This is a genomic window from Endozoicomonas sp. NE40, assembly GCF_040549045.1.
Classification (GTDB): domain Bacteria; phylum Pseudomonadota; class Gammaproteobacteria; order Pseudomonadales; family Endozoicomonadaceae; genus Endozoicomonas_A; species Endozoicomonas_A lisbonensis.
The window spans coordinates 1,623,255-1,680,925 of the sequence record NZ_JBEWTB010000002.1; the positions used below are offsets into that span (position 1 = coordinate 1,623,255).

Annotated in this window: 43 protein-coding genes and 2 tRNA genes (2 of these 45 cut by a window edge); 14 read left to right on the top strand and 31 right to left on the bottom strand. The window is 50.4% G+C overall.

Annotated elements, in window-relative coordinates; genetic code table 11:
• On the bottom strand, positions 1-651 hold the 5' portion of the coding sequence (locus V5J35_RS08265) for an amino acid permease (RefSeq protein ID WP_354010795.1). It extends 561 nt beyond the left edge of the window; 651 of the gene's 1,212 nt are visible here — the first part of the coding sequence; its start codon is at positions 649-651; the stop codon falls past the left edge of the window.
• Positions 652-887: 236 nt separating this feature from the next.
• Between V5J35_RS08265 and V5J35_RS08270 the strand changes: the two genes are divergently transcribed.
• On the top strand, positions 888-2,018 hold the full coding sequence (locus V5J35_RS08270; RefSeq protein WP_354010796.1) for a tRNA nucleotidyltransferase/poly(A) polymerase-related protein: 1,131 nt from the start codon (positions 888-890) through the stop codon (positions 2,016-2,018).
• Positions 2,019-2,158: 140 nt separating this feature from the next.
• Here V5J35_RS08270 and V5J35_RS08275 read toward each other — a convergent pair whose 3' ends face one another.
• The 5 genes from V5J35_RS08275 to V5J35_RS08295 form a co-directional block, all read right to left on the bottom strand.
• Positions 2,159-2,887, bottom strand: coding sequence for a hypothetical protein (locus V5J35_RS08275; protein ID WP_354010797.1), 729 nt, complete (start codon positions 2,885-2,887; stop codon positions 2,159-2,161).
• A 145-nt stretch (positions 2,888-3,032) separates the two neighbouring features.
• Positions 3,033-3,515 (bottom strand): 2-amino-4-hydroxy-6-hydroxymethyldihydropteridine diphosphokinase, encoded by a 483-nt coding sequence (locus tag V5J35_RS08280; RefSeq protein ID WP_354010798.1) that lies wholly within the window; start codon positions 3,513-3,515, stop codon positions 3,033-3,035.
• Entirely contained in the window at positions 3,512-3,895 is a 384-nt protein-coding gene (gene folB, locus V5J35_RS08285; protein ID WP_354010799.1) for a dihydroneopterin aldolase, read from the bottom strand. Before folB ends, V5J35_RS08280 begins: the two co-directional genes overlap by 4 nt.
• Positions 3,896-3,935: 40 nt before the next feature.
• Entirely contained in the window at positions 3,936-4,964 is a 1,029-nt protein-coding gene (gene tsaD / locus V5J35_RS08290) for a tRNA (adenosine(37)-N6)-threonylcarbamoyltransferase complex transferase subunit TsaD (protein ID WP_354010800.1), read from the bottom strand.
• Positions 4,965-5,055: 91 nt separating this feature from the next.
• Positions 5,056-5,550, bottom strand: coding sequence for a hypothetical protein (locus V5J35_RS08295; RefSeq protein WP_354010801.1), 495 nt, complete (start codon positions 5,548-5,550; stop codon positions 5,056-5,058).
• A gap of 799 nt (positions 5,551-6,349) precedes the next feature.
• On the opposite strand from V5J35_RS08295, the gene rpsU reads away from it, so the two are divergent.
• The 7 genes from rpsU (at position 6,350) to V5J35_RS08330 (ending at position 15,779) form a co-directional block, all read left to right on the top strand.
• A complete protein-coding gene (rpsU, locus tag V5J35_RS08300; protein ID WP_034839300.1) occupies positions 6,350-6,565 on the top strand; it encodes a 30S ribosomal protein S21 in 216 nt (71 codons plus the stop codon).
• 144 nt (positions 6,566-6,709) lie between these two features.
• A complete protein-coding gene (locus tag V5J35_RS08305) occupies positions 6,710-7,159 on the top strand; it encodes a GatB/YqeY domain-containing protein (protein ID WP_354010802.1) in 450 nt (149 codons plus the stop codon).
• A 149-nt stretch (positions 7,160-7,308) separates the two neighbouring features.
• Positions 7,309-9,357, top strand: coding sequence for a DNA primase (gene dnaG, locus V5J35_RS08310; protein WP_354010803.1), 2,049 nt, complete (start codon positions 7,309-7,311; stop codon positions 9,355-9,357).
• A gap of 318 nt (positions 9,358-9,675) precedes the next feature.
• Complete coding sequence (gene rpoD / locus V5J35_RS08315) at positions 9,676-11,508, top strand: RNA polymerase sigma factor RpoD (protein WP_354010804.1); 1,833 nt, start codon at positions 9,676-9,678, stop codon at positions 11,506-11,508.
• 177 nt (positions 11,509-11,685) lie between these two features.
• Positions 11,686-13,167 carry a sodium/proline symporter PutP gene (gene putP, locus V5J35_RS08320; RefSeq protein WP_354010805.1) on the top strand — a complete coding sequence of 494 codons (1,482 nt, stop codon included), beginning with the start codon at positions 11,686-11,688 and terminating at the stop codon, positions 13,165-13,167.
• Positions 13,168-13,762: 595 nt separating this feature from the next.
• Entirely contained in the window at positions 13,763-15,184 is a 1,422-nt protein-coding gene (pykF, locus tag V5J35_RS08325; protein WP_354010806.1) for a pyruvate kinase PykF, read from the top strand.
• A 313-nt stretch (positions 15,185-15,497) separates the two neighbouring features.
• Complete coding sequence (locus V5J35_RS08330; protein WP_354010807.1) at positions 15,498-15,779, top strand: hypothetical protein; 282 nt, start codon at positions 15,498-15,500, stop codon at positions 15,777-15,779.
• A 134-nt stretch (positions 15,780-15,913) separates the two neighbouring features.
• On the opposite strand, the gene pnp is transcribed toward V5J35_RS08330, so the two are convergent.
• Both pnp and rpsO read right to left on the bottom strand, forming a co-directional pair.
• A complete protein-coding gene (gene pnp, locus V5J35_RS08335) occupies positions 15,914-18,016 on the bottom strand; it encodes a polyribonucleotide nucleotidyltransferase (RefSeq protein ID WP_354010808.1) in 2,103 nt (700 codons plus the stop codon).
• 352 nt (positions 18,017-18,368) lie between these two features.
• Positions 18,369-18,638 carry a 30S ribosomal protein S15 gene (rpsO, locus tag V5J35_RS08340; RefSeq protein ID WP_354010809.1) on the bottom strand — a complete coding sequence of 90 codons (270 nt, stop codon included), beginning with the start codon at positions 18,636-18,638 and terminating at the stop codon, positions 18,369-18,371.
• Between the two features lie 426 nt (positions 18,639-19,064).
• Here rpsO and V5J35_RS08345 point away from each other — a divergent pair, with 426 nt between their 5' ends.
• Both V5J35_RS08345 and V5J35_RS08350 read left to right on the top strand, forming a co-directional pair.
• Complete coding sequence (locus V5J35_RS08345) at positions 19,065-21,557, top strand: anthrax toxin-like adenylyl cyclase domain-containing protein (protein WP_354010810.1); 2,493 nt, start codon at positions 19,065-19,067, stop codon at positions 21,555-21,557.
• Between the two features lie 24 nt (positions 21,558-21,581).
• Positions 21,582-22,646, top strand: a complete 1,065-nt coding sequence (locus tag V5J35_RS08350; RefSeq protein WP_354010811.1) for a TRM11 family SAM-dependent methyltransferase — start codon at positions 21,582-21,584, stop codon at positions 22,644-22,646.
• A gap of 45 nt (positions 22,647-22,691) precedes the next feature.
• Here V5J35_RS08350 and truB read toward each other — a convergent pair whose 3' ends face one another.
• The 13 genes from truB to rlmE all read right to left on the bottom strand — a co-directional run bounded on the left by truB (position 22,692) and on the right by rlmE (position 36,391).
• Entirely contained in the window at positions 22,692-23,639 is a 948-nt protein-coding gene (gene truB, locus V5J35_RS08355) for a tRNA pseudouridine(55) synthase TruB (RefSeq protein WP_354010812.1), read from the bottom strand.
• Between the two features lie 7 nt (positions 23,640-23,646).
• Positions 23,647-24,066 (bottom strand): 30S ribosome-binding factor RbfA, encoded by a 420-nt coding sequence (gene rbfA, locus V5J35_RS08360; RefSeq protein ID WP_354010813.1) that lies wholly within the window; start codon positions 24,064-24,066, stop codon positions 23,647-23,649.
• A gap of 247 nt (positions 24,067-24,313) precedes the next feature.
• Positions 24,314-26,968, bottom strand: coding sequence for a translation initiation factor IF-2 (gene infB / locus V5J35_RS08365; protein ID WP_354010814.1), 2,655 nt, complete (start codon positions 26,966-26,968; stop codon positions 24,314-24,316).
• Positions 26,969-26,994: 26 nt separating this feature from the next.
• Entirely contained in the window at positions 26,995-28,488 is a 1,494-nt protein-coding gene (gene nusA / locus V5J35_RS08370; RefSeq protein ID WP_354010815.1) for a transcription termination factor NusA, read from the bottom strand.
• Positions 28,489-28,684: 196 nt separating this feature from the next.
• Positions 28,685-29,155 (bottom strand): ribosome maturation factor RimP, encoded by a 471-nt coding sequence (gene rimP, locus V5J35_RS08375; RefSeq protein ID WP_354010816.1) that lies wholly within the window; start codon positions 29,153-29,155, stop codon positions 28,685-28,687.
• Between the two features lie 290 nt (positions 29,156-29,445).
• Positions 29,446-29,522: transfer RNA gene (locus V5J35_RS08380), tRNA-Met, on the bottom strand.
• A 100-nt stretch (positions 29,523-29,622) separates the two neighbouring features.
• Positions 29,623-29,709: transfer RNA gene (locus tag V5J35_RS08385), tRNA-Leu, on the bottom strand.
• A 43-nt stretch (positions 29,710-29,752) separates the two neighbouring features.
• Positions 29,753-30,181 (bottom strand): preprotein translocase subunit SecG, encoded by a 429-nt coding sequence (secG, locus tag V5J35_RS08390; protein WP_354010817.1) that lies wholly within the window; start codon positions 30,179-30,181, stop codon positions 29,753-29,755.
• 2 nt (positions 30,182-30,183) lie between these two features.
• Entirely contained in the window at positions 30,184-30,930 is a 747-nt protein-coding gene (tpiA, locus tag V5J35_RS08395) for a triose-phosphate isomerase (RefSeq protein WP_262565835.1), read from the bottom strand.
• 289 nt (positions 30,931-31,219) lie between these two features.
• Positions 31,220-32,557 (bottom strand): phosphoglucosamine mutase, encoded by a 1,338-nt coding sequence (glmM, locus tag V5J35_RS08400; protein WP_354010818.1) that lies wholly within the window; start codon positions 32,555-32,557, stop codon positions 31,220-31,222.
• Positions 32,558-32,622: 65 nt separating this feature from the next.
• Positions 32,623-33,471: a dihydropteroate synthase gene (gene folP / locus V5J35_RS08405; protein WP_354010819.1), complete on the bottom strand. Its 849-nt coding sequence runs from the start codon at positions 33,469-33,471 to the stop codon at positions 32,623-32,625.
• Between the two features lie 92 nt (positions 33,472-33,563).
• Entirely contained in the window at positions 33,564-35,543 is a 1,980-nt protein-coding gene (gene ftsH, locus V5J35_RS08410) for an ATP-dependent zinc metalloprotease FtsH (protein WP_354010820.1), read from the bottom strand.
• Between the two features lie 203 nt (positions 35,544-35,746).
• Positions 35,747-36,391 (bottom strand): 23S rRNA (uridine(2552)-2'-O)-methyltransferase RlmE, encoded by a 645-nt coding sequence (gene rlmE / locus V5J35_RS08415; RefSeq protein WP_354010821.1) that lies wholly within the window; start codon positions 36,389-36,391, stop codon positions 35,747-35,749.
• Between the two features lie 297 nt (positions 36,392-36,688).
• Between rlmE and yhbY the strand changes: the two genes are divergently transcribed.
• The gene (gene yhbY / locus V5J35_RS08420) at positions 36,689-36,994 is read left to right on the top strand and encodes a ribosome assembly RNA-binding protein YhbY (RefSeq protein WP_354010822.1); all 306 of its coding nucleotides are present in this window, start codon (positions 36,689-36,691) and stop codon (positions 36,992-36,994) included.
• A 102-nt stretch (positions 36,995-37,096) separates the two neighbouring features.
• Here yhbY and V5J35_RS08425 read toward each other — a convergent pair whose 3' ends face one another.
• On the bottom strand, positions 37,097-39,154 hold the full coding sequence (locus V5J35_RS08425; protein WP_354016315.1) for an MGH1-like glycoside hydrolase domain-containing protein: 2,058 nt from the start codon (positions 39,152-39,154) through the stop codon (positions 37,097-37,099).
• A gap of 487 nt (positions 39,155-39,641) precedes the next feature.
• Between V5J35_RS08425 and V5J35_RS08430 the strand changes: the two genes are divergently transcribed.
• Positions 39,642-41,069, top strand: a complete 1,428-nt coding sequence (locus V5J35_RS08430; protein ID WP_354010824.1) for a carbon starvation CstA family protein — start codon at positions 39,642-39,644, stop codon at positions 41,067-41,069.
• 38 nt (positions 41,070-41,107) lie between these two features.
• On the opposite strand, the gene V5J35_RS08435 is transcribed toward V5J35_RS08430, so the two are convergent.
• From V5J35_RS08435 to dapB, 5 genes are all read right to left on the bottom strand, one after another.
• Positions 41,108-41,932, bottom strand: coding sequence for a class I SAM-dependent methyltransferase (locus V5J35_RS08435; RefSeq protein WP_354010825.1), 825 nt, complete (start codon positions 41,930-41,932; stop codon positions 41,108-41,110).
• A gap of 167 nt (positions 41,933-42,099) precedes the next feature.
• Entirely contained in the window at positions 42,100-42,576 is a 477-nt protein-coding gene (gene greA, locus V5J35_RS08440) for a transcription elongation factor GreA (RefSeq protein ID WP_034878353.1), read from the bottom strand.
• The gene (gene carB / locus V5J35_RS08445) at positions 42,573-45,794 is read right to left on the bottom strand and encodes a carbamoyl-phosphate synthase large subunit (protein ID WP_354010826.1); all 3,222 of its coding nucleotides are present in this window, start codon (positions 45,792-45,794) and stop codon (positions 42,573-42,575) included. The genes greA and carB overlap by 4 nt, the downstream gene beginning before the upstream one ends.
• Before the next feature lie 97 nt (positions 45,795-45,891).
• The gene (gene carA / locus V5J35_RS08450) at positions 45,892-47,034 is read right to left on the bottom strand and encodes a glutamine-hydrolyzing carbamoyl-phosphate synthase small subunit (RefSeq protein ID WP_354010827.1); all 1,143 of its coding nucleotides are present in this window, start codon (positions 47,032-47,034) and stop codon (positions 45,892-45,894) included.
• 418 nt (positions 47,035-47,452) lie between these two features.
• Entirely contained in the window at positions 47,453-48,262 is an 810-nt protein-coding gene (gene dapB / locus V5J35_RS08455) for a 4-hydroxy-tetrahydrodipicolinate reductase (protein WP_354010828.1), read from the bottom strand.
• Positions 48,263-48,432: 170 nt separating this feature from the next.
• On the opposite strand from dapB, the gene V5J35_RS08460 reads away from it, so the two are divergent.
• Complete coding sequence (locus V5J35_RS08460; protein ID WP_354010829.1) at positions 48,433-50,295, top strand: hypothetical protein; 1,863 nt, start codon at positions 48,433-48,435, stop codon at positions 50,293-50,295.
• A 28-nt stretch (positions 50,296-50,323) separates the two neighbouring features.
• Here the strand turns inward: V5J35_RS08460 and dnaJ are convergent, their stop codons facing one another.
• From dnaJ to V5J35_RS08480, 4 genes are all read right to left on the bottom strand, one after another.
• Positions 50,324-51,469 carry a molecular chaperone DnaJ gene (gene dnaJ, locus V5J35_RS08465; RefSeq protein WP_354010830.1) on the bottom strand — a complete coding sequence of 382 codons (1,146 nt, stop codon included), beginning with the start codon at positions 51,467-51,469 and terminating at the stop codon, positions 50,324-50,326.
• 173 nt (positions 51,470-51,642) lie between these two features.
• Positions 51,643-53,571, bottom strand: coding sequence for a molecular chaperone DnaK (gene dnaK, locus V5J35_RS08470; protein WP_354010831.1), 1,929 nt, complete (start codon positions 53,569-53,571; stop codon positions 51,643-51,645).
• 242 nt (positions 53,572-53,813) lie between these two features.
• Positions 53,814-54,413, bottom strand: coding sequence for a nucleotide exchange factor GrpE (gene grpE, locus V5J35_RS08475; RefSeq protein WP_354010832.1), 600 nt, complete (start codon positions 54,411-54,413; stop codon positions 53,814-53,816).
• A 177-nt stretch (positions 54,414-54,590) separates the two neighbouring features.
• On the bottom strand, positions 54,591-56,159 hold the full coding sequence (locus V5J35_RS08480; protein ID WP_354010833.1) for a hypothetical protein: 1,569 nt from the start codon (positions 56,157-56,159) through the stop codon (positions 54,591-54,593).
• Positions 56,160-56,358: 199 nt separating this feature from the next.
• Between V5J35_RS08480 and recN the strand changes: the two genes are divergently transcribed.
• On the top strand, positions 56,359-57,671 hold the 5' portion of the coding sequence (gene recN, locus V5J35_RS08485) for a DNA repair protein RecN (RefSeq protein ID WP_354010834.1). 361 nt of this gene lie beyond the right edge of the window; only the first 1,313 of its 1,674 coding nucleotides appear in the window; it begins with the start codon at positions 56,359-56,361; its stop codon lies beyond the right edge, outside the window.

Here is a 57,671-nt window from a genome sequence, read left to right on the forward strand (position 1 = left end):
CAGCGCCTTGCTGAACTTTGCCGGGCATCCCTGCACATAGCCAACCACCGTGGGTACCACGACATGATAACCAAATGAGGTATACAGCACAGGCAGAGCAGCCAGCAGCACAGGAAAAGAGCCACTCTCAATAGTCAGATTTTCAAACCGGGCATGGGGAAATAAAGAGACCAGTATCACCATCATCAGCAGTAACATGGAAACAAACATCACCCGGTTACAGACATCCACCAAGGCTGTTCCTACCAGTACAACAATAGCAACAACAAATGTCACCAGAACAACCGCCCCCCAGTAGGGCATCTTCATGCCTGCACTCATCAATATGCTGTTAAGCTGTGAAGCCCCGCCGGCAATATAGGCTGCGCAAAGTGCGTAATAGAGAAACAGCATGGCAATAACAGCAACAGCCTGACCTTTTCGCCCTAACAACAGGCCAACCATGCCATGTAGGTTTTCAGTCCCCGGGCAGGCTCTGCAGGCTTCTGCAATCAGCAACCCTCCATAGGCAGCCAGCAACCAGGTAATGAACATCAGGACCAGCGCCTCCCACAGCCCTGTAAGAGCAGAGATAATAGGCAGCGCCAGCATACCGGCACCAATGGATGTGCCAGCAATCAGCAAAGCACTACCTAACGTTTGACTCTTCATTCTTATAACTGGTTCGCATGACTGAAGTAATAACCCTACAAAATAGCAGCTGAATCAGTTAAGAAACAAAGTGAATAAAAATAATTATTAATAAAAAACCCATAAGAGCCACTCTCTGCAGCATTCAAATCAAGAGAATATCTATTGCCTCAACACTTCATCCGTTACCATTAATCCATTACGTATTGAGGTGTGTTGCTCAAATCACACACCTGAAACCAGGACTTTTGAACTCTATGAACATTTATCTGGTGGGCGGTGCTGTCAGGGACAAACTGCTCGGACTGCCTGTAAAAGACCGTGACTGGGTGGTGGTAAACAGTACACCTGAAGAAATGCTGCAGCAGGGCTTTCAGCCGGTCGGACAGGATTTTCCGGTTTTTCTGCACCCAAAGACCAAAGAAGAATATGCCTTAGCCAGAACAGAACGAAAGTCCGGGCATGGCTATGCCGGTTTTACATTTCATACTGACCCGGACGTGACTCTGGAGCAGGATCTGATCCGCAGGGACCTCACCGTCAATGCCATGGCAGAGTCAGCAGAAGGTAACATTATCGACCCTTATCAGGGTCAACGGGACTTACAACAACGACTGCTGAGGCATGTCTCTCCCGCCTTTCAGGAAGATCCTTTAAGAATTCTTCGGGTAGCACGTTTTGCCGCCCGTTTTGCCGACCTGGGATTTACTATCGCGGAAGATACGATGTCGCTGATGGCACACATGGTGAGTATTGGTGAAGCCAGCTACCTGGTGCCGGAGCGGGTATGGCAGGAAACCGCCAGAGCCCTGATGGAGCAGCGCCCTGAAATCTATTTTCTGACCCTGATGAGCTGCAATGCCCTGAGCGCAGTACTGAAAGAGTGGCAACCCTTTTTACTGGGATCATCCCACTGCCTTGCCGCTTTGCAGCGGGCTGCTGAACAGAATGCGTCTGAGCCAGTGCGTTTTGCCTGCCTGTTTGCCGCCAATGAGCAAACCGAAGCAGCCAGCCTTAAGCCATTTTTTCAGCGTATGCGTTTCCCGTCCTCTTACTGTGAACTCGCCCTGCTGGTGTACCAGCAGGCTCACGAAGTGCCGGACATTCTTAGCAGGCCAACCGCAGAAAAGGTCATGAACCTGTTCGAAGCAACAGATGCCCTGCGCCGCCCTGAACGGTTTGAAGAGTTCATAGCAGCAGCGGGCTTTATTGCTCAGGCTAAAGGGCTGGGCTTCCCGGCATCAAGCCAGGACAAACTCTTTGCCCTGTTAAGGCAATGCAATGCCATTAATGCCAGAGAGATTGTTGCACAGGGGATAAAAGGCAAAGCCGTTGGAGAAAAACTCCGCCAGCTTCGACTGAAGGCACTGAGGCAGGCATTGAAATAGTTAACCATAAAAAATCATACAGGCTACCGGGTGGACGCCCACTGATGGTTTTGGCTGCCACTATCGGCGGCCTTATATCAAGCTTGATACCGGATTGGGAATTAGACGACAAGTTAAAGCTTTAATGGATGCGTCAGCTTCTAAACGACGACCCATCCGCCTCCGTTGAAGCGCTCTGCAACGGCTCTGGCTCCGTCCATTTTTCCCTCATAATCCGGATTGACGTGAAGTTTAAGCCTCTCTGCGGGTGTACGCCCGCCAGGAGAAAAAAGAGGACTTGCCACCGTTACTACCCCCACAACCTTCTCACCAGGAACAGGGTTAAGAGTTTCCAGCCTGTAAACTTCTTTAGTAATGGGGAATTGACGAAAAGCACCATCGCCCGACTGGTAACCGTCGTAGCGGGGATTGACCATTCCACGTCTGAGAGAAGAACGTAAATTTGGAGCTCGAACAATTCCTCCAAATGCCCTGATATCTATCAGATATATATTGCTATAAAGCCCGCACTGAATGGCTGCATAATGACAAACATAAGATTCAATAGTACCAGAACCCTGAAATGCACAGTCTTTGGGGAGAGACATATCCCTCATTCCCCCATCAACCCACTGGATATATTTCGGAAAAAATCCTTTGCTAAAAGTATCAGGAATGTCTGACTCGTCCGGCCGAAAAGTAAAACCGTAAAAGCGGCGTTCACCACTGCTGTCCGGAGTTGAAAGAATGGCTTCGTCTATTAAGGTCGTATTCTGAAAAAGAAGGGGTTTGGTCAAAAGAATCGTATTTCTATCACTGAATATCTCCCTTCTTTGCCGCAATGTTTTAAGCATAACCAACACCACTTCAACAATACGATAAGCAGACATTATCTATTCAAGCATCAAGCTTTTCACTTTACGAGCCTGTCGGACTTAAGCGTCCGTAGCGAGGATTGCAAGGATTTTCAGACCAATTTATTGCAACCGCAGTAGGACAGTCTTAAGTCCGACAACCTCCTGGAGGTCAGAAGGTTCAGACAGGCTCAGCCTGAAAGAGATAACAGGGAGCATCGCCAACGATCATCTGCTCATCCAGCTGTAAAGATACCTTCTCAAGGCCCACACCGGAGTCTTCGCCCTTCAGAAAAGCCTGCAACTGCAAAACCAGTGGCTGAAAAAACTCCTCACTGACATTGCCCGGCTGAAGAATATCCAGGTCTGCCTGACAGACCCCGTTCTGATTCCGGGTTCTGCCCAGCTGGCTTTCCAGATTTTTACACCAGCCGTATAACTCCGGAATCGACAATGAGGCTTCAAAGCTAACGACAGCATTCAGGTAATGCGGAGCAGCTACATCAGGAGCAGCTACACCAGGAGCAGTTACACCATAATCGGGTGTTTGCACAATACTGCTGACGCAGACCTGTCGGAAAGCAGAGCGAATTGCCCTGATCATTGCCGTGCAGTTATGCACGGCATTTTCGTTAGAACCAATACCAACAAAATATCGGGTCATAACTGGTCCATCAGTTTCTGAACATTCATCTGTTCCCGGGTACGTTCACAGGAGACTGCTGCCAGAGCGCCTTTCAGTGCATGAGGTTTGCGAATGAAAACACCCACTTTTTCTACCGGGAAGTTATCCAGCACCAGCTGAATAATGCCACCCGCCAAAGCTTCCAGCAGGGCAAAGCGGGAAGCTTCGGTAAATTCACGCACCCTGTTACTGATGGCTTCATAATCAAGGGCGTCGTTCAGGTCATCACTGCGAAAGGCGTTGGTAAAATCCGTTTCCAGTTCGAGGTCTATGACCAGTGGCTGCGGAGCTTCATGCTCAAATTCATAAACACCAATAATCGCCTCGGTTTCCAGTCGTTCGATACGAACTTTATCCATTGCCTGAACCTTTCAAACAGAAAAGCAGAATTATACTGTATTAGACCGCTTCAAGCTCTTCCATCGGCCAGCGTGGCTGGGGAGCCACTTCAAGCGGTTCAAGCTGACCTGCCAGCAGTCGCTGACAGCCGGCATAAGCGATCATGGCACCGTTATCCGTACAGAATTCCGGACGGGCATAGCGCAGGGTTGCTTTTTCTTTTGCCACCATGGATTCCAGACCTTCACGAAGACGTCTGTTAGCACTGACACCACCCGCAATCACCAGCTGTTTCAAACCGGTTTCACGCAACGCCCGTCGACATTTAAAAGCCAGAGTATCTACTACGGCTTCCTCAAACGCCCTGGCCACATCAGCCCGGTCCTGATCCGTAAAATCGCCACGTTCTTCGCGGCATTTTGCCACGGTGTTCAACGTAAAGGTTTTTAAACCACTGAAACTGAAATCCAGTCCGGGACGGTCACACATGGGGCGCGGGAAGCGGAAACGTCCCTTCGTACCCTGTTCAGCCAGCTTTGATACTTTGGGGCCACCGGGGTATCCCAGATCCAGCATGGCAGCCACTTTATCGAAAGCCTCTCCAGCCGCATCGTCTACCGACTCGCCCAGCAAACGGTACTGACCAATGCCACCCACATGCACCAGCTGGGTATGGCCGCCGGACACCAGCAGGGCCAGAAACGGAAATTCCGGTGGATTGTCTTCCAGCATGGGGGCCAGAAGATGACCTTCCATGTGGTGCACCCCAACACAGGGAACCCCCCACGCCCACGCCAGGGAACGACCAATACAGGCACCCACCATCAGGGCGCCTATCAGGCCGGGACCTCTGGTATAAGCTACTGCCTCAATATCTTCACGCTGCAAACCCACCTGATCCAGCACTTCCTTTATTAAAGGCAGTACACGCTGAATATGGTCGCGGGAAGCCAGTTCAGGAACAACACCGCCGTATTCGGTGTGCATATCAATCTGGCTGTACAATGCATCGGCCAGAAGCCCATTATGACTGTCATACAAAGCAATACCTGTTTCATCGCAGGAGGTCTCGATTCCGAGAACGACCATAACCAGCTCCTGAAAACTTGAATTCAATAAAATTGTGCCGAGTTTATCACCAATCTGGTCTGGATAGGCCATGAAGCGAAACCATCTAACCCTAACGCAAGCCTCGGGCTCTTTTCTCACGATACCCTCTGAATTTATAGTTTTTGCTTATGTCTTCATTCAAATAACCAAGAGATATTTCAATAAAACTTTTGTATAAAAAATGTTTTTTTGACATTGCATATCTTTCATCAAATGGAATGACAAGATCTCCTTGCCAGAACCACCTGCCTTTTCTGCCTGCCTGCTTATTTTGGAAATTGACTCTTTCGGGCGCAGGATAGAAGCCATATTTAATATATCGCCACAATAATTCATCTATTCCAGACATTAGATACAAGGTTTGCCCACCATTTATCCTGACTTCCTGAAGTGCTATCGAGAGCATCAAACCGTCTAAACAAGTATCAATCCGAAGATCAGGATCTACTGATAAACGTTCAATCGTATAATGATATTGTGAATCATTCCGAATAATTACTCTTTTAAGCAAGTTGTCATCAAATTTGTCGGCCAGCGTGAGAGATGCCACTTCGCGATCATCCATAATCAATCTTAATTGTAAATATGTGCCATCGATCTGGCGATCCAGCAACAGGACATTGTTCGTTGAGATATGCAGAAAAGAACACCCACTGCAGAAACTGACATAATTGAAAGGCATAGCACAACTCCTCCTGCGATCTTAAGGTATGACAAAGGCACATGACCAAAACCTCGTCGACAGTGCTATGCTGCGCATGAGAGTCAATGCCTTCAGGGAACTGCTATGAATACGACCGGTGAAGAGTTGTTTTATCACAATCATTTGAGCGACCGAGCAGAGCACCCAGACTCATATACCTGACCCTCAGGCAACTCACCACAGTGCCTGCTCTACGCCTGCTTTGTGTTCAAGACTTTGTGTTCAAGAGTAGCCTTTGTTGCCTTTTCATCCAAACATTTGATTGAATGCCTCCCAAAAATAAGGATCTCCGCAGGATTTATACCCATACCAGCAGACATTTTCGAAAACCCGACAAACCCCAAATCGCATTTCCACCGATCAAAAGTGCTGTTCATGTGCTCCACATGGCTGTTTTTCAGCATCTACCACGAGGCAACAGACAATACGCCAGATTGCCGGTTTTTTGCATTTTCCGGCAATTGGCTATAAAATTCGCACCCTTTTAAAATACGCGGCTAATCCAGTGACTGGTATGATTACCAGACGCTGAATTTTTGCGGACCGGATTTCGCTTCATACAGTTGTCAGAAAACTGTATTCAGAAGCACTATTGCTGCTGTATCATGCCGGGCTGCAAACTTCTATTGAATCAACGAATATTTAGGAAGGTGAGCTCTGCATGCCTGCTGTTAAAGTTAAAGAAAATGAACCGTTTGACGTAGCCCTGCGCCGCTTCAAGCGCTCTTGCGAAAAAGCTGGAGTCCTGGCTGAAGTACGTCGTCGTGAACACTACGAGAAGCCGACTTCTGTTCGCAAGCGCAAAGCCGCTGCTGCCGTTAAGCGTCATCTGAAAAAACTGCAGCGCGAACAGCGTCGTCGCGAGCGTCTGTATTAAGATCGTAACGATCTGAATACCGCTTCAGTTACAAGATGATTCAGCATTAACCTTCAGGGTCACGTCAGTGACAACATCTGAAGGTGAAACCTGAGCACCTGACAGGCTTATGCCTGTTTGTGGATATCGACACAGGAGAACACCATGAGCGAATGCACAGTAAAGGACCAACTGACTTCAGCAATGAAGGAAGCCATGCGCAACCGCGAAAAGGCTCGCCTGGGAACTATCCGCATGGCTCTGGCAGAATTGAAACGTATTGAAGTAGACGAAAAGTCGCTGGACGACACCCGTGCCCTTGCAGCCCTGGACAAAATGGCCAAGCAACGCCGCGATGCCATTACCCAGTTCGAGTCTGCAGGGCGCACGGACCTCGCTGAACAGGAACAGTTTGAACTGACCGTCATTCAGGACTTCCTGCCTGAACCACTCTCCACTGAAGACATCGACCAGATTGTCCGCGATGCCATTGCCCAGAGTGGCGCAGAAGGCATGAAAGATATGGGCAAGGTAATGGGTCTGGTAAAACCCCAGGTTCAGGGTCGTGCCGATATGGCTCAGATCAGTCAGTCGGTTAAAAAACTGCTGGGCTGATTCCCGCAACCCTGCGATACTACTTCCATAACGAGTTCTACAACGAGTTCACTGGTGATCTCTTCCACAGAGCATCACTGTTGCAACAATTTCCCCACATGTCGGAAATTGTAACGCCCATTTTTTAAACTACTACTCTCTCGGTTTACATGGCTGGACGCATTCCACAGACATTTATTGACGACCTGCTGGCCAGAGTCGATATCGTCGACGTGGTTGACAGCCGGGTCAAACTGAAGAAAACCGGCCGCAATTATTCGGCCTGCTGCCCGTTCCACAAAGAAAAAACACCTTCTTTCTCCGTCAGTCCTGACAAACAGTTCTACTACTGCTTTGGCTGCGGCGCCAGTGGTAACGCCATTGGCTTCGTGATGGATTTTGACCATCTGGACTTTCCTGCCGCCGTTGACAACCTTGCCGGCACACAGGGCATGGAAGTACCCAGAGAGCAAAGCAGCCACCAGAGCCGGCGTCCGGATTACTCCGAACTCTACGAACTGATGACCCGCGCCTCAGATTACTATCAGGAACAACTGAAAGCAGCCCCTGATGCGCCCAGAGTCATCAACTACCTGAAGCAGCGTGGGCTCGACGGCCAGACCTGCAAACAGTTCGGCATCGGCTTCGCCCCCAGAGGCTGGGACAACCTGCAAAACCTGCTGGCCACCAGCGACGAGAAAGAAGAGCAGCTGATCAAAACCGGCATGCTGGTTGAAAACGAAGAGAGCAAAAACCGCTACGATCGCTTTCGTGACCGGGTTATGTTCCCTATTCGTGACAGCCGGGGTCGCATCATTGCCTTTGGCGGGCGAGTACTGGGCGACGCCAAGCCAAAATACCTGAATTCCCCGGAATCTCCTATTTTCCACAAAGGGCGGGAACTTTATGGCCTCTATGAAGCCAAAAAGAGCAACCGTTCACTGGAACGCATTCTGGTTGTGGAAGGTTACATGGATGTGGTGACACTGGCACAGCTGGGCATCAACAATGCGGTGGCAACACTGGGAACCGCCACCACACTGGAACACATGCAGCGCCTGTTCAAAACAGTACCTGAAGTCGTGTTCTGTTTTGATGGCGATGACGCAGGCCGGCGAGCGGCATGGCGCGCCCTGGAGTCTACCCTGCCCAATATGCAGGACGGACGACAGGCTCGATTTCTGTTCCTGCCCCAGGGAGAAGATCCCGACAGCATGGTACGACAGGAAGGTTCAGAGCAGTTTCTCCAGCGCATTCAGGATCAGGCACTCAGTCTGGACACTTTCCTGTTCAAAGAACTGGAAGACGGTCTGGATCTGCACACCATGGATGGCAGGGCTCGATTAACCAAGCTGGCACAGCCTTATCTGAGCAAGCTGCCTGATGGCATTTTCAAGCAACTATTGCTGCAAAAACTGTCAGAGCTGACCGGGCTGGACTCATCAAGACTGGAAGCCCACTTAAGCACAGAAGCTGAACAGAAAACAGCGCCAACCGCTGCACCCGCTGATCAAACGGCTCATGACCACTATCAGGATCATCATGAGCATTATTACCAGTCGGGGAATGACTTTGCGGACTACCATCCGGAAAATCATTCAGGCAGCTTTGCAGAAGAACCTTTTAACTATTCACACTCTACGCACTCTTCAGAAAAGGGCGCATACAGTTACCAGAAATCAAAAGGTTTTTTTGACAAAAGGACAAAAAACTTTGATCCTGTTTTAGAGAAGACACAGATAAAAGTCGGTCGTTCACTATACGCCATACGACATTTACTGTGTAATCCACAGCTCGCCTCCGATGTAAAATGCATTGATACACTGGCACAGGATAACGACGCCGACACTGTATTACTGGTAGAGCTGTTAAAAACACTGAAACAACAACCCAATCTGGCCACCAGCGCATTAATTGCCCAATGGTATGGAACAGACAAGGGTAAACGACTACAGCAGGTTGCCACTCTGGAACTCGGGCACGAACCTGATGACGGAGAATTCTGGGAAGCCATCAAACGCATTTCAGACAAAGTGGCGGACCTGGAACACCAGCAGGCTTCAAACAAGATTTCAAGCACGCTGGCGAATAGAAAACCAAACCAATTGGACGAACAACAACGCAGCGAATACGAAGAGTTCCTGAAAAAACATAAAGCACGTCTTGGTATCAGTACCACTGGTGCAACTCAGGATAAAACGAAAGTATCAAAAAAATAACTGCACACACACCATTATTGGGTATACTTGAAGTTCACTGTGTGCAGTGGATACAACGTTATAGAGTTATAGACCATTATCTGATAAATCCGGTCTAACAACACCAGGGATGGGGAAACCGTGCCATGTTTGCACATGGCTTGCTTAGCAATGGAAAGCACTCCGGTACCTCGCCCAGCGAAAATTGAGCACTCGTTTATGGAGCATCTACAAGCTTCAGGTAGAACTTGTCTCGATTTTTGAGCTATAATTGCCTGCTTACGTTTTTTCGTCCGGCACTTCATTTTTTCGCTGTTATTTCGCTGTTAAAGGGTTGATATGTCAGCTAATTCGCAACAACAATCCCGACTGAAAGAGCTTATCTCTCGCGGTAAGGAACAGGGCTACCTGACTTATGCAGAGGTAAACGACCATCTGCCGGAAGACATTTCTGATCCGGATCAGGTCGAAGACATCATCCGCATGATTAACGACATGGGTATTACGGTCTACGAAACAGCGCCGGACGCCGATACCCTGTTGATGGCAGAAGCCGAAACCGACGAAGCGGCGGTAGAAGAAGCTGCAGCAGCACTTGCTGCTGTGGAGCAGGAAGCCGGTCGTACCACCGACCCAGTACGTATGTACATGCGTGAAATGGGTACCGTAGAGCTTCTGACCCGTGAAGGCGAGATCCAGATCGCTAAGCGGATCGAGGAAGGCCTGCGTGAAGTCATGTCGGCTCTGTCCCAGTTCCCGGGCTCTGTACAAATTGTCCTCGATGAATACGACCGTATTATTGAAGAGGAAGGTCGCCTGACCGACCTGATCAGCGGTTATATTGATCCTGATTCTGAAGAGACGCCTGCTGTAGAAGCGCCTATTCCAAGCGTTCAGGAGATGCAGGACGACTTCGACGACAAAGAAGACGACGAGGACGACGAGGACGAAGAACCAGGCGGCCTGGACCCAGAAGAAGCCCGCGAACGCTTTGAAGCACTGCAGGAAAAGCATGAACAGCTGATCAGCGTTCTGGCTGAGCATGAGCGCGGCACGCAGGCCGCCAAACAGGCTCTGGCTGACATGGCTGAACCGTTCATGCCTCTCAAGCTGGTTCCGCGTGTGTTTGACATGCTGGTGTTCCGCATCCGCAACACCCTGGAAAACATTCGCAGCAACGAACGCGCCATCATGCAGCTGTGTGTACGCCGTTCCAAAATGCCGCGCAAAATCTTCCTGAAGACTTTCCCGGGTAACGAAACCAACCTGGAATGGGTTGACCAGATTACCGCTGGCAGTGCCGCTTACTCTGAGAACATCAAGGCGTATCGTGATGAAATCATCCGCGCCCAGAAAAAGCTGTCTGCGATTGAGAAGGATTACGGCATCACCCTGAACCAGATCAAAGACATCAACCGCAAGATGTCTCTGGGTGAAGCCCGCGCCCGTCGTGCCAAGAAGGAAATGGTTGAGGCCAACCTGCGTCTGGTTATTTCTATTGCCAAGAAATACACCAACCGAGGTCTGCAGTTCCTGGACCTGATTCAGGAAGGCAACATTGGCCTGATGAAAGCGGTGGACAAGTTTGAATACCGTCGTGGTTACAAGTTCTCGACTTACGCCACCTGGTGGATTCGTCAGGCGATCACCCGCTCTATCGCCGACCAGGCCCGCACTATCCGTATTCCGGTACACATGATCGAGACCATTAACAAACTGAACCGCATCTCCCGTCAGATGCTGCAGGAAATGGGTCGCGAACCAACGCCGGAAGAACTGGCAGTGCGCATGGAAATGCCGGAAGACAAGATCCGTAAGGTGCTGAAGATTTCCAAAGAGCCTATCTCAATGGAAACACCGATCGGTGACGATGAAGACTCCCATCTGGGTGACTTTATCGAAGACGCAACCATTCAGTCCCCAATTGACCGGGCTACCGGCTCTGGCCTGAAAGAGTCTACTCGCCAGGTTCTTTCCGGACTGACTGCCCGTGAGGCGAAAGTCCTGCGTATGCGCTTTGGTATCGACATGAACACTGACCACACTCTGGAAGAAGTGGGCAAACAGTTTGACGTTACCCGTGAGCGTATCCGTCAGATCGAGGCCAAGGCATTGCGCAAACTGCGCCATCCTACCCGCTCCGACCACCTGCGCAGCTTCCTGGACGAATAAGCCCGGGAAGATCAAGCGTCACAAAAAAGCTGCAAGACCTAAAGGTGTTGCAGCTTTTTTTATACTTGCTTAACAGGCAGCTCCCATTCATTTAACTGCTACGCTCTGGCATTATAAGCCCGCAGGAATTACAAATAACAAAAAGTCTCTGTAACGGATTACAGACAGAGGTTTGCCATGATAAGTAACACTCCACTGATCATTACGACATTTTTCGTCTATCTGGGCATCATGCTGTTTATTGGTGCCTGGGCCTGGAAACGCACAAAAGACTCCTCCGACTATTTTCTGGGAGGCAGAACACTCGGCCCATGGCCTGCCGCACTCAGCGCAGGTGCCTCCGATATGAGCGGCTGGTTACTACTGGGACTTCCCGGATACGCTTTCGCCTCTGGTGTAGAAGCTTTCTGGCTGGCGGGAGGGCTGCTCCTTGGTACCTGGCTAAACTGGCTGTTCGTTGCCAAACGTCTGCGCTCTTATTCACAAATAGCCGACAATGCTCTGACATTACCCGAATTCTTCAAGAATCGTTTTCACGACAACTCTCGTGCATTACAGGTCGTTTCAGCGTTCTTTATCCTGTTGTTCTTTCTGTTCTACACCAGCTCCGGACTGGTCGCAGGAGGCAAGCTGTTTGAAACGGTATTCGACCTGAACTACCACTGGGCAGTTATCATCGGCACTGCCTGCATTATTTCGTACACCCTGTTTGGCGGCTTTATTGCCGTTTCATGGACAGATCTGGTACAGGGCCTCCTGATGGCAGCGGCTTTGCTGCTGGTTCCCATTATTGCCATCCAGACGGCGGAAGGCGCATCGATCACCAGCCAGCTTAAAACCCTTAACCCTGAACTACTTAACCCTTTCACAGCAGCCGACGGGTCACCCCTTGGACTGATTCCGATTATTTCACTGGCTGCCTGGGGACTGGGATATTTTGGCCAGCCACACATACTTGCCCGGTTCGCAGGCATTCGTTCAACTGACGACATTCCCACAGCACGCCGAATTGCCGTTGGCTGGTCCGGTATCTCCATGCTGGGCGCCATTATGGTTGGTCTGACTGGCCTGCTGTTCATAACCAACAACAATACGACTCTGGGCGATGGTGAAACCATCTTTATGGTACTGGTCAACGCTCTGTTCCATCCGTTGATCGCAGGCATTCTGCTGGCCGCCATACTGGCCGCCATTATGAGTACTGCCGACTCGCAGCTGCTTGTGTCATCCTCAGCTCTGGCGGAAGACTTCTACAAAGCCATTATCCGACCGAATGCCAGCTCCAGTGAAGTGCTGCTGGTAGGTCGGCTTGCCGTTGTTATCATCGCTCTTGTAGCGCTGTCACTGGCGATGGTTCCGGATAGCTCGGTACTCGACCTGGTGTCTTATGCATGGGCTGGCTTTGGTGCCGCTTTCGGCCCCGTACTGATTATGAGCCTGTTCTGGCAACGGATGAATCGGTATGGCGCTCTGGCAGGAATCATCATTGGCGGTGTCACCGTCGTTGTCTGGAAACAATTGACGGGCGGACTGTTTGATCTATATGAAATTGTCCCCGGCATGCTGTTTGGTTTTGCCGGTATCTATATCACCAGCTTGCTGACCACACCACCCTCTGAAGGCATTGTTGCCGAATTTAATAGCGCACAATCTGCCTGATCAACTCTTACAAGCTTTTCCCTGAACCATCAGGGAAAAGCTTTCTAATTCATCTTTCGATATTCAGTTTCTCCTGATCATTCACATCAGCACCAAATCGCCCACTTAAAAAAGAGAAGAACCGAAATTTCTATCATTTCGACAGATAACTCCTGTCATTTAAACGACATTAGACTTATATAAAGTTAATTCACTAAGTAAATTACCCGAAAAGCAGTTTATAAAACGCAATTTTAATAACGACTATTTCTAACAAAAATCATTCAATATCATCTTTTTTTACAATAACTTACTATTAATAACTACTTGGTTAAATAGCGCCGCAAATATTGATCCACATCAATGGCGTATAGGTTAAAATTCAAAGGAATTTCATCGTATTTGCTGTAATATTCGCGCTCCAAAGAATTAACCTGAGTACGTTTCCGAAGGTTTATGCGCAGGTCGCCTGAAGGCTTTGATTTCGACAAGTGCGTGAAACTTCCAAAACCGTTCTCGGGTCCTTTTTTTTCGGGTTTAAGCTACTTGCATGCACTACTCAAAGTGACACAAGACAATGTAGCAACCCAGTTTCCCTCAAACGGAGATAAATGCAGTGAGAAAGACCAAGATAGTTTGCACTATCGGACCAAAGTCTGAATCCAGGGAAATGCTGACCAAGCTGGTTAACTGTGGCATGAATGTGATGAGACTTAACTTCTCTCACGGCAACTTTGACGAGCACGGTGACCGCATCAGCACCATCCGACAGGTGAGCACGGAAACAGGCAAGAAAGTTGCCATCCTGCTGGACACCAAAGGTCCTGAAATCCGCACTGTTAAACTGCAGGGCGGCAACGACGTCATGCTGACTGCCGGTCAGGAATTTACCCTGACAACTGACGCCACTGTGATCGGCGACAACACCAAAGTAGCCGTAACCTACAAAGGCCTGTGCGAAGACCTGAAGCCAGGCAACACCGTACTGCTGGACGACGGTCTGATCGAAATGACCGTTAAAGAAGTAAAAGGCAACGAAATCCTGTGCGACGTAAAGAACAGCGGCGAACTGGGTGAGAATAAAGGCGTTAACCTGCCAGGCGTCAGCGTTCAGCTGCCAGCCCTGTCTGAAAAAGACAAGGCTGACCTGGTATTTGGTTGTGAGCAGGGCGTAGACTTTGTAGCCGCCTCCTTTATCCGTAAGGCGTCCGACGTTCAGGAAATCCGCGAACTGCTGGACTCTAACGGCGGCGAAAACATCCACATCATCTCCAAGATCGAAAACCAGGAAGGCGTAGACAACTTCGACGACATCCTGTCCGTTTCCGATGGTATCATGGTAGCCCGTGGCGACCTGGGTGTAGAAATTCCTGTTGATCAGGTGATCTTTGCCCAGAAGATGATGATCGCCAAGTGTAACAAAGCGCGTAAGCCGGTTATTACCGCTACCCAGATGCTGGATTCCATGATCAAGAATCCTCGTCCAACCCGCGCAGAAGCCGGTGACGTAGCCAACGCTATCCTGGACGGTACTGACGCCGTCATGCTGTCCGGTGAAAGCGCCAAGGGTAAATACCCGGCGGAATCCGTCAGCGTGATGTCCACCATCTGTGAAAGCACCGATGGCACCATCGAATCCAAGGTTGAAGGTTACGACCTGGAAATCGAAGAGCGTCGCAGCATCACTCAGGCGGTTTGCCGTGGCGCGGTGAAAACTTCCGAAACTCTGGAAGCCAGGCTGATTATCGTTGCGACCAAGAAAGGCAAATCTGCCCGCTCCGTTCGCAAGTTCTTCCCTGACGCCCCAATTCTTGCGGTTACCTGCTCCCAGAAGACCGCTCAACAGTTATGCCTGACTAAAGGCGTAACCACCACGATTGTTGAAGAGATCGACAGTTCTGACCAGTTCTACAAGCTGGGTAAGGACATGGCGGTTGAAATGGGTCTGGCAAAAGCTGGCGATACCGTTGTTATGGTATCCGGTGCTCTGGTTCCTTCCGGCACCACCAACACCTCTTCCGTTCACATCATCGACTAATAGCGTCGTTTATATGTGATCCTGTCCCGCACCATTCAGGTGCGGGGCTTCCTCCCTGCTCCCTCCTGCTTAAAACCGTTTAGTTTTCACACACAAACACTGCAACTACCTAAACAAACCAGTGCAAACATCAAGCTTGCATTCACCTATCCCACACCGATAGTGAAAAAACTCGTACATTTTTCACAAAAAACTATCATTACTACTCATTTTATTGATCGAAGTCGGCTTTTTGATGCGTCAATACTGGCATATTAAACCCATGTCAGCGTCGTTTAGTTTCGACACGGGTTACTTAGGGAGTGTTGTTGGTATGAAATTAATTGAACTGAAAGAAGCCAAGCTCAGATTCAGCCTGGGCGAGATCAGAGGCGGAGCAAAGGTAGAACTTTACCCATCCCATAAGGGCTTTTGCCTGCACCTGCTGGATTCAGAACAGACTCATACCCCTTACACCGTTCGCTCCCAGCGCGACCGTCGAATGCCCAAGCATTACTCCACGCTGGAGGCTGTGACCAACGAACTGAAAAACATTGGCATTGAAACTTTTACTGTTGATCTGACTAAAAAACCGGAGCCGCGTATCGAACGATAAACTGAGACATGACCTAGCATACCTATGGCTTGGACCCTATCTGCAAAAGAAAAGCCATAGCTATCTATTAAAAGAATCCACATAAAAAAACAGGCGCCTGATGCGCCTGTTTTTTTTACCCGGAAGAAAACCGATTAAGACGCCTGCTCCTTGGCCCGGGCAACTTCCTTGATGCTCAGCTTGATGCGGCCACGGGAGTCAATGTCCAGCACAACCACTTCAACTTGCTGACCCATCTGCAGATAGTCAGATACTTTCTCAACACGCTCATCAGCGATCTGAGAAATATGTACCAGACCATCACGACCAGGCAGTACGCTGACAAAAGCACCGAAGTCTACAATACGGGTCACTTCACCCGTATAGATCTGACCAACCTCGGCGTCAGCAGTAATACCGTAAACACGGTCGTAAGCAGCCTGAGCTTTTTCCTTATCGTCAGCAAAGATTTTCACCATACCACTGTCGTCGATATCAACAGAAGCGCCAGTGTCTTCACAGATAGAACGGATGGTCGCACCACCTTTACCGATAACGTCACGAATCTTGTCCGTATCAATTTTCAGGGACATGGTCATCGGTGCGTTTTCGTTCAGTTCAGAACGGCTCTCGCTGATCACCTTGTTCATTTCGTCCAGAATGTGCAGACGCGCGTCCATCGCCTGATCCAGGGCGATTTCCATGATCTCTTCAGTAATACCGGCAATCTTGATATCCATCTGCAGAGCAGTGATACCCTCAGAAGTACCCGCTACTTTAAAGTCCATGTCACCCAGGTGGTCTTCGTCACCCAGAATGTCGGTCAGGACGGCAAACTGTTCACCTTCTTTCACCAGACCCATGGCAATACCGGCCACTGGCGCCTTCAGAGGCACACCGGCGTCCATCAGGGCCAGGGAAGAACCACATACGGAAGCCATAGAGCTGGAACCGTTGGATTCAGTGATTTCAGACACAACACGAACGGTGTACGGGAACTCATCCTGAGTCGGCAGCATGGCCTGAACACCACGACGGGCCAGACGACCGTGACCGATTTCACGACGACCCGGCGCGCCCATACGGCCACATTCACCAACAGAGTACGCAGGGAAGTTGTAGTGCAGCATGAACGGGTCTTTCGTTTCGCCTTCCAGACTGTCAATAATCTGTGCGTCACGGGCAGTACCCAGAGTCGTGGTCACCAGAGCCTGGGTTTCACCACGGGTAAACAGCGCAGAACCATGAGTCTTTGGCAGAACGCCGATTTCTACGTTGATCGGACGAACCGTTTTGGTATCACGACCGTCGATACGAGGCATACCATTGATAATATTGCCGCGTACTACGGATTTTTCCAGACTGGAGAATGCCTTCTCAACATCAGCTTCGTCGAACTGACCTTCTTCTTCACCCGCCAGGGCTTCCAGCACTTCCTGCTTCAGAACACCAACCGCCGCATAACGATCCTGCTTGATGGTGATCTGGTAAGCTTCACGCATCTTGCCTTCAAACGCAGACATCTTCTCTTTCAGTTCTACGTTTTCAGCAGGCGCAGCCCAATCCCAGACAGGCTTGCCGACTTCAGCCGCAAACGCTTCAACCGCATTAACAACAGACTGATACTCCTGATGAGCGAACAGTACCGCACCCAGCATTTCATCTTCTGTCAGCTCCTGAGCTTCAGACTCAACCATCAGCACAGCGTCTCTGGTACCAGCTACCACCATGTCCAGCTCGGAAGTTTCCAGCTCAGCATAGCTTGGGTTCAGCAGGTAGCCTTTCTCTTCGTTAAAGCCTACACGCGCACCACCAATAGGCCCCTGGAAAGGAATACCGGAAATGGCCAGTGCCGCAGAACAGGCCACCATTGCCAGAATGTCCGGATCGTTTTTCTTGTCGACAGACACAACGGTCAGAACCACCTGAACTTCATTCATGAAGCCTTTAGGGAACAGAGGGCGGATAGGGCGGTCGATCAGGCGGGAAGTCAGGGTTTCTTTTTCACTGGGGCGGCTTTCGCGCTTCAGGAAACCGCCAGGGATTTTACCCGCAGCATAGGTCTTTTCCTGATAGTGAACAGACAGAGGGAAAAAGTCCTGTCCTGGCTTCGCTTCTTTAGAGCCAACCACTGTGGCCAGAACCGCCGTCTCACCCATGGTCGCAAGAACCGCACCAGATGCCTGACGGGCAACACGGCCTGTTTCCAGAGTGATGGTCTGGTCACCGAATGTAAAAGTCTTGGTTACCGGAGTCACAATATTTTCCTTTAGTAAAACCCCGACCATCTGTGGCTGTCACGAGACACGGATGCAATTCAAAACCTTCTGGTCTGAACTTCTGTCTAAAAAAGCACCAGAGAGACTTGGAATTGCACCCCGATTTGACAGCAAAATAAGGTCAGGGCTGGATAGAGAGCCGTTACTGGCTCCTTTTTTCATACAGACACACTAAAATCCAGTGTCTGCTCAATGCAAAACACCGCCAGCCACACAATGGAAGCTAGCGGTGCTCTGACTGCGGAAGCCCTGCGAAGCGTGCGCTACAGCAAGGTCTTCCTGTTCTGCTGGTGATTTCAACAGAAACCACCAGAGCCAATCCCGAAGGCGATTAGCGACGCAGACCCAGACGCTCGATCAGGCTGCGGTAGCGCTCAACGTCCTTACGCTTCAGGTAGTCCAGCATGCTGCGACGCTGGTTTACCATGCGGATCAGGCCGCGACGGGAGTGATGGTCCTTGTGGTTAGCCTTGAAGTGAGACTGCAGACCTTCGATGTTTGCAGTCAGCAGAGCTACCTGAACTTCAGGGCAGCCACTGTCACCTTCAGAGCGACCGAATTCATTGATGATTTCAGCTTTCTTTTCAGCAGTCAAAGCCATGATAAAGTCTCCATAGAATATGCATAAACATAAATCGGGTACGACCGTGCATATTTACAGCCGACCTTGCCGCCAGCGCTTATTCAAAGAACCTGCAAAGGTTTAAGAATCAGCATCGGCAAAATTAAGCGCTGCATTCTAACACTATGACAGGCAATTATCCAAATCAGCCCTCTCAGGCCAAAACGCTCCAGAGGCCGCAGAGCCGGTCATTCCATGCCAGCGACCATCGCCAGTATAAATTTCTGTGATACAACGTAATTTGATCTATTTTTCTCCCCAAAGGAAAAACCATTATTAATTGCTACTACCTTTATGAGATTCAATCTTAATAAATCAGCAACAAAGGACTGCATACATTTTATACTTCTCTGCACACTGAGCCTCGTTCTGCTCACTCCCGCGAAATCACTGGCTATCCTGCCAATGCAAACCCGACATAAGCTTGAGCAAATGGGCCTTACGCTGATTAAGAGCAGACACGATGGCAACTGTCTTTACGATGCCATTGCAGGCCAGACCGGCCAGAGTCCACAAGCGCTCAGGGAAACCCTACACCACTTTCTTGCTCAGTTTTTTCAAGCCCCGACCCCTCTGGTTTTTGAACTGCTTGACAATGCTCTCAGGCGCACCCCTATACACTCAAGCATGCACGACCTTGCCAACTTTTACCTGAATGGACGATTGCGGCGAAATGGCGAATGGGGAGAGTTGATGCTGATGCCTTTTATCGTCTATGTTCTTAATCGTCCAATTATCCTGATCAACCTGAGTTCCACCCTCACAGATCAACCTCACCTGCTGATCGACACCGACCTGTCCTTTACAGAGATCAGCCTGAATTCAACCGCCCATTACGCCAGCACACACAATGCCATTGTCCTGATCTTTGCTGACGACGCTTACTACGGCGTCACACCCGGCCTTGCTCAGGAAGCACCGGACTGGCAAAGATCATTAATAAATAACCTTGCGTTTTTAACAACTCCGAACCCGGCCTGTTCTTCATCCAGCCCTCAACCCCCTCTTCCATTTAACGGGGGCGCATACCCAGACAACCCTTCCCTGTCAGGCGACATACAAACCAGCCTTTCGGACAAAGAAGACAACTCCCCTTTCAGGTACCGCCTGATCAGACAGCCATGTAACACGTGCCATCCTGATGAAAAGTCTCCGTGCTTTCGCATCACCATTACAACCATCAATACAGAAGTCGAGGGATTTCCCATTTTTTACCCGGTTAATTACCTTTACTATCTTGCTCACCAGATCGCCATTGATCGCCGGTCATATGACATTCAATGTAAAATCAATACCCTGATTCATTCAGCAAAGCCTGCTAAAACCCAAAAGCAACCACTTCAGCTCCCCGGAATTCAGGATCGCATTCACAAATTCAATAGTGGGGTAACGACCACAGGGACAGCTGACAATACCAGGCAACCCGTTAAGAACTTTCAGGCCGCTGTGAAAAAAATAATATTGCTCATCAGGAGCGCCAGAGCATTCGATGATTATTACGTACACATGCCAACCAACAAGGCTGAGACCGGAGTTCCCAACAATTATCTGAAATATCTGGCAAAAGCCTCAGGTGAATATTTTATGGCGTTCGGAAACAGACATGTCGCTATCGGGGCAAAAAAGCATATTGAAAGCAAAAACAAGTCAACCAAAGATTTCAAACAAAAGCGCAAGACATCTGATTTAAAGGTTATCCATTCGCTGATCCCAACCACTCCTTCTTTATCGAAGGACAATATGAAAAGTCTGTTTTTCCAGGAAGAACTCAGAACCAGTCTGCTAAAAGATTTAACAGCGGGGCTAATAGGATTAGCCGCCTACACATTAACTGACAACGAAGTGAACGATTTACTCAACAACCCGCATCTGACCGTTGAGACTACCCGACAGGAAGAGGATGGCACACCCCTTGAAATTGAAATGACAGAAACTCAAACGGATGGAAAACAAATCACCTTTGTGCTGACGCGCTCCTATGCCGAAGAAAACTGGGATGTTTATCGTAAAAAGCAGGAAGAGCTGGTCAGAGTTGAGGTTATCACGGACAGCAATGGCCGCATTGTGACAGCTGATCTTGATCCGCTGTTTATCAGTTTTAAATTTGAAAGGCTTGATCTGGCCCATCACGATAAATTGCCCTTACCCCTGATAACCAACCTGCATACACAAAAGCGGATAAAGCGGCTTAAGAAGATTGCTAACCCCACCAGGACTCTGGAAACAAGCCTTGAAGCACTAAAGACAGGAATAGATAATTTTTTTATGGAAATCGTATTTCTTCCACATCCTCCTGTAGGTGATACAGAAACACCGGCACTGAACAGGGCTGCCATCAACATGCTCATATTATTAAACCCTCAGTTACCCACATTGCATGTTCTGGAAAAATACTGGCAGGTTCTGGAGAAAAAATGGATAGAGGTTGAGGGTATTTCAGGTTATTTAATAAGAATTCCCAGGGAGCACCCGGACATGGGTAATGTGAACCCCAGAGCTATAGGGCTTGTTGAACTGATGAATAAAGCACTGGGCCGACCCGATGACAATCCTGCTGTACATCATAATCATGACGCTCACTCTCTGGCTTCCAACGAGGCATTAAACTACCCGGCTGACATCTACCTGCCCGAACGAATGACCACCACCGACGAGAACAACAATCTCATTACCTTCAATAAAGGCGTCAATCACATTAGAGACCAGGAGGAAATGAAAAGGCTGGTACAGGCCCTTAAAGACAATGACTGGTACGTTACACTCAACCATGCGCTCTGGCCTGAACTAAGCGCAATTCGCTCCAGACAGTGGAAACAGGCCGCCCGGGTTATTGAGCAGCACCTGCAGCAACGCCTTAAGTGGCAGCAGGAAAAAAACAAGCTTCGGAAAACTCACTAAACCAGTTGCAGGCAATAGTAAATATTGTTAGCTTCCTGCCAGTTCAAACAGACTGTATTTTTTATGCGCCATTACGCCATCCTTGCCAATCCCGGTCACAATCGCATCTACTTTGACACTGCTCTCACAATCGCCTGCAACGAAATTCGTGCGATTACCGAAGCAAGAGACATAGAAATCAGCGACATTGGTGAACGGGACCTTAACCTCCCAGCCTGCATCTGCTTCAGCACTGAAGCCCCCCTGAACAGCAAAGCCCTGAAAGCCTTGTCTGCTTCTTCTATTTATTACGCCATTTTTGAAATCCTTGAACAGGGACTGCTCAGGCCACTGGCCGTAGAACCGTTCCAGACCTTTCCGGAAAGCCTGAATCAGATTCTCAAATACACTGGCAAAACCAATGAGCAGTTCACCCGCATGATGGTGAACCTGGCCCTGAGCGCCTGCAAAACCGGCAGTGAGCAGATCACCCTGATCGACCCGATGTGCGGCAAAGGGACAACCCTCTTTGAAGGCATGGTTCGTGGCTTCAATGTGGTTGGCATAGAAATCAACGACAAATGGACTCAGGAAATTCAGGCTTACCTGATCAACTACCTGAAGAAAGGTCGTTACAAGCACACAAAAGCCAAAGAACGACGCACACACAGTGGCAAACGCCTATCTGACGGCTTCACTCTGGAAACCGCTGCCACCAAGGAAGACTTCAGCAACGGCAAAACCCAGATTCTGAAAGTATTTCCTGCTGACACCCGTCATACGCAGTTTCTGGCGAAAAAGAACTCCTGCGATATTCTGGTCTCTGATCTCCCTTATGGTGTTCAGCATGGCAGCAAAAACGCGAAAGACCCAAAGCTGGATCGCAGCCCGGTTGAATTGTTAAAAGAAGCAGCACCGGCATGGAAAGTTGTTATGAAGCAGAAAGGGGCGCTGGTGATTTCATTTAACGAATTCACCCTGAAATGGAAAGAGGCTGAAGAAGCCTTAACAGAAGCTGGCTTTAAGGTTCTGGGAGAAGAACCTTACATCAACTACCTCCATCGGGTGGATCAGTCGATTAATCGCAACCTGATTGTTGCAATTAAATAACTCGCAAGCTGGGTCAAGCGCAGCTCGACCCAGCCTACATGAATATCAGGACTTGGTATTGATCAAACGCTTCGGCGCTACACGCCCATCGTCGTCAATATGCCCCACACCCAGAAAGCGGAAACTCTCTTCACCAGACTCGGATATCTCCTGCCCGTAAAGACGAACACCGCCGCTTATCGGTGCCTGAGGTACCTGAACCGGCTGCCCCTGAGTGATATAGAAACTACTGGTCTGTCCCAGACGAACCTGAGGCCAGTCACTGACAGAAGTATCCAGCGGCAACAGCAGCTCATCCAGAGCCGCATGACCACCACCATCACGTACTTCTTCCAATGCTTGCAGCGTGTGCATCCGGTCTTCACGGTAAGGACCTGCCGCCACCCGGTGCAGTTCAATAACATGCGCCAGACAGCCCAGAGCCTCACCAATATCTTCTGCCAGAGTCCGGATATAAGTACCCTTACTGCAATCTACTTCCAGCGTAATGCTGTCGCCGTTAAACGCCAGCATATCCAGACGGTGAATGGTGATTCGACGACTTGGACGATCCACCACAATACCCTGACGAGCCAGCTTGTACAGAGGCTCACCATTGTGCTTCAGGGCAGAATACATGCTCGGTACCTGGTCAATGTCGCCACGAAACTGTTCCAGAATGGCTTCAACGTCTGATTGCGTGACATTAACCGGACGCTCTTCGACAATCTCACCTTCCAGATCACCGGTTTCAGTGCGGGCACCCAGCTTTACAACGGTACGGTAAGACTTGTCAGAGTCCAGCAGAAACTGGGAAAACTTGGTGGCCTCACCCAGACAGATGGGCAACACACCGGTTGCCAGAGGGTCAAGACTGCCGGTATGACCCGCCTTGGCCGCTCCATAAAGACGCTTAACACGTTGCAATACGTCGTTAGAGCTGGCGCCTTTTTCCTTATTTACGACAACAATGCCGTCGACCGGACGGCCACGGCTACGTCTGCGTCTGGACATTACAATCTTACTCCTTGGACTCAGACTCTTCACGGCCCGCTTTATCACTCAAGGGACCTTCATAATCACTGTCCTGAGAACGAGCCTTTTCAATCAGGTCGCTCAGGAAGGCACCACGTCGCATACTGGCGTCGTAGCGGAAACGCAGTTGCGGAGTAAAACGCAGCTTGATGGCGCGTGCCAACTGGCTGCGCAGAAAACCGGAAGCACGCTTCAGCACTTCCAGAGACTCGTCAATCTGTTTCTGGTCATCCACGCCCAGAAAAGAGACGAACACATCAGCAAATGCCAGGTCGCGAGTCACGTCCACACCGCTGACCGTTACCATACCCAGTCGCGGGTCTTTCATTTCCTGCTGAATCAGCTGCGCCAGTTCACGTTGAATCTGGTCAGCGACCCGCTGGGTTCGACTGTATTCTTTTGCCATACATCTTATCCATAGGTTGGGTCGAGCGCAGCGTTTATGCCCCGAGGGTAATACCCAACGAAATTATCAGCAAGTTCATAGCTATCAATTAAGCACTTGACTTGCGGGAAGAATTATTGGGTATCGTTTCACTCGACCCAACCTACGCTCATTAAACTCTCAGAATTTATATCCTGATATGACAAAGCCCGCGGTCGAAACCACGGGCTTTTTTATTACGCCAGACCAGCCAGCTGTCACACTGTTATTACAGAGTGCGCTGAACTTCGATGGTCTTGTAAACCTCGATCTTGTCGCCAGGTTTAACGTCGTTGTAGGACTTAACCGCGATACCACACTCCATGCCTTCGCGAACATCCTGAACGTCGTCCTTGAAGCGACGCAGGGATTCCAGCTCGCCTTCGAAGATAACCACGTTATCGCGCAGTACACGGATGCGGTCGTTGCGGTACACAGTACCTTCAATAACCATACAGCCAGCCACAGCACCGAACTTCGGAGAGCGGAAGACGTCACGTACTTCAGCGGTACCAACGATCTGCTCGCGGGTGTCGGAGCCCAGCATGCCGCCCAGCGCTTTCTTAACATCTTCGATGATGTCGTAGATAACGCTGTAGTAACGCAGGTCCAGTTCTTCGGCTTCAATCACCTTACGGGCAGAAGCGTCAGCACGAACGTTGAAGCCGACAATAACGGCGTTAGAAGCCAGCGCCAGGTTAGCGTCGGTTTCGGTAATACCACCAACACCGCCGGAAATAACCTTAACCTGAACTTCTTCGTTACCCTGCTCTTCCAGAGAAGAGGTCAGAGCCTCCAGAGAACCACGAACGTCTGCTTTCAGCACGATGTTCAGAGTCTTCTTCTCTTCAGAGCCCATGCTGTTGAAGATGTTCTCCAGCTTGGAAGCCTGCTGACGAGCCAGACGAACTTCACGGAACTTGCCTTGACGGAACAGGGCGATTTCACGCGCCTTACGCTCATCCTTAACCACCAGCATTTCATCACCGGCTTCAGGTGTACCGTCCAGACCCAGAATCTCAACAGGAATAGAAGGACCAGCTACCTTGATTGGCTTGCCGTTCTCATCCAGCATCGCACGTACACGACCGTACTGCTGACCTACCAGGATGTTGTCACCCTGATTCAGCTCACCGCCCTGTACAAGAACCGTTGCAACCGGACCACGACCTTTATCCAGACGGGATTCAACCACAACGCCCTTCGCAGGACCTTCGTCCGGAGCAGTCAGTTCCAGAACCTCAGCCTGCAGAACAACCGCTTCCAGCAGTTCATCGATGCCCTGGCCAGTCAGTGCAGAAACGTGCATGAACTGAGTATCACCGCCCCACTCTTCAGGAATCACTTCCATAGCGGACAGTTCGTTCTTCACGCGATCCGGATCAGCGCCTTCCTTATCCATCTTGTTCACAGCAACTACCAGAGGAACGCCAGCTGCTTTCGCGTGCTGAACCGCTTCCTCGGTCTGAGGCATTACGCCGTCGTCTGCTGCTACCACCAGGATAACAATGTCAGTAGCCTTGGCACCACGAGCACGCATCTGGGTAAATGCCGCGTGTCCCGGAGTATCCAGGAAGGACACCATGCCGCGCGGAGTGTCTACGTGGTACGCACCGATGTGCTGGGTAATACCACCAGCTTCGCCAGCCTGTACACGGCTCTTGCGGATGTAGTCCAGCAGAGAGGTTTTACCGTGGTCAACGTGACCCATTACGGTCACAACCGGAGCACGTGGTTTCTCTTCAAAGCCGGACTGACCATCGACCTGATCTTCAACCAGGGTATCCTCGATGTCGTCCGCCTTGGTCAGCTTGTAGGAGTGACCCATTTCTTCCACAACGATGGAAGCAGTGTCCTGGTCAATCACCTGGTTGATGGTCACCATGGAGCCCATCTTGAACATGGCCTTGATAACGTCAGCCGCCTTGACTGCCATTTTCTGAGCCAGTTCTGCAACAGTGATTGTCTCAGGAATAGACACTTCACGTACGACTGGAGCCGTTGGCTTGGTAAAGCCGTGCGCTGCCATGGACTCAGGAGCCACAGTGCGATGCTGACGACGACCGCCACGACGATCATCACGACCACCGCGACCACCACGACCGCGACGATCACCATCACGACGATCATCACGCTCATTATCGCGACGATCTTTGCCTTTACGGCTGCGGCTGCGCTTGTTGTCATCGCTCGGTGGCGGTGGTGGCGCAGCAGCCGGATCGAAGCGAGGCGCAGATGGACCACGTGGGCCACGGTTGTCGCCTTCACGACGTGGACCACGGTTGTCGCCTTCACGACGTGGACCACGGTTGTCGCCTTCACGACGTGGGCCACGGCTGTCGCCTTCACGACGTGGACCACGACTGTCGCCTTCACGACGTGGACCACGACTGTCGCCTTCACGACGTGGACCACGGCTATCGCCTTCACGACGTGGACCACGACTGTCGCCTTCACGACGTGGACCACGGCTGTCGCCTTCACGACGCGGACCACGACTGTCGCCTTCACGACGTGGACCACGACTGTCGCCTTCACGACGCTGGCCACGACCTTCGTCTTTTTTCTCTTCTTCTTCGCGCTTAACGTAAGTACGCTTCTTACGAACTTCTACGTTAACCACTTTGTTTTTGCCTGCGGAACCGCCAGCCACTTTCATCTGGCTGACAGTTTTGCGCTTCAGAGTAATCTTGGTCGGTTCTGCACCGCCCGTGTGATCACCGTGAGTCGCCTTCAGGTGCGCCAGCAGCTGCTGTTTTTCAGCATCGGAAACAGACTGGGAAGACTGGGTGTGCTTCAGCCCGGCATCCTTCATCTGTTTCAACAGCCTGTCAACAGGCGCGCCGACCACCTTTGCGAGTTGTTCTACGGTTACATCTGCCATTAACACTTCTCCTCTCAGTGGCCCGCTCAGTTGCCAGCTTCCTCAAACCAGGGTGCACGTGCCGTCATAATCAGGTCACCGGCCCGTTTCTCGTCCATGCCTTCAATATCAAGCAGGTCGTCGATGGATTGTTCCGCCAGGTCTTCCATTGTCACAACACCCCGGCTGGCCAGTTCAAAAGCCAGATCCTCTTCCATGCCATCCATGTTAAGCAGATCTTCAGCCGGCTGAACGCCGTCGAGTTTCTCTTCCCGGGCTATGGCCTGAGTCAGCAGTTTATCCTTGGCACGTTTACGCACTTCTTCCACGATGTCTTCATCGAGACCCTCGATGGCAGTCATCTCTTCCAGAGGTACGTAAGCCAGCTCTTCCATGGTGGTAAAGCCTTCTGTCACCAGGAGTTCTGCTAACTCTTCATCAATGTCGAGCAGGTCAATAAAATTCTGTTTGATCCGACCCGCTTCCTGTTCCTGTTTGGCAGCAGCGTCGGCTTCAGTCATTACATTCAGGTTCCAGCCAGTCAGTTCACTGGCCAGACGAACATTCTGACCACCGCGACCAATCGCCTGGGCCAGATTGTCTTCGCTGACAGCGATATCCATGGTTCTGGATTCTTCGTCAACGATAATGGATGCCACCTCAGCAGGTTGCATCGCGTTGATAACATATTGCACCGGGTTGTCATCAAAGAGCACGATATCAATGCGCTCATTGCCCAGCTCACCGGAAACCGCCTGCACACGCGCACCACGCATACCCACACAGGCACCCACCGGATCAATGCGACCGTCGTTCGTCTTAACGGCGATCTTGGCACGGGAGCCCGGGTCACGTGCAGCGCCCTTGATTTCAATCACTTCTTCAGCGATTTCAGGCACTTCAATGCGGAACAGTTCGATCAGCATTTGCGGCGCACTGCGGGACATCATCAACTGAGGGCCACGACCTTCAGTAGAAATTTCGTGCAGCAGGGCGCGTACGTGAGCACCTACACGGAAGTTCTCACGCGGCAGAACCTGGTCCTTGCGCAGAACCGCTTCGGCGTTATTACCCAGATCAATAATGATACTGTCACGGGTAGTTTTCTTAACGGTACCGTTGATCAGCTCACCCAGACGATCGCGGTAAGCATCCACCATCTGAGCACGCTCAGCCTCACGTACCTTTTGTACAATCACCTGTTTAGCGGTCTGGGCTGCAATCCGGCCAAATCCTACGGATTCAACCTGCTCTTCCCAGACACCACCAATCTCCAGGGATTCATCCTTTTCCTTACCCTCGTCCAGGGTAAAGTGCATTCCCGGAAACTCGAAGTCTTCGTCAGCTACGATTGTCCAGCGGCGGAATGTGTCGTATTCCCCGGTTTTACGATCAATCGCGACACGGATATCGACTTCAGTTTCGTAACGCTTTTTAGTCGCGGTTGCCAATGCGATCTCCATCGCCTCGAAGATCACTTCGGGGGAGACTCCTTTCTCATTGGAAACGGACTCTACGACCAACAGAATTTCTTTACTCATGCTCTGCCTCGCCTATGCTGTACCAGTCCATGCTTATGCCAACACTTCCCTGGCCGCACACCGGAACGGATGACTGACCAGAATACTGTCAGGTCATTATCTTTGTTCCGATCTGAACCAAACGCAGCTTCAGTCTTTCGACCCTGTCTTCTGTAAAAACCAGCTACAGAAGCAGGCAACGAAAGGACGAAACTACTCAGTCGAACCTTGGTATCACCTGAGCCTTATCAATGCTCTCGATGGGGAACAGTAGTTCATGATCATCAACGATCACCACCACATCCTGATCCTCAACACCCTTTACAATGCCCCGGTATTTGCGACGCCCTTCAAAAGGAACGCGCAGACGGATATTCACCTCGGCGCCTGCCCAAAGCTGATACTGCTCCAGCGTAAACAGCGGGCGGTCAACCCCCGGTGAAGATACTTCCAGGGTATATTCCTCTGCAATCGGGTCTTCTACATCGAGAACCCCACTAACCTGGCGACTGACCTTAGTGCAGTCATCCAGACTGATACCACCTTCCCTGCCGGGGAGGGTATCAATAAAAATTCTTAAAACGGAGTTACGTCCCTGGGATTTAAACTCTATACCCCAGAGCTGGTAATCGAGCGATTCAACCACCGGCCCGATCAACGCCTCCAATTGCGACTGCTTACCTGCCACGATGGAAACACCTGTTTGCAAAAACAAAAAAAGGGCTATAAAGCCCTGTATCAATTAAGCACTCTTTTCCGGAAACCTGTCCGGGAAAGATGCCCTAGCCTCCAGTTTTCCGGCTGGACGCAATTAAGGCTGTTTGAAAATAGTTCCGCAGCTGCCATAACAATCACAGCATTAACAATTACCAGGTATACCGGGTAATTGTTAATAGCTGCAGGCACCGCGGTCTATTTTCAAACAGCCTCTCAGCTACGTACCTAACAAAAAACCCCACAAAGGGGGTTTTAATAAGTTGGTAGCGGGGGCCAGATTCGAACTGACGACCTTCGGGTTATGAGCCCGACGAGCTACCAGGCTGCTCCACCCCGCACCAAAATCTCTTTCAGTATACTGTTTGATTAGGAAGCTAACAACCCAATACAGAAACCTTCTTCTTTACTTCATTCTGCTTATCCAGCAGAGTTCAAACTTGGTGCCCAAGGCGGGACTTGAACCCGCACGATCATACGATCACCACCCCCTCAAGATGGCGTGTCTACCAATTCCACCACTTGGGCATTCTACTTCCTGTTAAAAACACCACCTCAGAGGCGGAATATCTTACTGCACAGGAGGCAGGTCATTCTCGTGATTCTGACCCTTCTCGTCAGTCTCGACGGGGGTAGAGTCTAACACAGGAGCATCGCTTTCAACACCCCCTGCAGTGTTTTCAATCGCAACCGGCGCATCAGAAGTCTGAGGAGCCTGTTGCTGCTGAACAACAGCTGCCGGAACACCAGCATCGCTGATAGTGTTCGCCTTCTGTCTGGCTACCATGGCCAGAGAGAAGCTGGTCACAAAAAACACTGTTGCCAGAATCGCAGTTGTGCGGCTCAGAAAGCTTGCACTACCACTACTGCCAAAAACAGTCTGTGACGCGCCGGCACCAAAACTGGCACCGGCCTCAGCACCCTTGCCCTGCTGGATAAGGATCAGACCGATCACACCAGCAGCGGCAAGAACATGAAAAATAAGAATTATGGTTTCCATCGCTATCCCGCAGCGTGACAGATCGCCTTGAATTCTTCAGCAACCAGTGACGCACCACCTACAAGACCACCATCCACATCAGGAAGCGCGATCAGCTCGGCAGCATTGGCAGCTTTCATACTACCACCGTACAGGATTCGAGTCTTCGCAGCCATATCAGCATCATGTTCAGCCAACAGCTTACGAATCTCAGCGTGTACTTCCTGCGCCTGTTCAGGAGTTGCAGTCAAACCAGTGCCAATAGCCCATACAGGCTCATAAGCGATCACAAAGTTTGCCAGACGCTCCGGACCTGCAGCCCGCAGCACAACCTCAATTTGTGAAGCAACCACACTCATAGTGTCGCCTGCTTCGCGCTCTTCCAGAGTCTCGCCTACACACAGGATAGGAACGATACCCTGATCAACCAGAGCGTTGAACTTCGCAGCTACGATTTCGTCAGTCTCACCAAACAGGGTGCGACGCTCGGAGTGACCAATGATCACATACTCAATACCGAGATCCTTAACCATCAGAGGCGAAGTTTCACCAGTAAACGCACCGGAAGACTGCTCAGATACATTCTGCAGACCAGTCTTAACGATGGAACCAGCCAGTTGATCACGAACCTGCTGAGCGTAGACAGCCGGAGGACATACCAGAACTTCGGCTTTAGTTTCCAGACCGGAAACCAGTTCCTCAAGCAATTTACGGTTACTGTCGGAAGAGCCATTCATCTTCCAGTTACCGGCTACGAGTGGCTGACGCATACTGCATTACCTCAACGTTCGCGAGGTCGGCATACTAACCTACGCGATAAATTTATACAACCTGAAAACGCTACAATATCACGCAGGAAAACGCTTTTCCTTGACTCGTGACATAGCTCCGGAACCAATGATATCAACGCCTTCAGAGGCTTTTCAAACACTGAAAACATTCACACAGCAAGCACCAGAAGAAAACCTGTCGCATCACAAAACAACATCAATCCTGTGTTTTTACAGACATCTTCCGGCACCCTGCAGGACAACCAGAACCCGATACCCCGAAGCGGGTTCAGACCATTGCCGACTCAACGACTTTTGCCAACTTCTCGGCCTGATGGCGCACCTGAGCGGCATCTTCACCTTCAACCATGACCCGAATCACAGGCTCAGTACCGGAGGGACGCAGCAACACCCGTCCTTTGTCTGCCAGCTCAGCCTCTGACTGTTTAACGGCTTCAACGATAGCAGGAACCTGATCTGTATCCGCCTTCACCTTGACCCGGACATTAATCATAGTTTGTGGGTACTTGCTCATTTCAGAGCGCAATTCTGAAAGCGTTTTACCGGAACGAACCACTGCTTTCAAAACCTGCAGGGCTGACACAATGCCATCACCCGTTGTAGAAACGTTGTGACAGATAACATGACCAGAAGATTCACCACCAATCTCCCAGCCTTTTTCCATCATCATTTCGTTAACGTAACGATCACCCACTTTGGCACGATCAAATTCAATACCTGCTTTCTGCAGAGCCTTCTCCATGCCGAGATTGGTCATCAGAGTGCCAACCACTCCACCCTTCAGCTCACCATGCGCCTGGCGGTCACGGGCAATAATGTAGAGCAGCTCATCACCGTCAACAATATCACCTTTGTCGTCTACCATGATCACACGGTCACCATCGCCATCAAAAGCGATACCCATATCAACACCCAGCTCCTGCACCACCTGAGACAGACCTTCCGGCTTGGTGGAGCCTGCGTTTTTATTGATATTAACACCGTCCGGTGAAACACCAATGGCATGCACTTCAGCACCCAGCTCCCGGAAAACAGAAGGCCCCACCTGATAGGTTGCACCGTGTCCGGCGTCAATCACAAGCTTCAAACCTCTCAGGTCGAGCTGATGAGACGTACTTGCCTTGCAGTACTCGATATAACGACCAGCCGCATCGTCCAGTCGCGTCACCTTGCCAAGCCTTTCAGAAGGCACAACGTCTATGTCACCTTCCAGCAGGGCTTCAATCTTCTCCTCTACCTCATCGGACAGCTTGGTACCATTTCCCGAGAAAAACTTAATACCATTGTCGTAAAATGGATTATGCGAGGCACTGATGACGATACCTGCCTGACCATTAAAGGTTCTGGTGAGATACGCAATGGCTGGTGTCGGCATAGGCCCCGTCAGACACACATCGATGCCTGCCGCAGACAAGCCTGCCTCCAGGGCTGATTCAAACATATAACCGGAAATCCGGGTATCCTTACCAATCAGAACCTGACCTTCACCTTCCGCTGCCAGCACCTTACCGGCAGCCCAGCCCAGCTTCAGGACAAATTCAGGATTAATGGGAAACTCGCCAACACGACCACGAATTCCATCCGTTCCAAAAAACTTGCGACCCATTTGTAATACCTTACGTAACGAGGTTGAATCACCGGCCCGAAAGCAGCCAGCGATCTCTGAAAACTTTACTCTGCCTGCTGAACCGCTTCGAGCATAGTCACAACATCCCTGGTTTCGGCAACATCATGTACCCGGATGATGCGCGCTCCAGCCTGAACAGCCATCAGCGCCACCGCCAGACTGCCGGACAACAGATCAGCAGCCGGTTTATCAAGCTGCACCTGCATAAATGACTTACGGGAAAGACCAGCCAGAACAGGAAAACCTGACTCCGCGAGTCCGTCCATATGCTTCAGCAAGCTGAGATTCTGCTTCGGGGTTTTGCCAAACATGCCACCACCAAAACCCGGATCAAGAATAATTCGATCCCTCTGAATACCGGCTGCCTCACAATCAGACACCCGGTTCAACAAATACTGACAGACCTCACTGGCTACATTCTCATAACAGGGAACAAACCCCGGTTCAGGCTGATCAACCAGCGAGTGCATCAACACCACCGGAAGACCGGTTTGCGCCGCTGCCTGTAAAGCACCTTCCCGATGCAACGCACGTACATCATTTATAATGCCAGCACCGACTTTAGCGGTTTCAGTCATCACCAATGCAGAGCTGGTGTCCACTGAAACCACCTTATCAAACCGGGCATTCAGAGCTTCCACAACCGGAAGTACTCGTTCCAGCTCCATCTCACAGGCAACTCCTTCTCCGTCAGCGCCGGGCCGGGTAGACTCACCACCAACATCAAATATATCAACGCCGTCGTTCACCATGGCGTCAGCGACACGCAGGATAGTATCCATATCCTGGTAGCGACTACCTGAATAAAAAGAGTCCGGGGTAACATTAAGAATACCCATGATCCGGGTACGGTTGAAATCAAGGATTCGGCCAGCGCAATTCAGCTTAGTCATAGCTACCACGAAAAAGTCACCTTAGAAGAACCAAAACGGTTAACGAAAAAAAACGGGCAGGAAAACCTGCCCGTTATCATAGACCGAATTAATTAAGCCTGATGGTTTGCCGGACCACCAATGGTGTCATCCTTCTTATCCTCGTCAGCGTTATCATCAGCTTCCGGGACTTTTGCCTCAGGTTGATCTTCAGGCGCTTCAACCTTTTCACCGCCTTCACCGCCAGCGCCTTTATCACTGGAATCTTTTGGTGGGCGAGGCGTCTTGCCTTCCATGATGTCGTCGATCTGATCGCTGTCGATGGTTTCGTACTGCATCAGGGCGTCTGCCATCATGTCCAGTTTGTCGCGATTTTCTTCCAGAATCGTCGCTGCACGGGTGTAGCACTCATCAATAACGCTACGAACTTCCTGATCAATCAGCCTGGCCGTTTCGCCTGAAACGTTAGAACCACCACCGCCACTGCCGTAGCTCTTGCCGAGGAAGACTTCACCTTCGTCTTCGTCGTACATCAGCGGCCCAAGCTTTTCAGACAAGCCCCACTTGGTCACCATACTGCGGGCAATCTGAGTGGCTCGCTGAATGTCGTTTGAAGCACCTGTCGTCACACCGTCAGCACCCAGGGTCATTTCTTCAGCGATACGACCACCAAACAGCGAGCAAATCTGACTCATAAGCGCCTGTTTGCTCTGACTGTAACGGTCTTCCTCTGGCAGGAACATGGTTACACCCAGCGCGCGACCACGAGGAATGATGGACACCTTGTAAACAGGATCATGGTCTGGCACCAGACGACCGACAATAGCATGACCTGCTTCATGGTAAGCCGTGTTGCTCTTTTCCTTGTCGCTCATCACCATGGACTTGCGCTCGGCACCCATCATGATTTTGTCTTTTGCCAGATCAAACTCATGCTGACCTACCATGCGTTTATCAGCACGGGCAGAGAACAACGCCGCTTCATTCACCAGATTGGACAGATCCGCACCGGAGAAGCCAGGCGTACCACGGGCAATCACCGCCGCATCAACATCGTCAGCTACAGGCACTTTACGCATGTGTACTTTCAGAATCTGTTCACGACCACGAATATCCGGCAGACCCACAACCACCTGACGGTCAAAACGACCAGGACGAAGCAGTGCAGGGTCAAGCACATCAGGACGGTTAGTGGCAGCAATTACAATAATACCGTCGTTTGCTTCAAAACCATCCATTTCAACCAGCAACTGGTTCAGGGTTTGCTCACGCTCATCGTGACCACCGCCCATACCAGCACCACGGTGGCGGCCTACCGCATCAATCTCATCAATAAAGATAATGCACGGTGCCTGCTTTTTGGCCTGCTCGAACATATCGCGAACACGGGACGCACCCACACCCACAAACATTTCTACAAAGTCAGAACCGGAGATGGTAAAGAACGGAACCTTTGCTTCACCGGCAATAGCTTTTGCCAGCAGCGTTTTACCCGTACCCGGAGGACCTACCATCAGGACACCACGAGGAATGCGGCCGCCCAGACGCTGGAACTTGCCAGGGTCTTTCAGGAAGTCCACCAGCTCCTGCACGTCTTCCTTAGCCTCTTCTACACCCGCCACATCCGCAAAGGTGGTTTTGATCTGGTCTTCCGACAACAGGCGCGCCTTGCTCTTGCCGAAGCTCATGGGGCCGCCTTTGCCGCCTCCACCGCCCTGCATCTGGCGCATAAAGAACATAAAGACTGCCAGAATCACCAGAATCGGGAAGCTGGCGACCAGCAACTGAGTCCAGATACTCTGCTTTTCAATAGGCTTGGATTCAATCTGCACGTTGCCACGCAGCAGCTCGTCCATCAGCTGATTATCAGGCACTGCCGGAGGCAGGTTGGTTTCAAAGCGCTCACTGCTGTTAAGAACGCCGTTAATGGTATAACCGTCGATCACTACCTTACTGACCTGCCGGTTTTCAACCATGCTGATAAAGTCAGAATAATTGACCTTCTGCGTGGTTGTCTGCATACCATCGAAGTTTTTGAACACGGTCAACAGCACCAGAGCGATGATGACCCAGAGAATTAAATTTTTCGCCATATCATTCAAAGGGCTACCCTCTCGTGAACGTACTGAAGCCTGGGATAGTCGGTCGGTTTGGGCATGTGTACCGGCTCTGCTCTCTTTATTTAGTTAATCTGCACCTGTAACAATACACGATTGGACGTTCAGGCGACAGTCATCAACAATCTATATAGGCAATAGAAAAAAGTAATTACACGTCCTTACAAAACGCTTAACTTTCAACCTTTAAAGCCTTTTGCCAGCAGATAAACCTCCCGGGAACGAGCCCTTGACGCATCAGGTTTACGGGTAATCACTTTGGTAAAAGAAGAACGCAAATCCTTCAGATACTCCTCAAAGCCTTCACCCTGAAACACCTTAGCAAGGAATACACCGTTCTTACGTAACACCTGTCTGGCCAGATCAAGCGCCAATTCCACCAGATACATCGCTTTAGGCTGATCTATAGACTGTGCTCCACTCATATTGGGGGCCATATCGGAAATTACAAGGTCTACCTCGTCAGAACCGATCGCCTCAAGGATCTCTTCCAGTACGCGGTCTTCTGTAAAGTCGCCCTGAACAAAGGTGGCACCGGCAATCGGGTCCATTGGCAGAATATCTGAAGCAACAATACGTCCGGAGTCGCCAATAATTTCAGCAGCCACCTGGGTCCAGCCGCCGGGCGCAGCCCCCAGATCGACAACCCTCATGCCGGGACGAAACAGCTTATCTTTCTCATGAATTTCCAGCAGCTTATAACTGGCACGAGAGCGCCAACCGTCCTCCTGGGAGCGTTTTACATATTGATCATCAAAATGTTCCTGCAACCAACGCTTACTGCTCTTGGAGCGTGAGGAGCTGGTACTTTTGGATCGGGTCATGATTTACCTTAGGATTTACCTTAAAACAGGGATAATGAGGAACCGGCGCAGGATTTAACGGTCAAACCACACACCAGTACAAATAACGAACTCGCTAAGCCACGAGCGAGAATGTAGAATAATGAACTTTTCACTCTGGCAATATAGGTCTCTGTACGAGGCACACCTGCAATTTTCAGGTAGCCCCCTATTAGAGCTGACTATAGTGCTGGAAAATCCCCTTCAAAAGAAAGCCTGATTGCTATGGCTGTATTGCAATCCGGCCATTGTATTGTTCAGCCTCAGGATTGTGCAATCATGAGTCTATCCACTGATAGAAAAAAACATTTCCGTTCCCTGGGCCACAAGCTCAAGCCTGTTGTAATGGTCGCCGGCAAAGGTATGACCGATGGCGTTGTAGAAGAGACACTGCGAGCCCTGAACGATCACGAGCTGATCAAGGTAAAGTTCGCAGTGGGTGACCGCGACGTTAAAAAAGCAATGATTAACGCACTGGTCGAACAAACTCAGTGTGAGCTGGTGCAAACTATTGGCAACATCGCCCTGATCTACAAGGAAAACAAGGACGCCAAGCCAAACCTTTCCAATGTGAAAAGTTTTTAAACTCTTTGTGCCGAACTGAATCACCCGGGTGATCAACGATATGCCGGTTTGCTATTGACCGTTTCTTAATACGCTTACGCTCAATAGCAATGCCGGCCCGATCTATTGTGCAGTCAGAGGAATGACTATCGTATTTTCGGGATCCCCTTTGGGAATAACCCGAAGCTGACGAATAAGAGAGTCAGCTGGCAACACACCTTCAATAACAATATGATCCCGACTCAGTTGTCCCTTAACTCGCTCCGCCACCGTAACATTTAACGACTGCGAGCCAATAAACAGATTTTTAATGCCATGCTCATCGGTACGATGCAAGTGCCACACAAGCTCACTTTTGCGCACATCCAGCCCTACAGCCACTTCCTGCATAACGCCAACAGGCCCAAGACCTCCCCAACCAACAAAATTATCTCTGGCCTCTGCATCTTTACCGCTGGTATCCCTTCTTAATCCGGGACCACCGGTTGTCGGACTGTTGTACTCATAAATCCTTTTTTCTACTCCGGGTACAGCACAGGCATCAAGGGTGCCATCAGGTTTTTTATTACACACTTGCAACTCTCCATCTTCTGAGGGCTGAAACATGGTTTCAGCAAGAAGTGTCAGGTATTTTTCACTGGCACTGACCGCTACAGACCAGGCTTCAGGAACAGTTTTCGCATACCTCATAAGCCCCTTCAGCGTCATATAAACAAGTGGTGGCCAGACCCCTCCCCGCCAGTAATCACCCTGCTCAAAAAATTTCGGGTCTGACTTCGCCAGTGCCGGGAAAGGCATGGGGGTATCAAAATAGTTTTTATCTTTCAGGTATTTCAGCATTCTTCCGGCCTGCTCAGGACTGGCAATTTCTGCATACAGTCCCCAGTAAGCAGACAGAGCATATTCCCTGGATTTGCCCTGACAGCTTCCAAAGGCGTTAAAATAGAAGCCGGCTCTTTTATCCCACAGACACTCATTGATTCTGGCTTTTAACGTGTCAGCTTTTTCCCGGTAAGACTCCTGCTCTTCTTTTTTATCCAGCATTTCAGATATATCGGCCATCGCATCGTAATGCAGCTTCATCTGGGCTGAAATATCAAATAAAGCGAGACTTTGCTTCCGAGTTTCCGCTGTTGCGTGAGTATCAAACAGCCACTTAGGGAACACGTCCCAGATATTCATCTGGACAACCCCCGCCCCATTCCGCCGCGTGAATGTAGATGGCAAGTTATCCATACCTGACCCCATCGCCCCCTGCCTGAACAACCCGGCAAGCTTGCCAGTTTTAATTTTTCGATTATTTTCCAGCCACGTGGTATGCGCTGCCAGCACATCATACACTGCGCTCAGCCTGCTCTGGTTTTGGCTTACAAGAAAATGTCGCCATTCTGCATGAGCCGCCAGCGGGGGGTTGCTATTGTTCTCCCTGCCGTAAGCCTCTATGATTTTTGACTGCGCTTCAAGCAACGAGTCCCTGTATCTTTTATAAGTATCCCACTGCGATGGATCCTGAATAAAAACTTTATGCTTCTCATCCAGGTCCAGACCAGTAATTGATTGACCGTTTTTATATAACGCATAAGGTTGATCAACCTTAAAACGAATCGATACTCCCGGAAAAAAACGTACTTCACTGCCATTGGGCGCAATTTCCCTGGGAATAAAGCCGTCAGTGCGCTGCTGTTTGTAGAAACAGTTTAAACCGCCAAGCGTATTGAATGCCCTGTGACCATAAAGGCCAAAACCAAGACTGATAAAAGCCTGATCCCAGAAAAATTCGTTTTTTGAAAACTGGGCACTGACCCTTGGAGAAACAAAAGCGATGCTTTCCGACTTATCTGACTTTGGCTGTATGTTATTAACAAAGGCCTTCCAGGCATATTGATTTAAGAGTTGCCACTGCTTTTCTGCTGGCAGGTGTATTTTTGGCAGCAGCTTAAGCCTGTCCGTAGTGGAGTCTGCTGGCAAGAACGTTGTAATGTCAAACCTGGTCCCACACTCCGGAGACGGGGCAATAAATGTTTCGTTGTTGCCTACCCAATACGCCCTGAAATCTGCATAAGCCCGTGATGACAGAAGAAGCAGTATTATCGATACGCACCACAGTCGTTGCGACGAACGTTCCGAAAGCCGTTGCAAAAAAAAAAGCTGCGATCGTACTTTTTCGATTAAAGGAGGCATAAACAAAAATCCGCTGGTTGCTTACTGCCGGATTCAGAATAGGTTTAAAACTCAAAAACGCCAAAAGAATCACTAAAAGAACAGCCGCGATGATCACATTGCCTGTAAAAACAAAGCAATATACTGCCAAGTCTGTAAGCATTTAGTCAGCAACAATAGCGTCCTCAATATAAATCTGCTGACTCAACACTTTTTCAAACAAAACTAAAACCAGTCATGCTAGCGCCAGAGCGCCTGAAAAATAATGCCTTCCGTCAACTCCCCCGGATAAAAAAATAACATCAAAACTATTAAGTATGAGCCTCATCAGGGTTTTCCCTGCAATGTAAAGATTTCTTCAGCAAAATTGCTTTCGATCAACTTTTTACTCTCCAGAGCTGTTTATGATTCGCGCAACTACCCACTTTTTTACGCTTCAGGGGCAGGCAGGCTTTTTCTGCCTTCACCAGAAAAGCAACACTAAAAAAACGACATCGGAGGATGTCTCATGACAAGCTTTTTGATATCGCTCGCCGTACTGATTGGAGGTTACTTCATCTACGGCAAACTTGTTGAGCGCTGGTTTGGTATCGAGCCTGATCGCAAGACTCCTGCCGTTGAACTGGAAGACGGCGTCGACTTCGTCCCCCTCCCCTGGTACAAAATTTTTCTTATCCAATTCCTGAACATTGCAGGCCTGGGACCGATCTTTGGTGCCATCATGGGCGCCCTGTATGGCCCAGCCGCTTTCCTGTGGATTGTATTTGGCTGCATCTTTGCCGGTGCCGTTCACGATTACTTCTCCGGCATGCTGTCCATCCGCCACCAGGGCAAATCAGTTCCTGAAGTGGTCGGTCATTACCTTGGCGAGCCTGCCCGCAAGTTTATGCGCGGCTTTTCTGTCATTCTGCTAATACTGGTCGGCGTCGTCTTTATGATGGGGCCAGCAGGACTGCTGGCAAACCTCGGCGGTGAAGGCATTCTCGCCAACACCAGCTTCTGGCTGGGCATCATTCTCTGCTATTACTTTGTCGCCACTGTTCTGCCTGTCGACAAAATCATCGCCAAAATCTACCCATTGTTTGGCGCAGCCCTGCTAATCATGGCATTCGGCGTGGGCGGCATGACCATTATCAGCGGACTGCCGGTTCCCGAAATCGGTGCTGACCTGAACCACCCCGGCGGCCTGCCGATTTTCCCAATGCTGTTCACGACCATTGCCTGTGGCGCTATCAGTGGCTTCCATGCAACACAATCCCCCTTGATGGCTCGCTGCACCCAGAATGAAACCCAGGGTCGTCCAATTTTCTTTGGCGCGATGATTGCCGAAGGTGTGGTTGCCCTGATCTGGGCCGCTGCTGCCATGTCCTTCTTCCCGAACGGCCTGGAAGGCTTGAACGCAGTACTGTCTCAGGGCGGTGCGGGTCTGGTTGTGAAGGAAGTATCCGTTGGCCTGATGGGTACCGTTGGTGGCCTGCTCGCAGTGCTGGGGGTTATTGCCTGTCCGGTAACTTCCGGTGACACCGCATTCCGCAGTGTACGCCTGATCATTGCTGATGCCATTGGCATTGAACAGTCCAGCAAGGCAAATCGTCTGAAGCTGGCTATTCCGGTATTTGCTGTTGGCTTCGCCCTGACCTTTGTAGATTTCAACATTATCTGGCGTTACTTCGCGTTCTCCAACCAAACACTGGCGACCATCGTACTGTGGGCATCTGCCGCCTATATGGTGAGCCGCGACAAAGGCCACTGGTTTGTATCCCTGCCAGCCATGTTTATGACCGCAGTCTGCACCACCTACATCCTGATGGCTCCTGAAGGGCTGTCACTGTCTGCGGCCATTTCCTACCCGATCGGAATTACCGCAGCCATTGCTGCCATGATCGCCTTCCTGGTGAAAAACAAGAGCAATGCTGTCGCAGGCTCTGCAGCCTGATACTGAGTTCGTGCGAAGCAGGCGCTTCGCACGAACTTTTATTGATGAGACACCAGAACCATACCGGTTGGCTGGTTAAAGAGTTTAAGCTGTCCAAGCTGAAGTGTATTGGCTCGAATATGCTGCAACACTCTCTTCTGAACAGAATCAGACAGCCCTCTAAGCTCGCCCCCAAAAATAAAACACCCCATATCAAGCAACGCCTGATCTTCTCCCCAAAGCTCTGAGAAATCCAGATAGCCCGGCAACAGCTCTTCAACCGCATTAATATTCAGCTCACGCAAATCAGACATCAACTCCAGAGTACTGACATGCGTATTTAAACCGTTCTCCCGGGGCGCCATCAGTTCTATAAAGTCATTCTGAAGCAGATAAAAACCCGCTGGCGGCTGAAGAAAAATTACCAGCACCCCACCGGGCTTGAGGCCAGCCAATGCAGCCTTGACATGCTCACCCAAAGGCTGCATCCAATAGAGCGAATGCGACATGAGAATTATATTCCACTCGGGCTTCAGCTCTGTCTTCAAAGTGAAAGGCTCAAGCCGTAAAAGCTGCCGACCTGACAAGCCTTCTACTTTTGTCTGAAGCGCCTGAAAATGCTCAGCATTAGGCTCATAAGCACCATACCGGTCTGGTCGCAAACCAGTTTCAGACAAAACATCGCTGATAAAAATCCCGCGACCAGCCCCTATATCAAGAAGGGAGAACGATTCAGGGCAGCGCTCATTAATGACACGAACCAAAGCCCTTTTCATTGGCTCATATTCACGAGACACCCTGACAAGAAGATTGAAGGTTTCAGCGTAACGCGCTTCAGAGAAAGGCGCTGGCTGAATGACTGACTGCCCGAATTCTGGGTTCACAGTGTTTGCCTTGTTTTTGCGGATACTGGTCAGGACAGGTTAGTCGGCTTATCAGAAATAGTCCGGCGTGATTGATTTAGCCAGGCGCAGGTAAAAAAACAGGCACAAAAAAGCCGCGCTTCTTTTCAGAGCGCGGCTTTCTTCAAGATCAACCGATCAATACATCATCAGATGTACTTCACCTCATCAATCTCATACTCGATAGAACCTGACGGCGTACTCACCACCACAACATCCCCCTCTTCCTTACCCACCAGGGCGCGGGCGATGGGCGAGTTGATGGAGATTCGGCTGGCTTTGATATCCGCTTCATCATCACCAACAATTTTGTATTCCACTTCACTGTCATCATCCAGATTCACCAGAGCGACTGTGACACCAAATACAACCTTGCCATTCTGCGTCAGCGTGCTGACATCAATGATCACCGCATTCGAGAGCTTCGCTTCAATATCATTGATGCGGGCTTCCATCAGACCCTGCTGCTCACGGGCAGCGTGGTATTCAGCGTTCTCTTTCAGGTCACCCAGCTCTCTTGCTTCCGCAATTGCCTGAGAAACACGAGGCCGCTCAACACCTTTCAGTTGTGCCAGTTCTTCGCGGAGGGCTTTTTCACCCTCTACCGTCATTGGGTATCGATTCATCCAGTCTTACCTTCGTGCAGATCCTGAAGTCGTCTGACTGTCTTTTCCGAACCAAAAGCGATGGCCCGGGCAATAGCTTCTGCGCCTGCCATAGTGGTGGTGTACAGAACCTTGTTGGTCAGAGAAGAGCGACGGATTTTATACGAATCCGCTATCGCCTGACGACCCTCTGTAGTATTTACCACAAAGGCTATATCACCATTAACGATGCTGTCCACCAGGTTAGGACGACCTTCCATCACCTTGCGGGTGTAAGTCACCGGCAAACCGGCTTCCTCAATCACACGGGCAGTACCGCTGGTAGCGACCAACTCAAAGCCAGTATCCATCAACAGGCGCGCCAGTGCCGGAACCGCTGGTTTATCCAGGTCACGGACACTGATGATCACCTTGCCACCTTTTGGCAGAGACATATTCTCAGCCAGCTGCGCCTTATAATAGGCTTCCGGGAAGGACTGACCAACACCCATCACTTCACCGGTAGACTTCATCTCAGGGCCGAGAATCGGGTCAACACCAGGGAACTTGTTGAATGGGAAAATCGCCTCTTTCACACAGAAGTACGGAGGAATAATCTCCCTGGTGAAGTTCAGCTCTTCCAGAGTCTTACCCATCATAACGCGTGCTGCAACTTTCGCCAGTGAGTGACCAATACACTTGGACACAAACGGCACTGTACGGGACGCACGAGGGTTAACTTCAATCACATAAATCAGGTCGTCCTGAATCGCCAGCTGTACGTTCATCAGACCGATAACGCCCAGCTCGATCGCCATATCACGAACCTGTTCACGGATCGCATTCTGCACACGCGGGCTCAGGGAGTACGGAGGCAGGGAACAGCCGGAGTCACCGGAGTGAATACCCGCCTGCTCGATGTGCTGCATGATCGCGCCGATCACTACGTGCTTACCATCGCACACAGCGTCCACGTCCACTTCTACCGCACGGTTCAGGAAGAAGTCCAGCAGTACCGGGCTGTCGTTGGAGACTTTCACCGCAGAAGACATATAACGACGCAGCTCGTCTTCACCGGCAACAATTTCCATGGCCCGACCACCCAGAACGTAGGATGGACGCACAACCAGCGGATAGCCGATTTCTTCTGCTTTCGTTACCGCTTCTTCAACACTGCGAACGGTAGCGTTCTGAGGCTGAACCAGCTTCAGCTTCTGGATCATTTCCTGAAAACGCTCACGGTCTTCCGCACGGTCAATGGCTTCAGGGCTGGTGCCGATGATTGGCACACCTTCACGCTCCAGCGCGCGCGCCAGCTTCAGAGGTGTCTGACCACCGTACTGAACGATAACGCCTTTTGGCTTTTCAACATCGATAATCGCCAGCACGTCTTCCAGAGTGATTGGCTCAAAGTACAGACGGTCGGATGTATCGTAGTCGGTAGAAACGGTTTCCGGGTTACAGTTGACCATAATGGTCTCGTAACCATCTTCGCGAGCCGCCATCGCTGCGTGTACACAGCAGTAGTCAAACTCGATACCCTGACCGATACGGTTAGGGCCACCACCGATCACCATGATCTTCTCACGGGAAGACGGTTCGGCTTCACACTCTTCTTCGTACGTGGAGTACATGTACGCTGTCGTGGAAGCAAACTCTGCCGCACAGGTGTCAACACGCTTGTAGACAGGCTTTATATCCAGCACACGACGATGACTGCGTACTTCACCTTCAGCAACGTTCAGCAGTTCTGCCAGGCGGGCATCGCTGAAACCCTTGCGCTTCAGGCGGAACATCTGGTCTGCTGAGATATCCTTCAGGGAAGTACCCTGCAGCTTATCTTCTTCACGCACCAGATCTTCGATCTGAACCAGGAACCACGGGTCGATCATGCACTGTTCGAACACGGACTCAACGCTCATACCTGCACGGAAAGCGTCAGCCACGTAGTAAGGACGATCAGCTTTCGGAGTCACCAGTTCTGACTTGATGCGATCCAGCGCACCTTCAGCGGTCACATCAATGATCGGATCAAAACCGTTAGCGCCGGTTTCCAGGCCACGCAGGGCTTTCTGCATGGATTCCTGGAATGTACGACCTATGGCCATTACCTCACCCACCGACTTCATCTGAGTGGTCAGACGGTCGTCAGCCTGTGGGAATTTCTCGAAAGCAAAACGAGGAATCTTGGTCACGACATAGTCGATGGCTGGCTCGAAGGAAGCCGGAACCACACCGCCGGTGATTTCGTTCTGCAGTTCGTCCAGGGTGTAACCCACCGCCAGCTTGGCCGCTACTTTCGCAATCGGGAAACCGGTCGCCTTGGAAGCCAGAGCGGAAGATCGGGATACACGCGGGTTCATTTCGATCACGACCATACGGCCAGTATCTGGACAGATACCAAACTGTACGTTAGAACCACCTGTCTCAACACCGATCTCACGCAGTACCGCAATGGAAGCGTTACGCATGATCTGATATTCCTTATCAGTCAGCGTCTGCGCTGGCGCAACCGTAATGGAGTCACCCGTGTGAACACCCATTGGGTCGAAGTTTTCAATGGAGCAGACGATGATGCAGTTATCGTTGCGATCACGCACCACTTCCATTTCGTATTCTTTCCAGCCGATCAGGGATTCGTCGATCAGCAGCTCGTTGGTCGGAGACAGGTCCAGACCACGCTTACAGATTTCTTCAAACTCATCACGGTTGTAGGCGATACCACCACCGCTGCCACCCATGGTGAAGGACGGACGGATGATACACGGGAAGCCCACTTCTTCCTGTACGCCCCAGGCTTCATCCATAGTGTGAGCAATACCGGCACGAGGTGTCTCCAGGCCGATGCTCTTCATCGCCTTGTCGAACATCTCACGGTCTTCAGCCTTGTCGATGGCATCACGGCTGGCACCGATCATCTGAACGTCATACTTGTCCAGAATGCCCTTGTGGAACAGGTCCAGCGCACAGTTCAGAGCAGTCTGACCACCCATGGTCGGCAGAATGGCATCCGGACGCTCCTTGGCAATAATTTTCTCAACCGTTTCCCAGCGAATTGGCTCGATGTAGGTCGCATCAGCCATCACCGGGTCGGTCATAATGGTCGCCGGGTTGGAGTTCACCAGAATGACACGGTAGCCTTCTTCTTTCAGCGCTTTACAGGCCTGGGCACCGGAATAGTCAAATTCGCAAGCCTGACCAATGATGATGGGGCCGGCTCCCAGAATAAGGATGCTTTCAATATCAGTACGTTTCGGCATCGTCGCTCTCGTAACTTGTGGTCAAGTTCCGGCGCTGGTCATTCAGCACCGGAACTGGCTAGGAATACTTTGTCAGTCGCTACTTGTTCAGTCGCGATCAGGCTGTATGTCTGGACAGCTCATCAATAAAGCGGTCAAACAGACAGGCTACATCGTGCGGTCCCGGGCTGGCTTCAGGGTGACCCTGGAAGCTGAACGCCGGACGGTCTGTCAGCTCAATGCCCTGCAGACTGCCATCAAACAGAGACTTATGCGTCGCACGAACATTTTCCGGCATGCCTTCTTCAGACACTGCGAAACCGTGGTTCTGACTGGTGATCATGACCGTGCCTTTGTCCAGATCCTGAACCGGGTGGTTAGCACCGTGGTGACCAAATTTCATTTTTTCAGTCTGTGCGCCACTGGCCAGAGCCAGCAACTGGTGACCCAGACAGATACCAAATACCGGAATACGGGTTTCCAGAATCTCTGTGATCGCCTCAATCGCATAAGTACACGGCTCGGGATCGCCAGGACCATTAGACAGGAAGACTCCGTCCGGGTTCATCGCCAGTACTTCGCTGGCGGGTGTTTTAGCCGGAACCACCGTCAGGCGGCAACCGCGCTGCGCCAGCATACGCAGAATGTTCTGCTTCACACCGAAATCATAAGCCACTACGTGGAATGGCTGTCTGGCAACAGTCTGATGACTGTCAGTTTCCAGCTCCCAGACACCTTCAGTCCATTCATAAGGCTGCTCGGTCGTGACTTCCTTCGCCAGATCCATCCCCTTCAGGCCCGGGAAAGCACGGGCTTTCGCCAGAGCCGCTTCAACATCAATACTGTCACGGCTTTCGCCGGTCATGATGCAGCCATTCTGAGCGCCTTTCTCACGCAGAATCCGGGTCAGGCGACGGGTGTCGATTTCCGCGATAGCGACAACATTTTCACGACGGAGGTAGTCATCAAGGGAAATCTGATTACGCCAGTTGCTGGCAATAAGAGGGAGATCACGAATTACAAGTCCGGCAGCATGAACACTGGAAGATTCATTATCAAGAGGGGTGATGCCGGTATTACCAATATGGGGATAAGTCAGGGTGACGATTTGACGGGAATAGGAAGGATCAGTGAGAATTTCCTGATAGCCTGTCATGGCTGTATTGAAAACAACCTCACCACTGGTTTCGCCATCAGCTCCGATGGCAATGCCCCAGAAAAGACTTCCGTCTTCGAGGGCCAGAACGGCAGACTTAGTCAATGGGTCCTCCCAAACTTCGACCTGTTATATCCTACTGCAGCAACAGCAATCAGCGCTGTTACAACTCAGGTGGATAACAAATGGGATTGCGCGGTAATCGTGTGACACCTTCTAGGTATTCACAACAAGCTAAGCACTAAAAACAGGCAGCATAAGAACAACCACCTACTCAAATCACAACCAGCGAACTTATGAACACGCCCAAAAAAAGCGAGAGGTTAAAATACCGTCTCGCTTTCTTATCAGCTTATGTCCGTACTATTCAAAACCAGCCGGAAAGCTAATGCCAAACTGTCGCCACACACGCAACAAATCAAATGCAAATTTTTCGCATTTAAACACAAAAAAATTGAACTGTCCACTTACTTTTATCGAGCTTTTATCGAGCTTTTATCGAACCATTTTCGTTCAGCAGACGTTATTTTAGCCCTAAAACGTCCTGCATGCTGTAAAGGCCCGCCGGTCTATCAGCCAGCCAGCGCACCGCTCTTAATGCACCGCGGGCATAGATCACACGGTTACTGGCTTTGTGGGTAATTTCAACCCGCTCGCCCTCTGAGGCAAACAGCACCGTATGGTCACCAATCACATCTCCTGCACGAATGGTGGAGAAACCAATGGTTTCATGCTCGCGCACACCGGTAACACCTTGACGACCATAGATGGCACACTGCTTAAGATCGCGGCCCACGGCATCCGCCACAATTTCACCCATTGTCAGGGCTGTCCCGGAAGGTGCATCCACCTTATTGCGGTGATGAGCTTCAATAATTTCAATATCTGCATCTTCATCCATGATGCGCGCGGCGGTTTCCAGCAGTTTGAACACCAGGTTCACACCAACACTCATATTAGAAGCAAAGACGATGGAAATATCTCTGCCGACCTCCTGCAACCGGGCTTTCTGTTCATCATTCAAGCCCGTTGTGCCAATTACAATGCTTTTTCCATGCTCACGGCACAGCTCAACATTGTTCAGGGTAAAAGCGGGCGTGGTAAAATCAATCACGGTATCAAACTGATCGACAACATCCGACAGCTGTGGCGACAACTTTACGCCCAGGGAGCCCACACCAACCAGCTCACCCGCATCAACACCAAGCAGACTGCTACCGGGTCTTTCTATAGCTGCCCCCAGCTCTACCCGCTCATCAGAGGCAATCGCCTCGACAAACATTCGACCCATTCGACCCGCTGCACCAACGACGGCAATTCTTGTTTTTGACATGAGCTTCTCCATGACTCCAGACTTTGGTCATTTAAGCGGACAGTCTAACGCCAGATGACCAAACGGCAACATTATTCCTGAACAACGTTCCTGTCTGCCTCCCTGAATGGAACCCAAAGCACTGCTTACTGTCCAATCGCTGTGTTGGAGTCAAAAACAAGCAGATGGAAATGATTACAAGCAGTACAGAGCAGGGAGAAGCAGCAAATGTGGGGCGCAGCAATGAAATTGAGCCTGTCTCCGGCTTTGTGGCTCGTTGCTTCGAGCGAGTTGTCGCTGCGCTATACGGCAGTTTCTATGGGGAGACCACCAGCACTGACAACACCTTGCTGACAGTCGAGCCAACGCTGCCATACATCGCCACCCCACTGACACTGCGTGAGGTGCTTCACGTCGGCACTCAATCCCCGGTGATGACGAGTCAGAGCAACTCTACCAGAACTCATACAAACAGCCCTCCCCTGTTCACTGCCGACACCCTTTTTCGTGACCCTCTTGAGCCTGACGGTGAGTTAGAGTCCAGTGACGTTTTCGATGACCCCTTCCCGGCTGAGAAAATCGCTGACACCCTGCTCTCCACCTACCTTAGAGCCTCGCCCGGGATTATTGACAGCCACTACGACTATAAAGGCAATTTCTATTATTTGATGCCCTCTAAGGCTGGCCTGCACTTTACTCACCTATGCTCCACTGCCCTGAGCCAAAGCTTTACTGAAGCGGACGAGAAAACCCGACAGGAAGCCATTCAGCATTTTCTTCAATACCGCCAAAGTGCCTGCAACTCTTCTAATAAATTTGCCCAGCGTGCCTTTACCGACTTTGTGAAAGGGGTACACCGGAGTGTCAGCCTTGAGCAGACATTTAAACAGTGGGAGCGCAGGCAGCTTACCTGCGCCGGATTATCAAAAAGCGACACCTCACTCCACAAGCTAATGATTGAGGGACGATTATGCGAGAGCCCCAATCAGCGATTCTTGCTGAACAATGAGGAGGGCTTTTTGGAGAGAAGCTACCGCGCGTTTATGTTTCTACTCAACCGCCTGGTCAGCTCGCCAGATAAAAGACTGTCAATGATTGATATCAATCATGCAGCTGCCATTGTCGGTAGCTCTTTGTGCAGCAAGAACGCCCAGTACGGACTGGTGGTTAAAAAGGCTGAAGACCACCCCGTTTTTATTGAAATGATGCGAGAGTGCATGATCTTTAACAAATCCGGTCTGCCAGAAGACCAGTTTCATGACCGGATGCGAATCTTGCTGAAAGAAAACTTTATCACAAGGGGCCAAATTATATACACCGGGCAGGCAAGGCAAAAAAGACAGCGATCAACCTCTTATTTTGAACTTAATATGGTAAAGGCTGATGACCACGCCACGACTTTCAAGATCGTCTACTGTAGCAAAAGCAAACAGAAGGATGGTCAGGAGGTACTCGACCGCTATTACAAGACAATCGCTACAAAAACAGATGCTCTTGATATTGTTGAAGCCGCCACAGAGGCTTGCTGCGAACTACAAAGACAACACCAGTATGGCGACGGCAATGGACGCATTCAGTTTTTTATGGTTTTGCCCATTTTACTCTACCAGCAGAAACTCTGGCTTAAGGAAACCCTCGATGATCCATGGGATTTAGTGGATTCGGTTTCTCCCAGAGCAATTGCCGAACAACTGTTATCCAGATGCGAACCGAGACAGGTATTCTCTCCCCCCCTTGACTGGCAAGCCGGCATGCCGGAGGCTGAGCGAGTGCGCCTGCTTTGCGCGATGGGTGAGACGGAGGCTCTGACCGAGGCCATCAGCCAGCGACCAGAGCTACTGACCCACACTTTCCGCCCCGCTAATCAGACCTTGCTAACCATCGCCGCCCGCCACAACCAAGGCGATATTGTTGAGCATATTTTAAGTCGCTACCCGGAAAGCGTTGATCAGACGGACATCGCCGGACTGCTTAATTACCTTGAGCAGAGCTCTTTTGACAGTAGAATTATCGGCTTGATCCGAAAGTTCAGGGATCGAGACGCTAACAACTAAGCGCACCTCGCCCCCCGGGGAAACTCGCTCAGGACGCCATATCGTCAAAGAACTTCTTCACACCTTCAAAGAAAGAGGTTTTCTTCGGAGACTGACGCGCCTCCCCTTCCGCTGCAAAGGTGTCTTTCAACTCCTGCATCAACTCTTTCTGGCGTTCAGTCAGCTTCACAGGCGTCTCAACAACTACACGACACATCAGGTCGCCACGACTGCCACCACGAACCGGCGTAACACCTTTGTCACGCAGACGGAACAGCTTACCGGTCTGAGTTTCCTTTGGAATCTTCAGCTTAACGCGGCCGTCAAGGGTCGGCACTTCCAGTTCGCCACCCAGCGCAGCATCAACAAAGGTAATCGGCACTTCACAGTACAGGTTCTTACCATCACGTTGAAAAATCGGGTGGTCGGCAACGCTTACCTGTACATACAGGTCACCGGAAGGGCCACCGTTAACACCGGCTTCACCCTCACCGGACAGACGAATACGATCGCCCGTATCAACACCGGCAGGTACTTTAACGGACAGCGTCTTGTATTCCTGCACACGACCTTCACCGTGACATTCACGACAAGGGTCTTTAATCATCTTGCCGGAACCACGACAGTCCGGACAGGTTTGTTGAACAGCAAAGAAGCCCTGCTGCATACGAACCTGCCCCACACCGCCACAAGTGGTACAGGAGGTTGCCGATGTGCCTTTTTTGGCACCCGTACCATGACAACTGCCACACTCGTTCAGGGTTGGGATACGAATCTTCTTGGTCGTACCTTTAACCGCTTCTTCAAGGCTCAGATCCAGCTGATAACGCAGGTCTGCACCACGCTGAACACTGCTGCGGGAATGGCCACCGCCACCCGCACCGAAGATGTCACCAAACACATCGCCAAAGATATCACCAAAGCCACCGGCACCGCCGCCAAAGCCGCCGTGTCCACCACCCATATTGGGGTCAACACCAGCGTGACCATACTGATCATAAGCAGCCCGCTTCTGATCGTCAGACAGAATTTCAAACGCTTCGTTGACTTCCTTGAAGTGCTCTTCAGCATCTTTGTCATCAGGATTACGGTCAGGGTGATACTTCATGGCCATCCGGCGGTAGGCCTTCTTGATTTCCTTGTCCGAAGCACCCTTTGCTACGCCGAGAACTTCGTAATAATCACGTTTTGCCATCAGTAAAACCCTGAGAGCTGCGGCACTTGTACCCGCAGGCTCTTAAATATTCTTAACCGTTTTCACACCGGGAGCACTCCCGATCATTTAATCTTTTTGTTAAATGCAACAACGCGGGAATAATCCCGCGCTGTCGTTTAACTCACTTCATACCGCAGCGCGGAATGCCGTGCTTACTTCTTGTCTTCTTTCACTTCTTCGAACTCGGCATCAACAGCGTCGTCCGCAGTAGCAGAAGCACCTTCCTGCTGAGCAGCGCCTTCAGCACCCGGCTGTTGCTGCTGAGCTTCAGCGTACATCTTCTGAACCAGACCGGAAGACGCTTCAGACAGAGCCTTGCTCTTCTCTTCGATAGCGTCTTTGTCGTCGCCTTTCAGAGCTTCTTCCAGCTCAGTCAGGGCAGCGTTGATTGCAGTCTTCTCTTCTTCTGTCGCTTTGTCGCCCGCTTCTTCCAGAGTCTTGCGGGTGGCGTGTACCAGGCCATCGCCAGTATTGCGTGCAGCAGCCAGTTCCTCGAACTTCTTGTCTTCTGCAGCGTTGGCTTCAGCGTCCTGTACCATTTGATCGATTTCATCATCGGACAGACCGGAAGACGCCTTGATCACGATGGACTGTTCTTTACCTGTCGCTTTATCCTTGGCGGATACGTTCAGGATACCGTTAGCGTCCAGATCGAAGCTTACTTCAATCTGTGGCATACCACGTGGAGCCGGTGGAATGTCGGACAGGTCGAAACGACCCAGAGACTTGTTCGCAGACGCCTGCTTGCGCTCACCCTGACATACGTGGATGGTTACTGCAGTCTGGTTGTCGTCAGCGGTAGAGAACACCTGAGACTTCTTGGTCGGGATGGTGGTGTTCTTGTCGATCAGAGGTGTCATTACGCCACCCATGGTTTCGATACCCAGAGTCAGCGGAGTAACGTCCAGCAGCAGAACGTCTTTTACATCACCGGCCAAAACTGCGCCCTGGATGGAAGCACCCATAGCCACCGCTTCGTCAGGGTTTACGTCCTTACGAGGCTCTTTGCCGAAGAACTCAGCCACTTTTTCCTGAACCATTGGCATACGGGTCTGACCGCCTACCAGAATCACTTCGTCGATGTCGGACAGATCCAGATCGGAATCCTTCATCGCGATGCGGCATGGCTCCAGAGAACGCTGAACCAGGTCTTCTACCAGAGATTCCAGCTTGGAACGGGTTACCTTAACGTTCAGGTGCTTAGGACCGGTTGCGTCAGCCGTGATGTATGGCAGGTTAACGTCGGTCTGCTGTGCGGAAGACAGTTCGATCTTCGCTTTTTCAGCTGCCTCTTTCAGGCGCTGCATCGCCAGAGGGTCGCCTTTCAGGTCGATACCCTGGTCTTTCTTGAATTCTTCTGCCAGATAGTCGATCAGACGCAGGTCGAAGTCTTCACCACCCAGGAACGTGTCACCGTTGGTAGCCAGTACTTCGAACTGATGCTCGCCGTCTACGTCGGCAATTTCAATGATGGATACGTCGAAAGTACCGCCACCCAGGTCGTAAACCGCGATGGTCTGGTCGCCTTTCCTCTTGTCCATGCCGTAAGCCAGCGCTGCAGCTGTAGGCTCGTTGATGATACGCTTAACTTCCAGACCGGCGATGCGACCAGCGTCTTTAGTGGCCTGACGCTGAGAGTCGTTGAAGTACGCTGGTACAGTGATTACCGCTTCAGTCACGGACTCACCCAGGTAGTCTTCAGCAGTTTTCTTCATCTTCTTCAGAATCTCAGCAGAAATCTGGGGCGGTGCTTTTTTGTCGCCCTTAACTTCTACCCACGCGTCGCCGTTGTCGGCTTCAACGATTTTGTAAGGTACCATCTCGATGTCTTTCTGAACGACGTTATCTTTGTAACGACGACCGATCAGACGCTTGATGGCAAACAGGGTGTTATCAGGGTTGGTAACGGCCTGACGCTTGGCTGGCTGACCTACCAGAATCTCGCCTTCATCCGCAAAAGCGATGATGGAAGGAGTGGTACGGCCGCCTTCAGCGTTTTCCAGAACCTTGGCTTTTTCGCCGTCCAGAATGGATACACAGGAGTTTGTTGTACCCAGGTCAATACCGATGATTTTACCCATGATGGTTATCTCCAGTGCTCTGAATTCAGAGCGTTAAATCTTTGAAAACTGTTTAAATCCGGTTTGCCATCTGCCGTTGTCATCCTGTGTGCTTTACCTGATCAGAGACCGGTAAAGCGTTTTGATGATCCGGAGGTCGATGGCCTTCGTTTTGCTATATGGGATCGCCCGATTTTTTTTCAAGTGTCCGATACAGACTTTTTTCAATTTTTTAAACCAGCTACTTTAAATAGCTGCTTTTTTTATTTGGAAACAACCACCATCGCCGGACGAACCAGGCGGTCATTCAGGGTGTAGCCTTTCTGGAAAACATCCATGACAGTATTGGGTTCCATATCAGGATTAGGCACCATAGACATGGCCTGATGGAAATTCGGGTCAAATGGCTGACCAGCCGGATCGACCTGTTTTACGCCTGATTTTTCCAGGGAAGACAGGAACTGCTTCAGGGTCAGGTTCATGCCTTCAATCAGACCTTCATGATTACCTTCCGCCTGTTCGGCACTTTCAATACCTTTCTCCAGACTGTCTACCACCGGAATCAGGGAGTCGACAAACTTCTCCAGGGCAAATTTGTGGGCTTTTTCAACATCCTGCTGAGAGCGGCGCTTGATATTCTGCATCTCTGCGTGGGCGCGCAGGGTCTGGTCTTTGGCCTGTGCCAGTTGTTCGGTCAGGGTTTCAACCTGCTGTTGCAGCTCGCTGTCCGCAGTCTGTTCTGCTTCATCACCAAGAGGTACACCACCTTCTTCGTTGAGCACGAACTCTTCTACTGTTTCATGTTCAGCCGCTACTGCTTCTTCAGCTACCTGTTCTTCAGGCTTACCGTTTTCAACTGTCATTCCGAATCTCCGGTTGGGAGTCAAATCTTTTACTGATGGGTTATATGGGGCTGGCTTTTGGGGTTTCAAGAGGAGGTGGAAAGTTTTTTGCAAGATGATTACAGACTGAAAGCCTGGCGATAAAGCAAAGCCTCTCCAAACTCAGACTGAGTTCTGGGAGGCTTGCCTTTCTAACGGTTACTCAGAATCGCTGTTTTCTTCTTCAGCTTTTTCGTAAAGTTCAGCGTAAGGTGTAAATGGATCACTTGTTGCACCGCGTGCATCAAAAAAACCTCCCCGAAAGGCGGAAGGGGCCCCTCTTGAAAGGCCAGCACTTCGGAAAGTTATATGAGAAGGTACATCACCTGCCACACTGGCAGGCCCGTAATAATAAGAACCTTGTCCATAGCTCACGAAATCACTAACCATTTGCCTGAGAAAGCTGTGCCAGGCGACATGTTTGGTTTTATGATTACCTGTTTCTTCATAGAAATCTAAAACGTTTAACTCACCAGTCTGCGTACTGACCCTACTAACAAGCTGATTGTTGTTATCGTATAAAGAAAGCGTCAATGCTGATTGCCTAAAGTTATCCGGATGAATCGCAGTTTCTGTAAAAACTCTATAAGCGGAGTGCCGGTTAAAGAATTTTCTCTCGCTTATTGCCCCCATATCAAAAAGATGATCATCCTCGGTGTGAGACCGCGATAACATTACGGCACTACCATCAGGCGACACTTCTGTAAAAGGGTAATATAGATAACTGGTTTGAAAACCTTCACGGTAATTAAGAATCAACATAGGTCTTCCCTTATTCCTGTGATGAGGATCCACATGATTCCTGATGCTGATCGATTGCAATGAAAGACCACTTTCCAGCATAGCTTTTTTTACTTTTTTAGAAAAAACACTGACGTTATCAGCAATCCAACTATCATAAGAAAACTCTCTACTTAGATCGCCAATAGAAACACCTGACTCCAGATTTTTTCTCAAGTCAAAAAAAACATCTGTATTATGAGCCGATTCAAGAATAGTGCTTACTTCAGTAATAATGGTTTTATAAGGACCGACATCAAGTCTTATGTTTCGACCAAGGTCAGTTAACTGCCCTATCTTCTCATTAACCTTATTAAGCAGTGGCCTGTATCCCGGATGTTGCCGCCCCATAGCTTTTAGTTTTTCTACCCATCCCTTTAATTCATCAATCTCTTTTAAGTAGCCTGTCAGCGGAACATTGAGTTGAATTTTTCCGACATCAGGTAAATCCTGAGCAACTTCACCACTACTATCTCCGGAACTTTTCTCAGGAGGAGCAGGCTGCGCTTTTAACAGATCCAGATGCTCTTTACTCGTCTTTTCTCGTATCAGTTGCAGCTTACTCGCCTGGATCCCTGAAGCAATCGGGACTTCTGAAATTTTTTGCATAAGCTCTTCCATGGTTAGCTTTCCTTCAGAAACAGCTTCATTCACCAGTTTTTGCATCTTTATCCTTTCTATCTGGCTTGACTTGAAAAACTGCGTCCACACACCAATAATCTTTTCGGCATCGTACTGTGCAAGCGCTTTGTAAGGTCCACTCGACGTACTTTCTTCAGATAAGCCAGTAGATCGAAAAGCCAGCTCTTTTTGTTCTGGTTTATCCTGGGCATCAGAGGGAGGCAGATATTTCAACGCCTCATTCCCTTTACTCTCTACATCGGTCTTTTCTCTCTGAAAACCCGCTCCCTGCAAAGGACTACCTGCTGAAGATGACATTGGATCCATGATTTTTTCCTTACGTAATAAGCTTTGTACCAGTAAGGAGTTAATAAAATAGAAAAAATTCATTTATTGTCAGGCAGGCCAACCAGACTGTTAGCAACCTTTAATCCTGAAAAACTTTTTCTCCAAGCCTTTACGCCGCAACGACTTCAGGTTACTGTATATATAAACAGTTATACTAAAGCAGCCTCCGGAAGCCGTTATGCTGACCCAACTGTCTATCAGCAACTTCGCCATCGTTGACCAACTTGACCTGGATATTGAATCCGGCATGACCGTTATTACCGGCGAAACCGGTGCGGGCAAATCCATTATGCTCGACGCCCTGGGGCTGGCTACTGGCGACCGTGCCGATCCGGAATGCGTACGTACGGGCGCTGACCGGGCTGAAATTCACGCATGCTTTGACCTGAATCACTGCCCGGATGCCATTAAATGGCTGGAAAACAAGGAACTGCTCAGCGACAACGAATGCATTTTACGCCGGGTCATAACAAAGGAAGGTCGTTCCAGAGCTTATATTAACGGCACCCCGTCTCCTCTCTCAGACCTGCGCGGCATTGGTGAGTTACTGGTCGACATTCATGGTCAGCACGAATCGCAATCCCTGCTAAAAAAGAACAGCCACCGCCTTTTGCTGGACGATTATGCCAATACCCGCAAACTGGCGACAGACGTTGCCTTTATCGCCCACCAGCACAATCGTTTGCAAACGGAACTGGACGAATTGCTCAGCAGCCAGCAGGAACAGCATGAGCGCGTGCAGCTGCTGACCTATCAACTGGAAGAGTTTGAACAACTATCGTTGCAGGAAGGGGAACTCACCGGGCTGGAAAAAGAGCTGCAACAACTCACCCATGCCGAAGCCACGTTGTCAGCCTGCCATCAAATCAACCATATCTGCTCCGACAGCGATGCAGGCAACCTGCTTCAGCAACTCACTCACTGCATGCATCTGCTCGGCGATCTTTCTGTTGACCATTTAGCCATTAACAGCACCATGGAGATGCTTTCATCGGCCCATATTCAGGTAGAAGAAGCCGTAGGCGAGCTGAACCACTTTATTGACCACTTTGACGCCGACCCTCAACGTATGCAGGAAGTGGATGAGCGACTCAGTGCCATATACGATCTGGCGCGAAAACACCGTGTTCAACCCGATGAACTGTTGGACAAACAACTATCACTTGCCACTGAACTGGAAAAAATACAGTTCAGCGATGAACACGCAGACGCCCTGCAAAGCAAACTGGACGAACTCAAACACAAGTATCAGACCAAGGCAGAAAAACTGTCTGAACGTCGTCAGAAAGCCTCCCGCAAACTGGAAAAGCAGGTGATTGCCCGCATGAGCCTGCTGGGAATGTCCCGGGGCCAGTTCAATGTCTCATTAACACCGCACGACACCAAAACCCTTTCATCACTGGGACAGGAAGACATTGAATTTCTGGTCACCACTAACCCCGGACAGCCTCCCCGCCCTCTGGCAAAAGTGGCATCCGGCGGCGAATTGTC

Excerpts from the sequence above, each read along its gene's own strand:
- V5J35_RS08270 (WP_354010796.1), top strand. The coding sequence starts at position 888 with ATGAACATTTATCTGGTGGGCGGTGCTGTCAGGGACAAACTGCTCGGA.
- V5J35_RS08275 (WP_354010797.1), bottom strand. The coding sequence starts at position 2,887 with ATGTCTGCTTATCGTATTGTTGAAGTGGTGTTGGTTATGCTTAAAACA.
- V5J35_RS08280 (WP_354010798.1), bottom strand. The coding sequence starts at position 3,515 with ATGACCCGATATTTTGTTGGTATTGGTTCTAACGAAAATGCCGTGCAT.
- folB (WP_354010799.1), bottom strand. The coding sequence starts at position 3,895 with ATGGATAAAGTTCGTATCGAACGACTGGAAACCGAGGCGATTATTGGT.
- tsaD (WP_354010800.1), bottom strand. The coding sequence starts at position 4,964 with ATGGTCGTTCTCGGAATCGAGACCTCCTGCGATGAAACAGGTATTGCT.
- V5J35_RS08295 (WP_354010801.1), bottom strand. The coding sequence starts at position 5,550 with ATGGATGATCGCGAAGTGGCATCTCTCACGCTGGCCGACAAATTTGAT.
- rpsU (WP_034839300.1), top strand. The coding sequence starts at position 6,350 with ATGCCTGCTGTTAAAGTTAAAGAAAATGAACCGTTTGACGTAGCCCTG.
- V5J35_RS08305 (WP_354010802.1), top strand. The coding sequence starts at position 6,710 with ATGAGCGAATGCACAGTAAAGGACCAACTGACTTCAGCAATGAAGGAA.
- dnaG (WP_354010803.1), top strand. The coding sequence starts at position 7,309 with ATGGCTGGACGCATTCCACAGACATTTATTGACGACCTGCTGGCCAGA.
- rpoD (WP_354010804.1), top strand. The coding sequence starts at position 9,676 with ATGTCAGCTAATTCGCAACAACAATCCCGACTGAAAGAGCTTATCTCT.
- putP (WP_354010805.1), top strand. The coding sequence starts at position 11,686 with ATGATAAGTAACACTCCACTGATCATTACGACATTTTTCGTCTATCTG.
- V5J35_RS08330 (WP_354010807.1), top strand. The coding sequence starts at position 15,498 with ATGAAATTAATTGAACTGAAAGAAGCCAAGCTCAGATTCAGCCTGGGC.
- rpsO (WP_354010809.1), bottom strand. The coding sequence starts at position 18,638 with ATGGCTTTGACTGCTGAAAAGAAAGCTGAAATCATCAATGAATTCGGT.
- V5J35_RS08345 (WP_354010810.1), top strand. The coding sequence starts at position 19,065 with ATGCAAACCCGACATAAGCTTGAGCAAATGGGCCTTACGCTGATTAAG.
- truB (WP_354010812.1), bottom strand. The coding sequence starts at position 23,639 with ATGTCCAGACGCAGACGTAGCCGTGGCCGTCCGGTCGACGGCATTGTT.
- rbfA (WP_354010813.1), bottom strand. The coding sequence starts at position 24,066 with ATGGCAAAAGAATACAGTCGAACCCAGCGGGTCGCTGACCAGATTCAA.
- infB (WP_354010814.1), bottom strand. The coding sequence starts at position 26,968 with ATGGCAGATGTAACCGTAGAACAACTCGCAAAGGTGGTCGGCGCGCCT.
- nusA (WP_354010815.1), bottom strand. The coding sequence starts at position 28,488 with ATGAGTAAAGAAATTCTGTTGGTCGTAGAGTCCGTTTCCAATGAGAAA.
- secG (WP_354010817.1), bottom strand. The coding sequence starts at position 30,181 with ATGGAAACCATAATTCTTATTTTTCATGTTCTTGCCGCTGCTGGTGTG.
- tpiA (WP_262565835.1), bottom strand. The coding sequence starts at position 30,930 with ATGCGTCAGCCACTCGTAGCCGGTAACTGGAAGATGAATGGCTCTTCC.
- glmM (WP_354010818.1), bottom strand. The coding sequence starts at position 32,557 with ATGGGTCGCAAGTTTTTTGGAACGGATGGAATTCGTGGTCGTGTTGGC.
- folP (WP_354010819.1), bottom strand. The coding sequence starts at position 33,471 with ATGACTAAGCTGAATTGCGCTGGCCGAATCCTTGATTTCAACCGTACC.
- ftsH (WP_354010820.1), bottom strand. The coding sequence starts at position 35,543 with ATGGCGAAAAATTTAATTCTCTGGGTCATCATCGCTCTGGTGCTGTTG.
- rlmE (WP_354010821.1), bottom strand. The coding sequence starts at position 36,391 with ATGACCCGATCCAAAAGTACCAGCTCCTCACGCTCCAAGAGCAGTAAG.
- yhbY (WP_354010822.1), top strand. The coding sequence starts at position 36,689 with ATGAGTCTATCCACTGATAGAAAAAAACATTTCCGTTCCCTGGGCCAC.
- V5J35_RS08425 (WP_354016315.1), bottom strand. The coding sequence starts at position 39,154 with ATGCCTCCTTTAATCGAAAAAGTACGATCGCAGCTTTTTTTTTTGCAA.
- V5J35_RS08430 (WP_354010824.1), top strand. The coding sequence starts at position 39,642 with ATGACAAGCTTTTTGATATCGCTCGCCGTACTGATTGGAGGTTACTTC.
- greA (WP_034878353.1), bottom strand. The coding sequence starts at position 42,576 with ATGAATCGATACCCAATGACGGTAGAGGGTGAAAAAGCCCTCCGCGAA.
- carB (WP_354010826.1), bottom strand. The coding sequence starts at position 45,794 with ATGCCGAAACGTACTGATATTGAAAGCATCCTTATTCTGGGAGCCGGC.
- dapB (WP_354010828.1), bottom strand. The coding sequence starts at position 48,262 with ATGTCAAAAACAAGAATTGCCGTCGTTGGTGCAGCGGGTCGAATGGGT.
- V5J35_RS08460 (WP_354010829.1), top strand. The coding sequence starts at position 48,433 with ATGATTACAAGCAGTACAGAGCAGGGAGAAGCAGCAAATGTGGGGCGC.
- dnaJ (WP_354010830.1), bottom strand. The coding sequence starts at position 51,469 with ATGGCAAAACGTGATTATTACGAAGTTCTCGGCGTAGCAAAGGGTGCT.
- dnaK (WP_354010831.1), bottom strand. The coding sequence starts at position 53,571 with ATGGGTAAAATCATCGGTATTGACCTGGGTACAACAAACTCCTGTGTA.
- grpE (WP_354010832.1), bottom strand. The coding sequence starts at position 54,413 with ATGACAGTTGAAAACGGTAAGCCTGAAGAACAGGTAGCTGAAGAAGCA.
- V5J35_RS08480 (WP_354010833.1), bottom strand. The coding sequence starts at position 56,159 with ATGGATCCAATGTCATCTTCAGCAGGTAGTCCTTTGCAGGGAGCGGGT.